Below are 57671 nucleotides of genomic sequence, written 5' to 3'. Positions count from 1 at the left end.
TTTGCCCCGGGGGTTCAGATGGCCAAGGCCAAGCGCATGTACGGCTGCACTGAGTGCGGCGCAACTTTTCCCAAGTGGGCCGGCCAGTGCGGTGAATGTGGTGCCTGGAACACCCTGACTGAAACCATGATCGAAAGCGGCGGGGCCACGGCGCCCACCGGTCGCACCGGTTGGGCCGGGCAGCAGGCGCAGATCAAGACGCTGGCCGAAGTCAGCATTGAAGAGATTCCGCGGTTTTCCACCGCGTCGGGCGAACTCGATCGCGTGCTCGGCGGCGGTCTGGTGGATGGTTCGGTGGTGCTGATTGGCGGCGATCCGGGGATCGGCAAATCGACGATTCTGTTGCAGACCCTGTGTAACATTGCCAAGAGCATGCCGGCGCTGTACGTCACCGGCGAAGAGTCCCAGCAACAAGTGGCCATGCGCGCCCGCCGTCTCGGCTTGCCCCAGGATCAACTGCGGGTGATGACTGAAACCTGTATCGAAACCATCATCGCCACCGCTCGTCAGGAAAAACCCAAGGTGATGGTGATCGACTCCATCCAGACGATCTTCACCGAACAACTGCAGTCGGCGCCTGGTGGTGTCTCCCAGGTGCGTGAGAGTGCGGCGCTGCTGGTGCGTTACGCCAAGCAAAGCGGCACGGCGATTTTCCTCGTCGGCCATGTCACCAAGGAAGGCGCGCTTGCCGGGCCTCGCGTGCTGGAGCACATGGTCGATACGGTGCTGTATTTCGAAGGCGAGTCCGACGGACGCTTGCGGTTGTTGCGCGCGGTGAAGAACCGCTTCGGCGCGGTCAATGAGTTGGGCGTGTTCGGCATGACCGACAAGGGCCTGAAAGAAGTCTCTAACCCTTCGGCGATTTTTCTGACGCGTGCTCAGGAAGAAGTCCCGGGTAGCGTGGTGATGGCAACGTGGGAAGGCACCCGGCCGATGCTGGTGGAAGTGCAGGCGTTGGTCGATGACAGCCACTTGGCCAACCCGCGACGTGTGACGTTGGGGCTCGATCAGAACCGATTGGCGATGTTACTGGCGGTTTTGCATCGGCACGGCGGCATTCCGACTCACGATCAGGACGTGTTTCTCAATGTGGTCGGCGGGGTGAAAGTGCTGGAGACGGCGTCTGACCTGGCATTGATGGCAGCGGTGATGTCGAGCTTGCGTAATCGGCCATTGCCCCATGATCTGCTGGTGTTTGGTGAAGTGGGCTTGTCTGGCGAAGTGCGTCCGGTGCCTAGTGGACAGGAGCGTTTGAAGGAAGCGGCCAAGCATGGCTTCAAACGGGCGATCGTGCCCAAGGGCAATGCGCCGAAGGAGTCACCGCCAGGGCTGCAGATCATTGCCGTGACCCGCCTGGAACAGGCCCTCGACGCGCTCTTCGAATAAACACTCGGAACCTTGGTGGGAGCGGGCTTGCCCGCGAAAGCGGTGGGTCAGTCGAAATCAATGTTGACTGACACGGCCTCTTCGCGGGCAAGCCCGCTCCCACAGGGATTGGTAGTGGCTTCTAGATTTCGATCAGAGCGCCCAACTCGCGCTCCAGCTCCTGCGGATCGCCCAGGTTGAACTCAATCAAGCGCCGCAGGCGTTCGATGGACTCCAGGCTGATGTGCTTGCAGGCGAAGCCGAGTTGGCCATGGTCGTCGTGGGTCAATTGCACATCCATCTTGATGCCTACCTCATCGTTGAGATGGATATCGACCAGGAAATGCCGCTCCCGATCACCTAGCCACGGCTCTGGCTTCCCGATCAACAGACCCTTTAGCGACAGGTCGATCAACTTCACTGGCCAGATGTACTCGCCCTGGCTCAACTCGGTTTTGGCATCGAACGCGATGCGTTTGAAACGGCGACGCTCGTCAGGTTGTTCGCTCATGGCGCAATCCTCCGGATGTTCGCTGACTATAGACCCGCATTCTTCAACCGTGCCAGTGCAGACAAGCGTCTAGACCAACGTCGGGGTATGGCCTTTGTCGCCAGTAGCGCTAAACTCGGGGTGGCTGTCTTTCTTGTCCACCCTGGCTGGAATAAAAAAATGAAAAATAATAATAGCCTGCTACGCCACTTACCCTGGCTAGTGCTGGCAATCGTAGGAGCGTGCGCCCTGGGCGTAGTGGCATTGCGCCGAGGCGAGGCGATCAACGCCTTGTGGATTGTGGTCGCAGCCGTGGCCATTTATCTGGTTGCGTATCGTTACTACAGCCTGTTCATCGCTAACAATGTGATGCAACTCGATGCGCGTCGGGCCACCCCCGCCGTGCTCAACAACGACGGTCTGGACTACGTTCCAACCAACAAACACATTCTCTTCGGTCACCACTTCGCGGCCATTGCTGGCGCGGGGCCGTTGGTCGGCCCGGTATTGGCAGCGCAGATGGGGTATTTGCCTGGCACGCTTTGGCTGATTGCCGGTGTGGTGCTGGCGGGCGCGGTGCAGGACTTCATGGTTCTGTTCATGTCGACCCGTCGCAACGGCCGATCCCTGGGCGACATGGTGCGTGAAGAAATGGGCCGCATTCCCGGCACCATCGCACTGTTCGGCTGCTTCCTGATCATGATCATCATCCTCGCGGTGCTGGCACTGATCGTGGTGAAAGCGCTGGCGGAGAGTCCGTGGGGCATCTTCACCGTGATGGCGACCATCCCGATCGCGATGTTCATGGGCATCTACATGCGCTACATCCGTCCGGGTCGCATCGGCGAGATCTCGGTGATTGGCGTGGTGCTGCTGCTCGGTTCGATCTGGCTGGGTGGGCAGATTGCCGCTGATCCGGTGTGGGCCAAGGCCTTCAGCTTCACCGGTATTCAAATCACCTGGATGCTGATCGGTTACGGCTTCGTGGCGGCGGTTCTGCCGGTATGGCTGATCCTTGCGCCGCGTGACTATCTGTCGACCTTCCTCAAGATCGGTACGATCATCGCGTTGGCGATCGGCATCCTGGTGACCATGCCTGAGCTGAAAATGCCGGCATTGACCCAGTTCGTCGACGGCACCGGCCCTGTGTGGAAGGGCGGTCTGTTCCCGTTCCTGTTCATCACTATTGCCTGTGGTGCGGTGTCCGGTTTCCACGCGCTGATCTCCTCCGGGACCACGCCGAAGCTGCTGGATAACGAAACCAACGCCCGTTACATCGGTTACGGCGGCATGTTGATGGAGTCGTTCGTCGCCATCATGGCCATGGTTGCGGCTTCGGTGATCGAACCGGGCGTGTACTTCGCCATGAACAGCCCGGCCGCCGTGGTGGGTGGGGATGTCGCTTCGGTGGCGCAGATGGTCAGCAGTTGGGGCTTTGCGATCACGCCTGAGGCGCTGCAAGCCGTCGCCCATGACATTGGTGAAACCACCATTCTGGCCCGTGCTGGCGGTGCGCCGACCCTGGCGGTGGGTATCGCGCAAATCCTGCACAGTGTTCTGCCGGGTGAAAACACCATGGCGTTCTGGTATCACTTTGCGATCCTGTTCGAAGCGCTGTTTATCCTCACCGCTGTGGACGCTGGTACCCGTGCCGGACGTTTCATGCTCCAGGATCTGCTCGGCTCTTTCGTTCCGGCGCTCAAGCGTACCGAGTCGTGGACGGCCAACCTGATTGCCACCGCCGGTTGTGTGGCGATGTGGGGCTGGTTGCTGTACCAAGGCGTGATCGATCCACTGGGTGGCATCAACACCTTGTGGCCGCTGTTCGGTATCTCCAACCAGATGCTGGCCGGTATCGCGCTGATGCTCGGCACTGTGGTTCTGATCAAAATGAAGCGTCAGCGCTACATTTGGGTCACTCTGCTGCCAGCCACCTGGCTGCTGATCTGCACCACAACGGCGGGTTTCATCAAACTGTTCGACGCCAACCCGGCAATCGGTTTCCTGTCGCTGGCCAAGAAGTACAGCGATGCGTTGGCCAACGGTCAGATTATTGCCCCGGCCAAGAGCATCGATCAGATGCAGCACGTCATCTTCAATGCTTACACCAACGCCACGCTGACCGCGCTGTTCCTGTTCGTGGTATTCAGCATCCTGTTCTATGCGCTCAAAGTCGGCATCGCCGCCTGGGGCAAAAAAGAGCGTACGGATAAAGAATCGCCATTCCAGGCTCTGCCGGACGCGTAACCAGAGGATTGCACCATGTTCAATGACCTGAGTCGCCTCGGTAAATACCTCGGTCAGGCTGCGCGCTTGATGGTCGGCATGCCCGACTACGACACCTACGTCGAGCATATGCAAACCAAGCACCCGGACAAACCGATGATGAGCTACGAGATGTTCTTCCGCGAACGTCAGGAGGCCCGTTACGGTGGCAAGGGTGGGCCGAAGTGCTGTTGAGCTGACAGCCTGAGGTTGCTGCAATCCCCCTGTGGGAGCGGGCTTGCTCGCGAAAGCGCAGTGTCAGTTGATGAATGTTCTGACTGATGCACCGCCTTCGCGAGCAAGCCCGCTCCCACATTTGTTTTGTGTTTCTTTTAAGGAGATCGAGTTTTGTCCTCTCCCATTCCGGTCACGGTACTCAGTGGTTTCCTCGGTGCCGGCAAGACCACCTTGCTGCGCCATCTATTGAAAGCCGAGCACGGCCTGAAAATCGCCGTGATCGAAAACGAATTCAGCGACGCCGGAATCGATACGCAGTTGCTGGGTGATGAGCCGGTGCAAGTCATGACCCTGGCCAATGGCTGCGTCTGCTGCACCATTCACACCGATCTGACCAAAGCGCTTTATCTGTTGCTTGAACGCCTGGACAGCGGCGAAATCGCCTTCGACCGCCTGGTGATCGAATGCACCGGTCTGGCCGATCCGGCGCCAGTCGCGCAAACCTTCTTCATCGATGAAGAATTGCGTGAGCGCTACATTCTCGACGGCATCATCACACTGGTCGACGCGGCCCACGCCGAGCAGCACCTGACCCAGACCATCGCCCAGGCGCAGATTGGTTTCGCCGACCGCTTGCTGGTGAGCAAGACCGATCTGGTCGACGAAGCGGCATTCACGGCGCTGAGCGAACGGCTGACGCGGATCAACCGTCGAGCACCGATTCGTGTGGTCGAACACGGCAATATCGATCTGGCCGAGTTACTCGATGTGCGCGGCTTCAACCTCAATGCCGACCTGGGTGGCGGGCTGAGTCTGCGGCCGGTGAGCCAGGCGCCGTCTATCGATCGCATCTCCAGTCTGGTGCTGCGCACTGAGCAACCGCTGGATATAGATCAGCTCAGTGAATTCATGAATGAATTGCTGGAGGAGCACGGCAAGCAATTGCTGCGCTACAAAGGCGTGCTGAACATTGCCGGGGAAGATCGGCGACTGGTGTTTCAGGGCGTGCTGAAACTCTATGGTTTCGACTGGGATACGGAGTGGGCCGAGGGTGAGGCGCGGGACAGTGTGATCGTGTTTATTGCCGATGATTTGCCGGAGGAGAAAATTCGGGCGGGGTTTGCCAGGGTGGCGGCGCAAGGCTAAATGTTTGCGCAGGCATTAAGGGCCTCTTCGCGAACAAGCCCGCTCCCACAGGTTATGGGGTTGGTCACAAAATCGGTGGTCACCCTCAATCACTGTGGGAGCGGGCCCGCGATGGCGATCATCCGGTGGCGCACTGTTCATTGACGGAATACAACAGGGTGTCTTCCAGATGATCCAGATGTTGGTTCATCAGCATTGCGGCCTTTGCAGCATCCCCATTTTCCACTGCTTCAACAATCGCCAGATGCTCCTGCCACGCGCAACAACGGCGCGTCGATCCATCACCGCGCGCAATCGCCAATGACGTCAGCGGCACCAGACTGCCGAGAAAATGCGCCAGCGGTGCATTCCCCGCCATGTGTGCCAGTTGCAGGTGGAACTCCCCGGACAACCGAATCGCCATCGCCCGCCGATCCTGCTCTACAGCCTGGCGTTCACGTTCGATCAACGCTCGCAGGCGTTTCAATTCTTCGGCCTGTGGCCGCTGACAAGCCAGGCGCACCAGCGTGCTTTCGGTCAGGCGCCGTGCATGCAGGGTTTGCCGCGTTTGTTCGGCATTCAGCGCGGTGACACGCGGGCGATGATTGGCGCGCAACACAATGATGTGTTCATGGGATAGCTGCGTCAGCACCCGCCGCACGTCCGCACGGCTGACACCGAACATCTGCCTGAGGCTGTCTTCGGTGAAACGGCTGGCCGGATCGATGCGTTGCTCCAGAATCGCATCGAACAGTCGTGGATAGAGGTCATCGCTCGGCGCCGGCAGGCGCGAGAAGGGCAGGGCAGCCGGCATCTGACGAGTGTGCGACGGCGTGGCAAGACTGTTCATGGCCGATCTCCAGTGTGAAGAAATTCAGGTGTTCAAGTGGTCTTCCGGAATGTTCAGCTCGATGCCCATCCGCTGGCCTTCGCGCAGGATGTGTCGACGCATCTCGGCGCTGGCCTGGGCGCTGTTCTTGCCGCGTATCGCGCGCACCACGGCTTCGTTTTCTTCGAGGCGTTCGGCCAGATGTTCCGGGGAATTGCGCAGCACGTCGGCGCTTTGTTTGAGGGCGTTGCTGGTTTGTTGCACCACGCTCTGGAAGATCGGGTTCGAGGTCAGGGTGAACAATTCTTCGTGGAAGGCGATGTAGGCGCTGACCCCGGCTTCGCTGTCGCCGGCCTCCAGGGCTTCGCGCATGTCCATCAGGGTCAGGCGCAACTGGCCGACTTCCTTGCTGCTGATCGATTGGGCCACGAGGCCGACAATGAACGGCTCCAGGGTGTAGCGCAGTTGCAGCACGTCTTCGAGGCTGGCGCCGGCCACTGCGCTGTCGTGGCTTTGGCTGTCACTCAGTTGCGCGTCGAGCACCACCACGCCTTTGCCCGGCATCGAGCGCACCAGGCCGAGGGTTTCCAGCACGATCACTGCTTCGCGCAGGCTCGGGCGGCTGATGCCCAGTTGTTCGGCCAGTTCGCGCTGGCCGGGCAGCATGTCGCCGGAGCGCCACTGACCACGGGCCAGCGCGGCCCGAAGTTTTTCTACGACTGAGTTGACGACGGTTGATGTGGTGATCACGTATTCGCTCCATGAGCCGTGTCTGCGGATGAGCAGGCACGGCGGTCATTCAAAATTCTTTGGCGGCTGCTTGAGCGACCGGTTTTCTCGGCTGAAAGGTGTAGCCCTGTTGACCGCTGAGCACCTTGTTCGCTCGCTGCACATCGATGTCCTTTTCCCAACGAGCAATGGCCACGGTGGCGACACAGTTGCCGATCAGGTTAGTCAGCGCTCGGCCGATGCCCATGAACCAGTCCACCGCCAACACCAACACCAGACCGACCACCGGGATGGCGGGGATCGCTGTCAGCGTCGCGGCGAGGATCACCAGCGCCGAACCGGGAATACCGTGGGCACCTTTGGAGGTGATCAGCGATACCAACAGAATGGTCAGCAGATCGGTCATGGCCAGCGGTGTGCCGGTGGCGTTGGCGATGAACACGATGGCCAGGGTCAGGTAGATCGAAAAACCGTCGAGGTTGAACGAGTAACCGGTCGGAATCACCAGCCCGACGGTCGAGCTGCCGATGCCCAGGTGCTCCAGTTTGCGCATGATCTGCGGCAATACGGCGTCGGACGAAGCGGTGCCCATGACGATCAGCATTTCTTCGCGCAGGTACTTGAGCAGCGGCCACAGGCGCAGTCCGGACAAGCGCATTACCAAGCCAAGAATCAAAGCGACAAAGGCAATGCACGTCAGATAGAACAAACCGACCAGACTGCCCAGATGTTGCAGCGAGTCCAGGCCATATTTGCTGGTGGTAAACGCGATGGCGCCGAACACGCCGATCGGCGCCAGACGCACGATCATGCCCATGATCCGAAAGATCACATGGCTCAGCTCGTTGATCAGCCGTGAGATCCCCGAGGCGGCTTCGCCGACCAGATTCAATGCGCTGCCGAACAGCACCGAGAACAACAGCACTTGCAGAATGTTGTTGTCGGCAAAGGCACCGATGACTGAGGTCGGGATCAGATCCATCAGGAACTGCGTAGTGGTGTGTATGTGCTGGCCGCGTTCGGCGATGTCGCCCATGTCGGCGGCGGACAGTTGCTCCAGATGGATATTGGCGCCGCTGCCGATCCCGGTGCTGAACGCAAACACCAGGCCGATCACCAAGGCGATGGTGGTGAGGACTTCAAAATAGATGACTGACTTGAGGCCGATGCGCCCGACCTTCTTCAGGTCGCCCGCGCCACTGATGCCGCTGACCACCACGCAGAACACGATCAGGCCGATGAGCATCTTGATCAGTTTGATGAAACCGTCGCCGAGGGGTTTGAGCTGGGCGGAATATTCGGGAAGGGTCAGCCCGCAGACGATGCCGAGCACCAGTCCGAGAACCACTTGAAGGAAGATTGAACGCGAGCACCATCTGAGCATGGGAGGAATCCTGGTCGGTGTCCTGGCTGCCGTGTGCGGGGCACATCGGATTCAGGACTTAATTATTGTGGTCTTACCGGTATGTCCAGTGCAGGCGCAGTCTAGGCGCTGTTTTTTACGGATCGCAAGTGAAAAATGACGAATTGGCATGACCGGTCTGACCAGTTGCGCGCAATCCCCCGATCTTGAGCGGTTGTCGACTCGAATCTTTTTTGCAGGCGAAAAAAAACCGGCCATCACTGGCCGGTTCTTCATACTGCGGGTTTAACGTCGCAATTAAGCGCCGTAGACCGGCAGTTTCTTGCAGATGGCTTTGACTTTCTCACGAACGGCGTCGATCACCGCTTCGTTGTTCAGGTCAGCCAGGATGTCGCAGATCCAGCCGGCCAGTTCTTTGCACTCTGCTTCCTTGAAGCCGCGAGTGGTCACAGCCGGAGTACCGAAGCGCAGGCCGGAGGTGACGAATGGCGAGCGTGGATCGTTAGGCACGGAGTTCTTGTTCACGGTGATGAACGCTTTGCCCAGCGCGGCGTCGGCGTCTTTACCGGAGATGTCCTGCTTGATCAGCGACAGCAGGAACAGGTGGTTTTCAGTACCGCCGGAGACCACGTCGAAACCGCGCTCGATGAACACGCCGGCCATGGCTTTGGCGTTTTTCACCACTTGCTGCTGGTAAGTCTTGAACTCAGGCTGCAGCGCTTCCTTGAAGCAGATCGCTTTAGCGGCAATCACGTGCTCCAGCGGGCCACCTTGGGCGCCCGGGAATACGGCGGAGTTCAGCTTCTTCTCGATGTCGGCGTTGGCGCGAGCCAGGATCAGGCCGCCACGTGGACCGCGCAGGGTCTTGTGGGTGGTGGTGGTCACCACGTCAGCGAAAGGAACCGGGTTCGGGTAGACGCCCGCGGCGACAAGACCGGCCACGTGAGCCATGTCGACGAACAGGTAAGCGCCAACCTTGTCAGCGATCGCGCGAAAGCGTGGGAAGTCCAGAATCTGCGAGTAGGCAGAGAAACCGGCCACGATCATTTTCGGCTTGTGCTCAACAGCCAGACGCTCGACTTCGTCGTAGTCGATCAGGCCGTTGGCGTCGATGCCGTACTGCACCGCGTTGTACAGCTTGCCGGAGGAGGAAACGCTGGCGCCGTGGGTCAGGTGACCGCCGTGGGCCAGGCTCATGCCCAGAATGGTGTCGCCACCTTGCAGCAGGGCCAGGTAGACAGCGGCGTTGGCTTGGGAACCGGCGTGCGGCTGAACGTTGGCGTAATCGGCGCCGAACAGTTCTTTGGCGCGGTCGATGGCCAGTTGTTCAACCACGTCGACGAACTCGCAGCCGCCGTAGTAGCGCTTGCCCGGATAACCTTCGGCGTACTTGTTGGTCAGTACCGAGCCTTGAGCCTCCATCACCGCAGGGCTGGTGTAGTTTTCCGAAGCGATCAGCTCGATGTGTTCTTCCTGGCGCTGAGCTTCTTGCTCCATGGCGGCAAAAAGATCGGCGTCGTACTTGGCAATAGTCAAATCACGGCTGAACATGGCGGTCCTCAAGGATCGGGGGCAGAAAAGGGGGGCATTCTAACCCAATGGGTTTTGGATGGCATATGAAACGACATCATGTCGCAGACAAGTGGCATTCATGACAGATGTGCGGTGCTTTTACTGGCCCCTTCGCGAGCAGGCTCGCTCCCACACTAACCGAGGCCAGCCTGCGATTTTGTGATCGACATCAATCCTTGTGGGAGCGAGCCTGCTCGCGAAGGCCGCGCCACAGATTTTCAGTCGAACATGAAGAGCGCATCGTTACTGAACTGCGCTTCAAACCGGCTCGCCGGCATTGGCCGTCCGAACAGATACCCCTGCACCTCATCGCAGCCATGCTCACGCAGGAAGTCCAATTGCTCATGGGTTTCCACACCTTCGGCGATCACCGCCAGGTTCAGGCTGTGGGCCATGGCGATGATCGCCCGGGCAATCTGTGCGTCCTGCTCGCCGGACGGCAACCCGTCAACGAAGGTGCGGTCGATCTTCAGCACGTCGATCGGGAACTGCTTGAGGTAGTTGAGCGATGAGTAACCGGTGCCGAAGTCATCGACTGCAATGCTCAGGCCGAGGTTTTTCAGCCCGTCGAGAATCTGCATCGCCTCGCAGACTTCGCGCATCAGGATACTTTCGGTCAGTTCCAGCTCCAGGCACGCCGGCGGCAGGCCGGTTTCCTTGAGGATATTGGCGATTCGCGTGCCAAGTTGGCCGTCGGAGAATTGCCGCGCCGAGATGTTCACCGACACTTTGGGCACACGCACGCGGTTCTGGTGCCAGGTCTTGAGCTGGCGACACGCCTCGCCGATCACCCAATCACCGACGTCCACCACCAGCCCGAGTTCTTCCAGTACCGGAATGAAATCTCCCGGCGGCACCAGTCCGCGACGCGGATGACGCCAGCGCAGCAGCGCTTCGGCGCCGGTCAGGCGTTTGCCGTCGCCACTGAATTGCGGCTGGTAATACAGGACGAATTCGTTCTGCTCCAAGGCATGGCGCAGGTCGCTTTCCAGCTCCAGGCGCTCAAGCGCACTGGCGTTCATGTCGGCCTGATAGAACTGGAAGTTGTTCTTGCCGCGTTCCTTGGCGTGGTACATCGCGGTGTCGGCGTTTTTCATCAACTGGCTGAGCTCGTTGCCATCCTGCGGGCTCAAGGCGATGCCGATACTGGCGGTGACGAAGAACTCGCGACCTTCAAGCACGAACGGTCGCACCAGACTCGCAAGAATTTGCTCGGCCACATGGATCGCGCGGTTCAGCGCCATCTCGCGGCTGGAGCGATGTTGCAGCAGCAAGGTGAATTCGTCGCCGCCCATCCGCGCCACGGTGTCGTCATCGTCGACGCAGGCCAGCAGGCGCGTGGCCATGTCCTTGAGCATGCGGTCGCCGGCGGCGTGGCCGAGGGAGTCGTTGATCGGTTTGAAGCGGTCGAGGTCGAGGAACATCAACACCACCCAGGACTTTTGCCGGTCCGCCGATTGCAGCGCGGTGTGCAGACGATCCTGGAACAGCGTGCGGTTCGGCAGGTGGGTCAGGGCGTCGTAGTAGGCGAGGCGATGAATCCGTTGCTCGCTGGCCTTGCGCTCACTGATGTCGCTAAAGAAGCACACGTAACTGGCCAGGTCGCCCTCGTCATCGAGCACGGCGGTGATGCCGACCCACGCCGGGTAATGCTCGCCATTGCGGCGCTTGAGCCAAACCTCACCTTCCCAGGTGTTGTGCTGATGCAGTTGCTTGAGCACGTAACGCAGGTGCGCATCCTGTTGCTCGTCGACGGTGAGCATGTTCGGCAACTGGTCGAGCACTTCGCTGACCGCATAACCACTGACGCGGCTGAAGGCTTCGTTGGCCTGGACGATGTACCCGGCCGGGTCGGTGATCAGGATCGCCGACGTCGAATGCTCGAATACGGTGGCCGCCATGCGCAGGTCTTTCTCGGCGCGGCGCTGCTGGCTGATGTCGCGGCCGACGCCGAGCACGCCTTCAAACGCGCCGTGCTCGTCCCACACCAGCACCAGTCGCAACTCGATCGGGATCTTGCGGCCATCGGCGCGCAGGCAGTCGAACAAGAACATTTGTGTCTGCACCTGGCTGCGTAACATTGCCAGTTGCTCGGGTTTGTCCAGCGCCTTGCTGACCCGATCCATCAGGGTGTAAATGCCGCTCAGTTGCTGTGGGTTGGCGATGGTCGATTGCCAGCCGTTCTGGAAAATCCACTCGGCGTCGTAACCCAGCACCGCTTGCACTGACGGGCTGACGTAGTTCAGCGAGAGCTTGCTGTCGGTGGAAAAAATCACGTCGCTGATGCTTTCGGCGAGCATGCGGTAGCGCTGCTCGCTGTCGCGCAGCGATTCGCTGGCCTCAATTTGCTCGGTGATGTCTTTGGCCACACCGATGATCCGCGTGACCTGATCATGTTTGTCGCGGGCCAGCGCCTGTTCACGAATATCGAAACGCCGCCATTCGCCGTCACGATGCCGGAAGCGCAACTGGCACTGAAGCAATTGGCTGTAACCGGCGTGTCGCTGCATCTGACGCGAGCGATGGTAATAGTCGGCGTCTTCCGGGTGCAGGAGTATTTCCCAGAAATACTCGCCCATTTGATGCAGCTCGGTGCGGTTGTAGCCCAGCGTTTGGCCGAGGTGGTGGTTGCTGAAAATCATCCGTTGGCTGATCACGTCTTGCACGTAGAGATGATCCGGCACGGTACGCACCACGTCCGACCAGAAGCCTTCGCGCTCCAGTAGCGACAGCTCGATGAGTTTACGGCTGGTGATGTCGTTGATGCTCAGGATCACCGCTTTATAGTCGTGCTGCTCCTGGGGCAGGCGTAAAACCATCCACAGATGTTGATCGCGACCATTGATGTCCGGCAGTTTGATTTCCAGTTCCAGCTGACTTTGCTGTTGAAGTACGGCGTCGAGTACCTGATTGCCGATCGCGCAGTGAGGGTGCGGATGACCGTCAATCAACAGTTGCCAGGCGTCCTCGCAGGAATTGACGTTGAGCAATTGCAGCGCCACCTGATTGACTTCGGTGACGCGCAATTCCTGCAACAACTGCTGACGCTGTTGCGGCTGGTCGAGCCAGGCCTTGAGCTGATCGCTGCTCTGGATCTGCGCCTTGTCGAAAACCTGTTTCAGGCCGGACAGGTCCAGCACGCACAAGGCGACGCCGGTGCCGTCGAAGATGTCCTGATAACGCCGGCGCCCTTCATGGACCTGGCGCTGACGGCGACGCATGTTCAACAGCGCGATCACCGGTAGCAGCGAGAAGGCCAGGCCCAGTAGGCATTTACCGATGAACGCGGGCAGCAATTCTTCGAGCACGCGCTGGCGGTCGAATAATCCGCGCAACTGCCAATCGCTGCTGCTCAGCGGAACGGTGAGCACGGTGTTGGCCAGATCGTCGGGACTCAGCACGCCTGGCTTGGCGGATGACAGTATTTCGTCGTGACTGATGATCTGGTGGTTGAGGCGGTTTTCCACCAGCCACAGCGGACGCAGGCCGGTTTCACTCTGCTTGGTCAACGAGTCGAAGAATGTCGGGGTCAGGCGCAGTGCCCAATAACCACGAACGTTGCCGCTGGCCTGATGCAACAACAGATGTACCACCGAGCCATCGTCGGCATTGCTGAAGTAGTGCGCTTGGGAGCGGCTGCGGCGTACCAGTTCGGTAAGGTAATCGGCGTCGGAGCTTTCGGCACTGCTGTCGCTGAGGATTCTCCCGGAGGGGCTGAGCAACGCCAGGCTGCGCAGGTCCGGCAGCGATTTCTGGAGCTTGCGCAATAGCGCCTGCTGTTCGTCGGTTGATTGCGGTTGTTCGACGATCGGTAGCAGATTGAGGGCGATTTGCGCGTTCAACGCCATGTTCAGGCTGACCTGTGAAGCGAGGTCGGCGGTGTAATCGATGGTGTATTGGCGCTGGTTTTTCTGGGTTTCGTGCAATTGATCAAGCAATTGCCAGAACAGCAACGCCAGCAACAAGAGCACGAGTGTGGCCAGCGCACCCTTTAATGTTCCGCGCAGGGGCGAGCCTGGCGCCGGTTGGGAGCTGCTCACAGAGGCTGGCGGAGTGACTTTGGACAAGCTGTAATCCTGCGGTTTGGCTGGACTGGCGCGACGTGCACTATAAGCCGGACGCCCGAAGGGCGGCTAGCATGCCTTGAGTCGTGGCGAAGTGCCAGCCCCGTGCGGCTGGACTGCCACCGGTCATTGAGGTAGCTTTGCCCGTTACGCGGGAGCGTTCCAGCTCCTAGACTCAGACTTTTTTCAGCGCGCACGCATTGATCAACATCAAGTGAACGACGCGCACGGTCTGGCCGGGCATCGCCTGCGCTCCAATCATTCATCTGTCACTGACCCAAGGTTCTCCATGGCTCAATACGTCTTCACCATGCATCGGCTGGGCAAAGTTGTTCCGCCGAAGCGGGAAATCCTCAAAAACATTTCGCTGTCGTTCTTCCCCGGCGCCAAGATCGGCGTGCTCGGCCTCAACGGTTCGGGTAAGTCCACGCTGCTGAAAATCATGGCCGGCGTCGACACCGAGTTCGAGGGCGAAGCCCGTCCGATGCCGGACCTGAACATCGGTTATCTGCCGCAAGAACCACAACTTGACCCCACCAAGACCGTGCGTGAAGTGGTCGAGGAAGCGGTCAGCGTGATCAAGAACGCCCAGGCGCGCCTGGACGAGGTCTACGCGGCTTACGCTGAAGAAGATGCCGACTTCGACAAACTGGCGGCAGAACAGGCCAAGCTCGAAGCCATCCTGCAAGCCAGCGACGGTCACAACCTGGATCGCCAACTGGAAGTCGCCGCCGATGCGCTGCGTCTGCCGGCGTGGGATGCCAAGGTCGAATTCCTGTCCGGTGGTGAAAAGCGCCGTGTGGCCCTGTGCCGTCTGCTGCTGTCCGCCCCGGACATGCTGCTGCTCGACGAACCGACCAACCACTTGGACGCTGACTCCGTGGCATGGCTGGAGCACTTCCTGCACGACTTCCCGGGTACCGTGGTTGCGATCACGCACGACCGTTACTTCCTCGACAACGTCGCTGGCTGGATTCTGGAACTCGACCGCGGCGCGGGCATTCCTTACGAGGGCAACTATTCGGGTTGGCTCGAAGCCAAGTCCGATCGTCTGGCGGCCGAATCCAAGCAGCAGTCGGCCCACGAAAAAGCCATGAAAGAAGAACTGGAGTGGGTGCGCAAAGGCGCCAAGGCCCGCCAGTCGAAATCCAAGGCTCGTCTGCAACGCTTCGAAGAAATGCAATCGCAGGAATTCCAGAAGCGTTCGGAAACCAACGAGATCTACATCCCGGCCGGTCCGCGCCTGGGCGACAAGGTCATCGAGTTCAAGAACGTCACCAAGGGCTACGGCGACCGCGTGTTGATCGACAACCTGTCGTTCTCCATGCCTAAAGGCGCCATTGTCGGCGTGATTGGCGGTAACGGTGCCGGTAAGTCGACCCTGTTCCGCATGCTGATGGGCAAGGAAACGCCGGATTCGGGCTCCATCGAAGTCGGCGAAACCGTGCAACTGGCGTGCGTCGATCAGAGCCGCGAAGACCTCGACGGCAGCAAGACGGTGTTCCAGCAGATCTCCGACGGTTCGGACCAGATCCGCATCGGCAACTACGAGATTCCGTCGCGTACCTACGTCGGTCGTTTCAACTTCAAGGGCGGCGATCAGCAGAAGTTCGTCAAGGACCTGTCCGGTGGTGAGCGCGGTCGTCTGCACCTGGCGCTGACCCTGAAGGAGGGCGGCAACGTCCTGCTGCTCGACGAACCGTCCAACGACCTCGACGTTGAAACCCTGCGTTCGCTGGAAGAAGCCCTGCTGGACTTCCCGGGCGCCGCCATTGTGATCTCTCACGATCGGTGGTTCCTTGACCGCGTCGCGACGCACATCCTGGCGTACGAAGACGACTCCCAAGCGGTGTTCTTCGAAGGCAACTACACCGAGTACGAAGCCGATCGCAAAAAGCGCCTCGGCGAAGCGGCTGCCCAGCCACACCGGGTACGCCACAAAAAACTGGCCTGATATTGGGCGAGTTGCATAAAAAGCGGAGCCTTCGGGCTCCGCTTTTTTGTGCTTGGTTTTTTAGTAGGGCTTTGGTAGGCGGCCGGTGAGGTGGCCGACATTGGTCGCCGATGCGATGTGGGCCCAAGGCGTGGTTTACGCCGGTTCGACACGGATCACTTCAATCAGTTGGTCACCGGCGGGGCGCTGCCACAGCACCTCGTCGTTAAGCTGGGCGCCGAGCAGTGCTCGGCCCAGTGGTGAGCCCCAGTTGATCAAGCCTTTGGCGGCGTCGGCCTGGTCTTCACCCACCAGTTGCACGCGGCGTTCGGTGTTGTGTTCGTCGGCATAGGTCACCCAACTGCCGATCTGCACCTTGTCGGTAGAGGTCGCGGCGACGGCGACTTGTGCACTGCCCAGACGTTGATTGAAGTAACGCAGATCCCGTTCAAGATCGGCCAGACGCTGTTTGTCAGCCTGTTCACCCTTGGCCGATTGCTCGGCGTGCAGGGCTTGCAGCTCGGCGACTTTCGCCTGCAACTGGGCTAGCCCCTGCGGCGTGACGTAATTGGGTTGCGTGCTGACCTGCCGTTCGACGGGCTGATCGGCTTGCGCGGCGGCGTTGTCTTCGTTGACGAAAGCGCGGCTCATGGTGTCCTCCTCTTCATAGAGTTTGGGCCATGGTTACCGGCATTTGGTTTCACTGGATGTCTGGATGCGACCTACTGCGAGCGATAAGCCCGCCCGGCGTCCTGATCTTTCTGGCGCTGCCAGGCGCGTTCGCGTTCGTCCCAGTGTTCGTTGCGATACTCTTCGCGCCCCTTGTTTTCCAGCATCGCCTGACACTGGCGAAAGCCGTCGGTCCAGCCTTCGGCGTATTGGTTGTCCTTGAGGTAACGCGGCACGTTCTTGCGGAATTCGCCGCTGATCGAGCCGGCGGCTTGCCGGCCGCTGACACAACCGTCATCAAAACCGTCGGCGAAGGCCGGTGGGTAACCTTTGGCGATCAAATCTTCGTGAGTGGTCTGGCAACCGCCCAGCAACAGCAAAACACCTAGCAAACCCGCACACCGCCACATCGCACTCTCCCGCGCCGGTTCTCGGCTGATAGGGAAAGTCTAGAAGGGGATTCGTTGAGTATTGGTGAAAGGTGTGTGAGTAATTCGTTGAACACCGCAGATCCCTGTGGAAGCGGGCTTGCTCCCACAGGGGTTATTTGCTGGGCTTCAGATCAGTAGTGATACCACTTCACCTCGAGCATGACTTCGGTTTCAGGCGTGGCCAGATGACTGAACTCGCGTTGCGCACTCAGGCGCAAACCAAGGTTGCGCGACAATTCCCACTGCTGATTCAGACTCAGGCTGCGGCGCACTTCACCGTTGGTGAAGTAATCACCCTTGGCCTCCAGACTCAGGTTGCCTAGCGGGTTTTTCCACAGCACGCCGCTGTTGAAACCTGCGGCCGGCGCAATGAAACCGGCGAAGTCATTGTTGTGTTCGATACGTACCGTGCCCAGGGCAAAACCAAGCACATCTTCGCCCAACTGCCACGTACCACCGCCGCCACCGTTGACGTGGCTGACCAGGGTTTCGTCATCATGCTTGCCCGGCACACGCTCAAGCCCCCCCGTGACTTGCCACGACAGCGGCTGCAAAAGCTCATTGCGCGGCGTCAGCGAGCGAATGGTCGCCAGATCCAGTTGCTGGAATTGCCAGTGATTGCCTTCGTACTGGCGCAGCTTCATTTGCAGGATTTCGATCTGCGCGCCGAGCGGGAAACTTTCGGCGTTGTCGTTGAGGTCGTGATAGGCCATGCGCAAGCCGTACTCGCCGAACGCACGATCACCACGGGTGCCGAGACCGGCCTGCCAGGTGCGCGATTCGTGGCCGTCTTCAGGCAGGCCCGGTTGCGCAATGTCCAGCTCGGGTGCGGGGTTCTTGTTGATTGCCCGCAGCAGTTCGAAACTGCGTTGCGCTCGTTGCGGATCGCGCTCCTGGCCGTTGGCGCGGTAGCGTTCCAGACGATACGCCGCGTCGATGATCAGGGCTTGGCGCTCGCGAGGCAGAGCCTTGAATGTCGGGTCTTGCAGTTGCTGTTGATCGGCGCTGACTTTCAGCACCCACGCCTGTTCGTCATCGGTCAAAGGCTCGGCGCGACTGAGCAGTTCGCGTTCACGAGAGGGGCGGTATTGAATGCTTTCCACCAACCCGGCTTCTTTCACCGCTTTGACCGTGTCGGTGGGAATTGCCGTCAGCGGGAATTGTTCGGTCAGGCGCAAACTCGGTCGCGCGACCTGCAGCAATTCGAGCAAGCGGTAGGAGCAGTTTTCGTCGAAGAAGAAATAGTCGAACTGGATCTGCTTGAGTTCCCACACATGCTCGACCATGCGCGCGGTTTCTTCTTGCGTCAGATTGAGCCGGTACTCCCATAAGTCGCGGTTTTCCAGGCTGCGGTATTCGGAGAGTTTTTCCTGATACGGCACCAGCGCAAACAGCCCCGGGTAGCCCCCCATCAAGCCTTTCCAGGCATACAGAATGCTGTTGTCCGAACCTTCGATGTAGGCGCCGAAGTTGATGGCGTAACTGAGCAGCGAGGTCTTGTCGGTCTGCACGTCAGCCTGATCGATGCGCAGCAACGTGTGGCCGAACATCGATGACGGGCTGTTGAGATAAGCCGCCGGGAAGATCATCACCGCGCTGTGCGGCGAGACGTCCTTGAACCACTTTTTGTACTCGGCACACGCAGGCGTCGGCAGATCGCTCAGGTTGAGTTGCGTTTTGAGCCAGCGCGTGCGGGCCGGGTAAACGCATTGCGCGTGCTGCTCGCCGAGGCTGGCCGGGGCGTACAGCGCTTGTACCGTGGCGGCCAGTTCATGGTCGGGATGTTCATTGCCATCGGGCGCGAGAAAGAACTTCTTGTCGCTGACATAGCTGCGCCAGCCGCCGAGCTTGGCGGTTTCGTAGTGGCCGAGGGAAATCCAGAAGCGGTCATTGGCCAGTTGCTGCAAACGTTGAGGGTCGATGTTTGGCGCGGCGTACAGCGGGGCGCAGACACAGAGCGCCAGCCAGGCAAGGCGTTTGAGCATAGTCGGCAACTTAAACAGGAAAGAAAAAAGACCCAAAGAGGGACGGGCCGAAAAAACAAAACCCGCTTCCCGAAAGAAGCGGGTGGGGTCGAGCTTAAGCCTGAGTGGCGTACTTGGCCAGACGTGGGTCTGACTTCAGAACGGCCAGGGTGTTGGTATGCACGTCTTCAGCGGTCACGTCAGCCTTGCTGAAGATCTGCTGGAAGTGCTCGTGAGTGACGGCAGCGAAGTGCGCGCGGTCTTGCGGCGCCACGCCCAGGACCACGGCATAGGTCGTCAGCGCTTCGCCGTTGCCTTTTGCCATGTCTTCGGACAGCTCGTTCATCATGCCATTCATGGCAATCCAGGATTTGCCGCCGTAGGTCAGCGACGCGTTGGTCGAGCAACCGTTGGTGCCGGACGTCATACCGAACGTGGCATTACCGGAAGTGCCGTTGGTGGTGGAGGCCAGGAAGTGAGCCGGGGTGCCACGCTGACCTTCGAACAGCATGTTGCCCCAACCGCAATCCGGGCCGCCCGGGGCTTGCGCCATTGCGTTGATGGATACAGCGGTGAAGAGAGTACCGAGAAGAATCCGTTTCATAGCTTTGTTCTCTTTGTGTGCATACCAATGGACAGGGTTCTGGCCCCCAAGCTCTGTACAGAACAGATCCTGAAAGCGCCAGTGGGCCGGTATTAGTTCCAGCCGCGCAGTTTGGAGTTTAGGCACGTTCCTGGGGTTCCGTGAGTTTTTACAAAAGATTTGGCGATAACCCCGATTTCACGGGGGCGGGGGTGGGGCCGACCGTTTGTCTATGCTTTGTCATAGGGCGCGCCTTGCCAGTGGGGCACGGGCGGCGCCAGAATGCCGCTATCTGCCCCGCCTGATTGTTAAGGAAGCCCGATGCCTGATCCTGTTGCTGCCAGCCTGCGTATAGCGCCCGAAGCGCTGACCCGTCCGTTTTCCGCTGAACAGTTCAGCTTCACTACCACCAATGATCTGGAGCCCTTTCGCGGTGTGCTCGGCCAGGAACGTGCGGTCGAAGCCTTGCAGTTCGGTGTGGCCATGCCGCGCCCCGGTTACAACGTATTCGTCATGGGCGAGCCCGGCACCGGTCGCTTCTCGTTCGTCAAACGCTACCTGAAAGCCGAAGGCAAACGCCTGCAGACCCCGGCGGACTGGGTCTATGTCAATAACTTCGACGAACCTCGCGAGCCTCGCGTTCTTGAGTTGCCTTCGGGTACGGCCGGCTCGTTTATCGGTGACATCAACGGCTTGATCGACAATCTGCTGGCGACCTTCCCGGCCGTGTTCGAACATCCGTCCTACCAGCAAAAGAAAAGCGCCATCGACCGCGCTTTCAACCGGCGCTACGACAAGGCCCTCGATATCATCGAGCGTCTGGCCCTGGAAAAAGACGTCGCCCTGTACCGCGACAGCAGCAACATCGCCTTCACGCCGATGCTCGACGGCAAGGCGCTGGATGAGGCTGAATTTTCGCAATTGCCGGAAACGGATCGCGAACGTTTTCACGATGACATCTCCGGTCTCGAAGAACGTCTGAACGAAGAACTCGCCAGCCTGCCGCAGTGGAAGCGTGAGTCGAATAACCAACTGCGTCAGCTCAACGAAGAAACCATCACCCTGGCCTTGCAGCCGCTGCTGTCGCCCCTGTCGGAGAAGTACGCGGAGAACGCCGCCGTCTGCGGTTACCTGCAAGCGATGCAGGTGTACCTGCTCAAAACCGTGGTCGAGCAACTGGTCGATGACAGCAAGACTGACGCCGTTGCGCGCAAACTGCTGGAAGAGCAATACGCACCAAGTCTGATGGTCGGGCATCCGGCCAGCGGCGGCGCGCCGGTGGTATTCGAGCCGCACCCGACTTACGAAAACCTGTTCGGTCGCATCGAGTACACCACCGATCAGGGCGCGCTCTACACCACCTATCGCCAGTTGCGTCCAGGCGCGCTGCACCGCGCCAATGGCGGCTTCCTGATTCTTGAAGCGGAAAAAATGCTCAGCGAGCCATTCGTGTGGGATGCGCTCAAGCGCGCCCTGCAATCGCGCAAGCTGAAAATGGAATCGCCGCTGGGCGAGATGGGCCGCTTCGCCACCGTGACCCTCAACCCGCAGCACATCCCGTTGCAGGTCAAAGTCATCATCATCGGCGCACGTTCGCTGTATTACACGCTGCAAGACCTCGATCCGGACTTCCAGGAGATGTTCCGCGTTCTGGTCGACTTCGACGAAGACATTCCGATGGTCGACGAGAGCCTGGAGCAATTCGCCCAGTTGCTCAAAACCCGCACTTCTGAAGAAGGCATGGCGCCTTTGACCGCCGATGCGGTCGCGCGTCTGGCGACGTACAGCGCCCGTCTGGCCGAGCATCAGGGGCGCTTGTCGGCGCGTATCGGTGATCTGTTCCAGTTGGTCAGCGAGGCGGATTTCATCCGTCATCTGGCCGGCGATGAAATGACCGATGCCGGGCATATCGAGCGTGCGCTGAAAGCCAAGGCCACTCGCACCGGGCGTGTGTCGGCGCGGATTCTCGACGACATGCTCGCCGGGATCATCCTGATCGATACCGACGGTGCGGCGGTCGGCAAGTGCAACGGTCTGACCGTGCTCGAAGTCGGTGATTCGGCGTTCGGTGTGCCGGCGCGGATTTCCGCCACGGTGTATCCGGGCGGCAGCGGGATCGTTGACATCGAGCGTGAGGTCAACCTCGGTCAGCCAATTCACTCCAAAGGCGTGATGATCCTCACCGGCTATCTGGGCAGTCGTTATGCGCAGGAATTCCCGTTGGCGATTTCCGCGAGCATCGCGCTGGAGCAGTCCTACGGTTACGTCGATGGCGACAGTGCTTCGTTGGGCGAGGCCTGCACGTTGATTTCGGCGCTGTCGAAAACACCGCTCAAGCAATGCTTTGCGATCACCGGCTCCATCAACCAGTTCGGTGAAGTGCAGGCAGTTGGCGGGGTCAACGAGAAGATCGAAGGCTTCTTCCGCCTCTGCGAGGCACGTGGGCTGACCGGCGAGCAGGGGGCGATCATTCCGCAGGCCAACGTCGCCACCCTGATGCTCGACGAAAAAGTATTGGCGGCGGTGCGCGCCGGGCAGTTCCACGTTTACGCGGTGCGGCAGGCCGACGAGGCGCTGAGCCTGCTGGTTGGCGAGCCGGCCGGTGAACCGGATGCTGACGGTCAGTTCCCTGAAGGCAGCGTCAATGCGCGGGTGGTTGAGCGTCTGCGGGTGATTGCCGAGATGATCAGCGAAGAGGATTTGAAGGAGGCTGAGAAGGAGCTGGCGCAAGAGGCGTTGGTAGAAGCCAAGCCGGCGTAAACCTTAACCAGGTCAAAAACTGCATCAAAACAGTGGGAGGGGGCTTGCTCCCGAAGGTGGAGTATCAGCCAACGAATCTGTTGCCTGACACACTGCCTTCGGGAGTAAGCCCCCTCCCACATTTTCAGGGTGAATCCAATAGAAAGTGCCACTACTCTGGCGCCAATATTCACACTATGACCATTCGGCGCATTCTGGTTTCGTGCGGCTTGCGCGGCGAACTTTTCTTCTATTCTCAGCTCAAGGATATCGACAGTATCACTGGATCGAGCCAGTCCTCCCGTGAGGGCTGAATACCGGCTTCACCGAGGGTCGCCGCCATGTCGCGCAACCTCTGCCTCACCCGTCAATGCCTGGGTCTCGTGACCCGTATCGAATGCGCCATCAAACCGTTGGCCGGCGATACCGGCATGTGGACGCTGCTCTTCGCTGCCGGCATGGCCGGTGAACAACCTTCCGCTATCAAAGCCCAAGGCCCTTTCCACGGGCCAGTCGCCGCCGAGTCGATCCTCGACACCATCGTCGAAAGTCTGACGCTGCACGGCTATGAGCTGGCCGATGATCCGCAGATCTGGAGCCTGCACCTGCAAGCCCAGCTTCGGCAGATCAACGGGGGGCGCGGACGGAGTCTCAACAGTTAGAGCGCAGGGTCGGTCAACTGCGCTGGGTCGAGTTTGACCTCGAAGCCGTATTGCAGGGTGGTGAGGTCAGTTCGCTGATAGGTTTCCACGTGGGTTGGGCGGCCATAGAAGTAATGCACGCCGAACAACGCCGGGCCCTCTGCGCTCGCATCGTGGCTGACCGAGAGAATCTGCTTGAGATAGTTGCCGCTGTCGTCCTTGACGAAGAAGCGCCATTCGTTGGCCGGAAACTGTTTCAGGTCTACCACAAGCGCGTTGTTCTTGATCTCCAGACCCTTGGGCAAGGACTTGGCGTCGTACGCTTGCTTGGCCACCGTTGCCAGAAACAACGGCATCGAGCCTACGGCTATCGCTGGGGTTTGCGGGAACAGATTCAGATCGTAAGTGATCGTCGCTCGCAGCGGATCGACCTGATAGGCCTCGGGCGGCAGTTCGATCGGCTCATCGAGTTTGCCGTTGTGTTTCTCGGTGAAGAACGTCACCGGGCTTTCGCCGGGGTTGAAGTCGTCGCCGAGCAACTCGTCGTTGAAGGTGCGGCGATGGGAAAACTCGATGCGTGCGGCGCTGGGGTCTTCCACGGATTGATGGACACGGATGCCGGCTTTCAACTGTTCTTCAGTCAGGCTCGCGCCCTTGAGCCAGTTCGCGGCCAGATCGTCATACACCACCACCGGCAGAACCAGCGGCTGGATGGCTTTGTCCGTGGTGTGCTGATGAAAGGCGCGAATGGGGAGATCGAGCGACTGGCGGGTGACGGTGGCGGATGAGAAGTCCAGCACGCGGACTTCCAGCGTCTCGATCGGGCCGTTGAAATAGACCTTGCTATAGCGCTGCGGGTGTTGTTGCTCGAAGGCTTGCTGATCGGCGCTGAGCTGCTTTTCCAGCGTGTCGCTCCAGGTTTTCTGTTGTTGCAGGTGCGTCAGTTGTTTTTCGTAGAAGGCTACTTGTTCCGGGCTTTCATTGATTGAACCGGCGCGGACCAGGTATTGCCCGGTGGCGTCGCGGGCCTGAACGATCAGCGGATTGAGTTGCGAATCGGCGACTTCCGCTGGTAAGGGAAGGTTGTTGCTGAATTCAACTTCGGCGTAGTTCTTTTCAAGCTTCAGCAGTTTGACGCTCAGGTTGTCGTTGGTGCGGGTCTGGCCGACGTCCTTTTGCGTCAGGTCGAAACTGTACAGTCGTCGCGGCGCGATGACTTCAACCTTGCCCTGCAGGCTCACCGGTTGCGGCTGACTTTTCTTGTCCACATCCAGACCTTCGATGAACGGGTAGGTTACGGTCAGGTCATCGGGGTTGGTGACGTTGGAACTGGACGGGCTGAGCTGTATGCCGGGATCGGTTTCCGACCACTCGGGCTGGTAGGGGATGACGCGCTTGTTACTCAACGTCACCGATTGCCATTCCACACGATGGGGAAACAGGAAGCCGCCGGGGATGTTGAGGTTGAACGGGAATACCGGTTGCAGGTCGGTGAGGTAATCGGAACTGGCGTCCTTGTGCAAGACGAACAGGCCATTGATGAAGGTATCGACCAGCGCCTGCGGGGTAGGGTAGTGCTTGAGCACGCCGAGGGCGTCCTCGCCATATTCGGTGCGCAGTGGATTGCCTTCGAGTTTGAGCTGTGCGCGCTCAAGCAACAGCAGCGAGCCGCCGAGCTCGGTGACGGCGTCCTTGAGTTTCGGATCAGTGATGGCGTCGAGAGACTGTTCGAACGTTGCAGTTTTTTCCTCAAGGCTGACCGCGTGTTTCTCATCGCCGGGCGAGCAACCACTGATCAGTAGCACAAGGCACATTCCGGCAATCGTTATCGGCAATCGCACATCCATTTCAACGCGTCCTGTCCACTGTCACGGGGCTGTCATTGGTTTGGACACTAGCAGAAAAACTTTGGCACACACACGCAGGTGCCGGACTTGCGGGCAGTTTCTGGCTGTCTTCGGTGGCTGGTATACTCGCCGCCATTTTCCAGCCCCTTGTGTGAGATTCAATGGAACGCTTTATCGAAAACGCAATGTACGCCTCGCGCTGGCTGCTGGCGCCGATCTATATAGGGTTGTCCCTCGGGCTGCTGGCTTTGGCGTTGAAATTTTTTCAGGAAGTCATCCATATCCTGCCCAACGTGTTCTCGATGGCCGAATCGGAGTTGATTCTGGTACTGCTGTCGCTGATCGACATGGCGCTGGTGGGCGGCCTGTTGGTGATGGTGATGATTTCCGGCTACGAGAATTTCGTCTCTGAACTGGACATCGACGAAGGCAAGGAAAAACTCAGCTGGCTCGGAACCATGGACTCTTCCTCGCTGAAGATGAAAGTGGCGGCCTCGATCGTGGCGATCTCCTCGATCCACTTGCTACGGATCTTCATGGACGCCAGGAACGTCGATCCCGAACATCTGATGTGGTACGTGATCATCCACATGACGTTTGTCGTCTCGGCGTTCGCCATGGGCTATCTCGACAAGGTCACCAAGCACTGATCAAGGTTTGAGCGCTGCAAGAAACCACCCGTCTGTTGCGAAACAGACGGGCGGTGCCGTTTGTGGCTTGTGCTTTGGTGCGTGCGGGACTAACCCTGTAGAGGTCTTGGCTCGCCGCTGCGTGAGGTGTGTTCATGAACCTGCAAGAGTTGAATGTGTATGCCATCGCCAACAAAGTCGATGAGCTGAACCTGATCTCCATGGAGGGCGGGATCTATCTGCTCGAAGCGCGGATGCATGGGGCGGCGTACCCGTTGAGTGATCTCAAGGGCAACCTGCTGACACTGCGATCGGTGGAGCATGCGCGGGATGTGTTGCATAACTTCCCGGTGTTGCCGTTCAACCTCGTACACACCTCGGTACACGATGAAATGTGTGGCCTTGGCGCCAGTGGCGAGGAAAGCCTGAAGCTGCCGATCGCCTGGCGCTCGGTCCTGTAGGCGCTGCGTCCCATCGTCTGAGCATCTGTGCTAGTCTGCTCGCCCTTTTGGTTCCGGGCGCGCCGGGACGCGCTGTGCACGCACGGCAAGTCTTGTGGCCGTCCGCACAGCGGAGCAGTGTCATGTCCGAAGTAAATCTGTCCACCGACGAAACTCGCGTCAGCTACGGCATCGGCCGTCAGTTGGGTGACCAGCTGCGTGACAACCCGCCACCGGGTGTTAGCCTGGATGCCATCCTGGCCGGTCTGACCGACGCTTTCGCCGGTAAGCCAAGCCGTGTGGGTCAGGAAGAAATGTCCGCCAGCTTCAAGGTCATCCGCGAAATCATGCAAGCCGAAGCGGCTGCAAAAGCTGAAGCGGCTGCTGGCGAAGGCCTGGCGTTCCTGGCTGAAAACGCCAAGCGCGACGGCATCACCACTCTGGCTTCCGGCCTGCAATTCGAAGTACTGACTCAGGGTGAAGGCGCCAAGCCATCCCGTGAAGATCAAGTGCGTACTCACTACCACGGCACGCTGATCGACGGCACTGTGTTCGACAGCTCTTACGAGCGTGGCCAGCCAGCCGAATTCCCGGTCGGCGGCGTGATCGCCGGTTGGACCGAAGCCCTGCAACTGATGAATGCCGGCAGCAAATGGCGTCTGTACGTGCCGAGCGAACTGGCTTACGGCGCTCAAGGCGTTGGCAGCATCCCGCCGCACAGCGTTCTGGTATTCGACGTCGAGTTGCTGGACGTTCTGTAAGACCTGGCCTGTCCTTATGACAAGCTAATGTGGGAGCGGGCTTGCTCGCGAAGGCGTTCTTTGAGTCACACCTGGTGTTGCCTGAGACTCCATTTTCGCGGGCAAGCTCGCTCCCACGGTTTTATCGCGTTTCATACTTCAATCTTGTTGTGCATCTCACCGGTCGGGCGCAAGGCCCGGGCGTAGCAGAACAGGAACAGATTACGCACCAGCTCCTTTAATACCAACGGCTCGCTGGAGTTCAGGCTGCTGACATCCAGATCACCCTGATCCTGCAACTCATGCAGGGCTTCCTCCTCAAGCACTGCACAGACTTCACCGGTTTCCCGATGCAGAATTCTGAGGTACGGATGTGGGCGATCCAGCCAAGCGTCGATCAAATAAGTCATGGTTCTCATCTCCTTGAAGGGTTTCAATGAGAATAATTCTTATTCGTCAAATAGCAAGGGTCTATTGGCCGTTTCTGGTTTTTTCCGGGTAAAGGTTGCGTAAGGTCAAAACGGCTGGCGTATGGCTACTGCTTGGATTTATTGAGGCAGGGCGGGGAGGGAGAGACTCCATCCCACGGCTGGCGCGGGATGGATGACAGCGGATTCAGACTTTTCTGACGAACTCGGATTTGAGCTTCATCGGGCCAATGCCGTCGATCTTGCAGTCGATGTCATGGTCGCCATCGCACAGGCGGATGTTCTTGACCTTGGTGCCGACCTTGACCACCAGCGAGGTGCCCTTGACCTTCAAGTCCTTGATCACGGTGATGGTGTCGCCGTCCTGCAGGACGTTGCCGACCGAATCTTTCTTCACAGCATCATCAGAGGCCACTTCGGCGTCGCCGCTGGCCGACCATTCATGGGCGCACTCGGGGCAAACCAGTTGAGTGCCGTCTTCGTAGGTGTATTCGGAATTGCATTTCGGGCAGGGTGGCAACGTGCTCACTAAGGCTCCTTGAGGGATGTGGTTCGCTAAAAGTCGCACATTGTATAAGGTTTTAACCGAGATAGGGCAGGCAACAAAAAGCCGCAGGCTTCGAAGGAAGGCTGCGGCTCTTTGATTACGTGGCGATCAGTGTGTGCGGGCGACCGCAAACTCGCTCAGTTCAACCAGTGCGTCGCGGTATTCGCTGGCTGGCAGTGCGTCGAGGCACTTGATCGCGCGGGCCACATAATCGCGGGCCAGTTGCGCGGTGTACTCCAGCGAGCCGGAGGCTTCCACGGCAGCGCGGATGCTTTCCAGATCTTCGATTCCGCCTTTCTGGATCGCCTGGCGCACCAGTGCAGCCTGCTCAGGCGTGCCTTCGCGCATGGTGTAGATCAGCGGCAGGGTCGGCTTGCCTTCGGCCAGATCGTCACCGACGTTCTTGCCCAGGGTTTCAGCGTTGCCCTTGTAATCGAGCAAGTCGTCGACCAGTTGGAATGCCACGCCCAGATGATCACCGAAAGTACGCAGGGCTTCGCTCTGCTCGGCGCTGGCGCCGGCCAGCGCGGCGGCGCTGTGGGTCGAGGCTTCGAAGAGCATTGCGGTTTTGCCGCGAATGACTTCCATGTAGGTTTCTTCGGTGGTACTGGCGTCGCGCACCTTGGACAGTTGCAGCACTTCGCCTTCGGCGATGATGCGCGTGGCCTGAGACAGGATCTTCATCACCTGCATCGAGCCCAGTTCGACCATCATTTCGAATGAGCGCGAGTACAGGAAGTCGCCGACCAGCACGCTCGGGGCATTGCCCCACATGGCGTTGGCGGTCGAGCGGCCACGGCGCATGCCGGACATGTCGACCACGTCGTCATGCAGCAGGGTAGCGGTGTGCAGGAATTCGATGGTGGCGGCCAGCAGACGCATATCGTCGCCTTCGCGACCCAATGCCTTGCCACACAGCAACACCAATAAAGGACGCAGACGCTTGCCGCCGGCCGACGTGATGTAGTCGCCGATTTTCGATACCAGCGGTACGCGGGAAGTCAGCTGCTTCTTGATGATGCCGTCGACGGCGCTAAAATCGTCCGCCACCGCGCGGTAGAAAGCTTGGGGTTGCATCAGCGAGAGTCGCTCCAGAAGGGTTGCGCGGCATGCTAGGACCCCCATCCAGACCTGTCAAGGCGCGATGGACGGCTACTTGCAAGCCTGCTGCGCCTTGCGTACAATCGCGCACCCTGAACTTCCTGGGCAGCACCTGCCTTACGCAATTGCAAGCGGGCCTTCCAGCCCCATGCAGCCATGCCAGCCAATACCTCTTCTTATAAAGAGCTGGGTGAGCAGGATTATCGGAGAAATACCATGTCTTATGCAGTAATCGTTACTGGCGGCAAGCAGTACAAAGTCGCCCCAGGTGAATACCTGAAGATCGAAAAACTGGAAGTCGCTACCGGCGAATCCGTTACCTTTGATCGCGTTCTGTTGGTTGCCAATGGCGACGACGTAAACATCGGCGCTCCAGTTGTTGCTGGCGCTACTGTTGTGGCTGAAGTGATCTCCCAAGGTCGTCACGATAAAGTCCGCATCATCAAGTTCCGTCGTCGTAAGCACCACATGAAGCGTATGGGCCACCGCCAGTGGTACACCGAGATCAAAATCACCGGTATTCAGGCTTAATTTCAGCCTAATTCCTCACTAGGAGAATTGAACTCATGGCACACAAAAAAGCTGGTGGTAGTACCCGTAACGGTCGCGACTCGGAAGCCAAACGCCTTGGCGTCAAGATGTATGGCGGCCAGAAAATCATTCCGGGCAACATCATCGTGCGTCAGCGCGGCACCCAATTCCACGCCGGTTACGGTGTTGGCATGGGTAAGGATCACACCCTCTTCGCTAAAATCGAAGGCGTGATCAAGTTTGAAGTAAAAGGCGCGTTCAACCGCCGTTACGTGAGCGTTGTCGCAGCTTAATTGCGCAATCGCTGGAAGAGCCCTGTCTTGCGACGGGGCTTTTTCGTTTGTGGGGTGAGTCTCTTGCAAAGCTGTTTGTATGGGCTGTCGGCGTGCGAAGCAGGTCGTGTTTTGGGGTCGCTGCGCTCATTTTTGCAAGAGTCTTATGTCTTGATTGTTTTTCGGCTCGTCCGTATGGCGAGAGGCGTTGGTTATGAAGTTTGTTGATGAAGTATCGATTCGCGTAAAGGCTGGTGATGGCGGTAATGGCGCCATGAGTTTCCGTCGGGAAAAATTCATCGAAAACGGTGGCCCGAACGGTGGTGATGGTGGTGATGGCGGTTCCATCTACATGATGGCCGACGAAAACCTCAACACCCTAGTGGACTACCGTTACACCCGGCACTTCGATGCTGAGCGTGGCTCCAACGGCGGCAGTACAGACTGTACCGGCAAGAAGGGTGAAGACCTGATCCTGCGTGTTCCGGTCGGTACGACCGTTATTGACTCCGGGACTCAGGAGGTCATTGGTGACTTGACCAAGGCTGGCCAGAAGTTGATGGTCGTGCAGGGCGGTTGGCACGGTCTGGGTAATACCCGTTTCAAATCCAGTACCAACCGTGCGCCGCGCCAGACCACTCCGGGCAAGCCGGGCGAGCAGCGCGACCTGAAGCTGGAAATGAAAGTGCTGGCTGATGTGGGCCTTCTGGGTTTGCCGAACGCCGGCAAAAGTACCTTTATCCGTTCGGTTTCGGCCGCCAAGCCGAAGGTCGCCGATTATCCGTTCACCACGTTGGTCCCGAACCTGGGTGTGGTCAGCGTTGATCGCTGGAAGAGCTTCGTCGTTGCCGACATTCCGGGCTTGATCGAAGGTGCTTCCGACGGTGCTGGTCTGGGGATTCGCTTCCTCAAGCACTTGGCGCGCACGCGTCTGCTGCTGCACCTCGTGGACATGGCGCCGCTGGATGACACCAGTGCGCCGGATGCGGCTGAGGTCATCGTCAATGAGCTGATCAAGTTCAGTCCGTCCCTGGCTGAGCGTGATCGCTGGTTGGTGCTGAACAAGTGCGACCAGATCCTTGAGGAGGAGCATGATGCTCGCGTCAAGGAGATCGTCGATCGTCTGGAGTGGACGGGTCCGGTTTACGTGATCTCGGCAATTGCCAAGATCGGTACCGAGCGTCTGTGCCACGACATCATGCGTTACATGGAAGATCGTGCCGATCGCCTTGCTGCCGACCCGGCTTACAAGGAAGAGCTGGCTGATCTCGATCAGCGCATCGAAGACGAAGCCCGTGCGCAGTTGCAGGCGCTGGATGACAAGCGTGCCCTGCGTCGCAGTGGCGTGAAGTCGGTCCACGACATCGGCGACGATGATTGGGATGAAGAAGACGTGGATGACGAAGACGGTCCGGAAATCATTTACGTGCGTGACTGATTCGTTGCAGTAAACTTAAGCGCCGCTCAATCGAGCGGCGTTTTATTATCTGGAAATCGATCGTTGGTCACCAATAGCCACGATTAACGTCACGGGCAGTGCCAGGTCGCGCTGTCCTCAAGCTAAGGTTGAAGATGATGCGGAGCAAGGTGACAGGTGCGCAGCGTTGGGTCGTGAAGATCGGCAGCGCTTTGCTGACAGCTGATGGCAAAGGGCTGGATCGCGCGGCAATGAGTGTCTGGGTCGAGCAGATGGTGGCTCTGCATGAGGCGGGTGTCGAGTTGGTGCTGGTGTCTTCCGGGGCGGTGGCGGCCGGCATGAGCCGTCTGGGCTGGACCGCGCGACCCAGTGCGATGCACGAGCTTCAGGCTGCGGCGGCAATCGGTCAGATGGGCTTGGTGCAGGCTTGGGAATCAAGCTTTGCCGAGCATGGTCGGCACACCGCGCAGATTCTCCTGACTCATGACGACCTCTCTGATCGCAAGCGCTATCTGAATGCCCGCAGCACCTTGCGCGCGCTGGTCGAGCTGAAAGTCATTCCGGTGATCAACGAGAACGACACCGTGGTCACTGATGAAATCCGTTTTGGCGACAACGACACCCTGGCGGCGTTGGTGGCCAACCTGGTCGAGGCTGATCTGCTGGTGATCCTTACGGATCGCGATGGCATGTTCGATGCTGATCCGCGCAACAATCCCGATGCTCAGTTGATTTATGAGGCGCGTGCCGATGATCCAAGTCTGGATGCGGTGGCGGGTGGTACAGGTGGCGCGCTGGGGCGTGGTGGTATGCAAACCAAGCTGCGTGCGGCGCGTCTGGCGGCACGTTCCGGCGCACACACCATCATCGTGGGTGGGCGTCTTGAGCGTGTGCTCGATCGCTTGAAGGCGGGTGAGCGTATCGGCACGTTGCTGTCACCTGAGCGCGGCATGCTGGCGGCGCGTAAGCAGTGGCTGGCAGGGCACCTGCAAACCCGTGGCACGTTGGTGTTGGATGAGGGGGCGGTGTCGGCGCTCTCTCGAGGTAACAAGAGTCTGTTGCCGGTGGGTGTGAAGCTGGTGCAGGGGAGTTTCCGGCGCGGTGAAATGGTGGTTTGCGTGGCGCCGGATGGTCGTGAAATCGCCCGTGGCCTGGCCAACTACAGTGCGCTGGAGGCACAAAAAATCATCGGTCAATCGTCGGATGCGATTGTCGGTTTGCTCGGTTACATGGCTGAACCTGAACTGGTTCACCGTGACAATCTGATTTTGGTGTAAGGAAAAACTCATGCGCGTAGCAAAAGGATTGTTGGGTCTGTTGATGGTGCTGCCATTGCTCGCTTCGGCCGAAGAAATTGGTCAGGTGTCGACAGTGTTCAAGTTTGTCGGTCCGAACGACCGAATCGTGGTCGAGGCTTTCGATGATCCGAAAGTCGAGGGTGTGACCTGCTACCTCTCGCGCGCCAAGACGGGTGGTGTGAAGGGTGGTTTGGGGTTGGCTGAAGATCGCGCCGAGGCATCGATTGCTTGTCGTCAGGTCGGTTCGATCAAGTTCAAGGGCGAGCTTAAGGATGGCGAAGAGGTGTTCAAGGAGCGCACATCGCTGGTATTCAAAACCATGCAAGTGGTGCGCTTCCTCGATAAGAAGCGCAATACGCTGGTGTATCTGGTCTATAGCGATCGCTTGATCGAGGGTAGTCCGCAGAATGCGGTGACGGCGATCCCGATTTTGCCGTGGATGCCGGCCGGGCAGTAAAAGCGTAAATCTAAATGTGGGGGCGGGCTTGCTCGCGAAGATGTCGTGTCAGTCGCTAGAGATATCGGCTGACAGATTACATTCGCGAACAGGGCCGCTCCCGCATTTTTTCTGCCTTTATCAAATCACAGGCAATAAAAAACCGACCCTAAGGTCGGTTTTTTAATGACTACGTCGATTAAGCAGCAGTTTTCAGTGCTTTGACGTGGCCATTCAGACGGCTCTTATGACGAGCAGCCTTGTTCTTGTGGATGATGCCTTTATCGGCCATACGGTCGATAACTGGCACAGCCAGAACGTATGCAGCTTGAGCTTTTTCAGCGTCTTTTGCGTCGATGGCTTTAACTACATTCTTGATGTAGGTACGAACCATGGAACGCAGGCTGGCGTTGTGGCTGCGACGCTTCTCAGCCTGTTTTGCACGTTTTTTGGCGGAAGGTGAGTTGGCCACCGTCGAGCTCCTCGAAAGACTTTTTAGGAAATAGCAAACAAAATAGGCCGCGAATCATGCCGATGAAGAGATGTCTTGTCAAGGGCGCTTGAAACGTTCCGCTAAGTGGTAGGTATAAAGAGGCGGGATATTTATTTCCGGCGCTTGACCTGTAAACTCGCGAGCTTTGGCTCTGTGCTGTTGCGGCGCAGAGTATCGCACAAGTAGGCGCATTGTTCGCCTGCTGTTTATCGACAGGCACAAATTCCCTCAATGAATCTGCTCAAATCGTTGGCCGCCGTCAGCTCTATCACGATGCTTTCGCGGGTTCTCGGGTTCGTCCGTGACACGCTCATCGCCCGAATATTCGGGGCCGGGATGGCGACGGACGCCTTCTTTATTGCCTTCAAACTGCCTAATCTGCTTCGGCGAATCTTCGCGGAGGGTGCGTTCTCTCAGGCTTTTGTGCCGATTCTGGCGGAATACAAAAGCCAGAAAGGCGAGGAGGCGACGCGTACCTTTATTGCTTACGTGTCGGGGTTGCTGACCTTGGTGCTGGCGCTGGTAACGGCGCTGGGCATGATCGCCGCGCCGTGGGTGATCTGGGCTACGGCTCCCGGTTTTACCGATACGCCGGAAAAATTCCAGCTGACCTCCGACCTTTTGCGGGTGACCTTTCCCTACATATTGCTGATCTCCCTGTCCTCGCTGGCCGGTGCGATCCTCAATACCTGGAACCGTTTCTCGGTGCCGGCGTTCGTACCGACCCTGCTCAACGTCAGCATGATCGTGTTTGCACTGTTCCTGACGCCATACTTCGATCCGCCGGTCATGGCCTTGGGCTGGGCGGTGCTGGCGGGCGGTCTGGCGCAGTTGCTTTATCAACTGCCGCACCTGAAGAAGATCGGCATGTTGGTCCTGCCGCGCCTGAATCTGCGCGATACCGGCGTCTGGCGAGTGATGAAACAGATGCTGCCGGCGATCCTGGGGGTGTCGGTCAGTCAGATTTCGCTGATTATCAACACCATCTTCGCCTCGTTCCTGGTCGCAGGTTCGGTGTCGTGGATGTATTACGCTGACCGTTTGATGGAGTTGCCGTCCGGCGTGCTGGGTGTGGCGTTGGGTACCATTCTGCTGCCGACCTTGGCCAAAACCTACGCCAGCAAGGATCGCCACGAATATTCGCGGATTCTCGACTGGGGGCTTCGTCTGTGCTTTGTGCTGGTGCTGCCGTGCTCGCTGGCACTGGGGATTCTCGCCGAGCCGTTGACCGTTTCGTTGTTCCAGTACGGCCAGTTCAGTGGCTTTGATGCTGAAATGACCCAGCGCGCGTTGATTGCCTATTCGGTGGGTCTGCTCGGGATTATCGTGATCAAAGTGCTGGCGCCGGGCTTTTATGCGCAACAGAACATTCGTACGCCGGTAAAAATCGCAATTTTCACGCTGATCGTCACGCAACTGTTCAACCTTGTGTTGATTGGTCCGTTGGCTCACGCTGGCCTGGCGTTGGCGATCAGTGCTGGCGCCTGTCTGAACGCTGGGTTGTTGTTCTATCAACTGCGTAAACAGCAGATGTACCAGCCGCAGCCAGGTTGGGCCAAGTTCGGCTTCAAACTGGTGGTGGCGGTGGCGGTGATGTCGGCGGTGTTGTTGGTCGGCATGCATTTCATGCCAGCCTGGGATCAGGGGCACATGCTTGAACGCTTCCTGCGTCTGGGCGCTTTGGTGGCGGCGGGCGTGGTCGCGTATTTCGGTATGTTGCTGCTGCTCGGTTTCCGTCTGCGTGACTTCAATCGCAAGGCCTTGAGCTGAGGTTTTACTCTTTATGAACAGGCGTGTGCCGACAGTTTTGTCGGCTCGATCACTTTGCGTTACGGTGTTGCCTGTCGTCTGCCGCCGGGTGTGGTTATAATCGACCACTTTATGAGCAAGAAGCGCGTTATGCAGCTGGTTCGAGGCCTCCACAACTTGCGCCCCCAGCATCGGGGCTGCGTCGCCACTATTGGCAACTTTGACGGTGTTCACCGTGGTCACCAGGCTATCCTGGCCCGACTGCGTGAGCGTGCGCTCGAGTTGGGCGTACCCAGCTGCGTGGTGATTTTCGAGCCGCAGCCACGGGAATTCTTTGCACCCGAGACCGCACCGGCGCGTCTTGCCCGGTTGCGCGACAAGCTGCAACTGCTGGCGGCCGAAGGCGTTGACCGGGTCTTGTGTCTGGCCTTCAACCAGCGTCTGAGCAAGCTCAGCGCCAGTGAGTTCGTCGACACCATTCTGGTAGACGGCCTCGGCGTGCAGCATCTGGAGGTCGGTGACGACTTCCGCTTCGGCTGCGACCGCCTCGGTGATTTCGATTTCCTGTTGCAGGCCGGGCAGGTCCACGGTTTTAGCGTCGAAGCTGCACAAACCGTCGAGCTGGACGGCATTCGCGTCAGCAGCACTCAGGTGCGCAACGCCTTGGCCGCCGCCGATTTTGCCCTGGCCGAACGCTTGCTCGGCCGCCCGTACCGCATAGTCGGTCGCGTGCTGCATGGCCAGAAGCTGGCCCGGCAACTGGGGACGCCCACTGCCAATATTCAACTCAAGCGTCGTCGCGTGCCGTTCACTGGGGTGTATCTGGTGAATGTGGATATCGACGGCAAGACCTGGCCCGGCGTCGCCAATATCGGCGTGCGGCCCACAGTGCAAGGCGACGGCAAGGCCCACCTTGAAGTCCATCTTTTAGATTTTGCCGGCGATCTGTATGACCGGCGTTTGACGGTGGTTTTCCACCAAAAGCTGCGTGAAGAGCAGCGATTTGCCTCTCTGGAGGCGCTGAAAACGGCGATCAATGCGGATGTCGCCACCGCCCGTGCACTAGCCGCACCTAGCGCCCATCGCTAATGAAGAGCCTTAAATGACCGACTATAAAGCCACGCTAAACCTTCCGGACACCGCCTTCCCAATGAAGGCCGGCCTGCCACAGCGCGAACCGCAGATCCTGCAGCGCTGGGACAGTATTGGCCTGTACGGAAAGTTGCGCGAGATTGGCAAGGATCGTCCGAAGTTCGTTCTGCATGACGGCCCTCCGTATGCCAACGGCACGATCCACATCGGTCACGCACTGAACAAAATTCTCAAGGACATGATCATCCGCTCGAAAACCCTGTCGGGTTTCGACGCGCCGTATGTTCCGGGTTGGGACTGCCACGGCCTGCCGATCGAGCACAAGGTTGAAGTGACCCACGGCAAGAACCTGGGCGCGGACAAGACCCGCGAACTTTGCCGTGCCTACGCCACCGAGCAGATTGAAGGGCAGAAGACCGAGTTCATCCGCCTCGGTGTGTTGGGTGACTTCGCCAACCCATACAAAACGATGGACTTCAAGAACGAGGCCGGTGAAATTCGTGCCCTCGCCGAAATCGTCAAGGGCGGTTTCGTGTTCAAGGGCCTCAAGCCTGTGAACTGGTGCTTCGATTGCGGCTCGGCGCTGGCTGAAGCCGAAGTCGAGTACGAAAACAAGAAGTCCTCGACCATCGACGTTGCCTTCCCGATCGCTGACGAAGCCAAACTGGCTGCCGCGTTTGGTTTGCCGTCGCTGAGCAAACCAGCCTCGATCGTGATCTGGACCACCACCCCGTGGACCATCCCGGCCAACCAGGCGCTGAACGTTCACCCGGAATTCAACTACGCCCTGGTCGATGTCGGCGACAAGCTGCTGGTGCTGGCTGAAGAGCTGGTTGAAGCCTGCCTGGCTCGCTACGGCGTTGAAGGTTCGGTCATCGCCACCACTACCGGCAAAGAGCTGGAGCTGATCAACTTCCGTCACCCGTTCTACGACCGTCTGTCGCCGGTATATCTGGCCGACTACGTCGAACTGGGCGCTGGCACCGGCGTGGTTCACTCCGCTCCGGCCTACGGCGTGGACGACTTCGTGACCTGCAAGAAGTACGGCATGGTCAACGACGACATCCTCAATCCCGTGCAGAGCAACGGTGTGTACGTGCCGTCGCTGGAATTCTTCGGCGGCCAGTTCATCTGGAAGGCCAACCCGGCCATCGTCGAGAAGCTGACCGAAGTCGGTGCGCTGATGCACACCACCGTCATCGAGCACAGCTACATGCACTGCTGGCGCCACAAGACTCCATTGATCTACCGCGCCACCGCGCAGTGGTTCATCGGCATGGACAAAGAGCCGGTCAGCGGCGATACCCTGCGTGTGCGCTCGCTCAAAGCCATCGAAGACACCCAGTTCGTTCCGGCCTGGGGCCAGGCGCGTCTGCACTCGATGATCGCCAACCGTCCGGACTGGTGCATCTCCCGTCAGCGCAACTGGGGCGTGCCGATCCCGTTCTTCCTGAACAAGGAAAGCGGCGAGCTGCACCCACGCACCGTTGAACTGATGGAAGAAGTCGCCAAGCGTGTTGAAGTCGAAGGCATCGAAGCCTGGTTCAAGATGGACGCTGCCGAACTGCTCGGTGACGAAGCGCCGCTGTACGACAAAATCAGCGACACCCTCGACGTCTGGTTCGATTCGGGTACCACTCACTGGCACGTACTGCGCGGTTCGCACCCAATGGGGCACGAAACCGGCCCGCGTGCCGACCTGTACCTGGAAGGTTCGGACCAGCACCGCGGCTGGTTCCACTCGTCGTTGCTGACCGGTTGCGCCATTGACAACCACGCGCCGTACCGCGAGCTGCTGACCCACGGCTTCACCGTCGACGAGTCCGGCCGCAAAATGTCCAAGTCGTTGGGCAACGTGATTGCGCCGCAGAAAGTCAACGACACCTTGGGCGCCGACATCATGCGTCTGTGGGTGGCTTCGACCGACTACTCCGGCGAGATGGCCGTGTCCGAGCAGATCCTGCAGCGCAGCGCGGACGCCTACCGGCGTATCCGTAACACCGCACGCTTCCTGCTCTCGAACCTGACCGGTTTCAACCCGGCCACCGACCTGCTGCCGGCTGAAGAGATGCTGGCACTGGATCGCTGGGCGGTGGATCGCACTCTGCTGCTGCAACGCGAGTTGCAAGAGCACTACGGTGAGTACCGTTTCTGGAACGTCTACTCCAAGATCCACAACTTCTGCGTGCAGGAGCTGGGGGGGTTCTACCTCGACATCATCAAGGATCGTCAGTACACCACTGGCGCCAACAGCAAGGCCCGCCGTTCGGCGCAAACCGCGCTGTTCCACATCTCCGAAGCGCTGGTGCGCTGGATCGCGCCGATCCTGGCGTTCACCGCCGACGAGCTGTGGCAATACCTGCCGGGCGAGCGTAACGAATCGGTCATGCTCAACACCTGGTACGAAGGTCTGACCGAGCTGCCGGAAGGCTTCGAGCTGGGTCGCGAGTACTGGGATCGCATCATGGAAGTGAAGGTTGCGGTCAACAAAGAAATGGAAATCCAGCGCGCGGCAAAAGCCGTCGGTGGCAACCTGCAAGCCGAAGTGACGCTGTTCGCCGAAGACGCCTTGAGCGCCGATCTGGCCAAGCTGAGCAACGAACTGCGCTTTGTCCTGATCACTTCGACCGCCGGCGTTGCACCGTTTGTACAGGCTCCGGCCGACGCGGTAGCGACCGAAGTCAGTGGTTTGAAATTGAAGATCGTCAAATCGGCCTTCGCCAAGTGCGCCCGTTGCTGGCACTGCCGCGAAGACGTCGGCGTGAACCCGGAGCATCCGGAAATCTGCGGTCGTTGTGTTGATAACATCAGCGGCGCTGGCGAGGTTCGTCACTATGCCTAATGCCGTTGGCCGTTTCGGACGGTTGAGCTGGCTCTGGTTGAGTTTGCTGGTTCTGGTCATTGACCAGGCCAGCAAGTTCTACTTCGAAAACAAGCTCGAAATGTTCCAGCAGATCGTGATCATTCCCGATTATTTCAGCTGGACCCTGGCTTACAACACTGGTGCAGCCTTCAGCTTTCTCGCTGACGGCTCCGGCTGGCAGCGCTGGCTGTTCGCCCTGATCGCGATCGTGGTCAGCGCGGTGCTGGTGGTCTGGCTCAAGCGTCTGGGCCGCAACGAAACCTGGCTGGCCATCGCTTTGGCGCTGGTGCTGGGTGGTGCCCTGGGCAACCTGTACGACCGCATTGCGCTGGGCCATGTGATCGACTTCATTCTGGTGCACTGGCAGAACCGCTGGTACTTCCCGGCGTTCAACTTCGCCGACAGCGCCATCTCCGTTGGTGCGGTGATGCTGGCACTGGATATGTTCAAAACCAAGAAAACCGGAGAAACCGTTCATGACTGAACAGGTATTGGCTGAGCAACGCATCGGCCAGAACACGGAAGTCACCTTGCATTTTGCATTGCGCCTGGAGAACGGCGACACGGTCGACAGCACCTTCGATAAGGCCCCAGCGACTTTCAAGGTCGGCGACGGCAACCTGCTGCCGGGTTTCGAAGCGGCATTGTTCGGTTTCAAGGCTGGCGACAAGCGTACGCTGAGCGTCGAGCCGGAGAACGCTTTTGGTCAACCGAACCCGCAGAACGTGCAGGTTATCCCGCGTTCGCAGTTTGCTGATATGGAGTTGTCGCCGGGTTTGCTGGTGATCTTCAACGATGCAGCCAATACTGAGCTGCCGGGTGTGGTGAAAGAGTTCGACGATGCGCAAGTGACCATCGACTTCAATCACCCGCTGGCGGGCAAGACGCTGGCCTTTGACGTGGAAATCATCAGCGTCAAAGCGCTGTAAAAATGTGGGAGCGGGCTTGCTCGCGAAAGCGGTGTGTCAGACAACTTATAGGTTGAATGTCAGTCAGCATTTGCGAGCAAGCCCGCTCCCTCAGTAGTTATTCACTGTTTTTTCGCGCGCAAGACACGAGGCACAGCATGCAAATCAAACTCGCCAACCCCCGTGGCTTCTGCGCCGGCGTGGACCGGGCGATAGAAATCGTCAACCGCGCCCTGGAAGTCTTCGGGCCGCCGATCTACGTGCGTCATGAAGTTGTGCACAACAAGTTCGTCGTCGAGGATTTGCGCAGCCGGGGCGCCATTTTCGTCGAAGAACTGGATCAGGTACCGGACGACGTCATCGTGATCTTCAGTGCCCACGGGGTTTCGCAAGCCGTGCGTACCGAAGCCGCTGGCCGTGGCTTGAAAGTATTCGACGCCACCTGTCCATTGGTCACCAAGGTGCATATCGAAGTCGCCAAATACAGCCGCGACGGTCGCGAATGCATCCTCATCGGCCACGCCGGTCACCCGGAAGTTGAAGGCACCATGGGCCAGTACGATGCCAGCAATGGCGGTGCAATCTACCTCGTCGAAGACGAGAAAGACGTGGCCGAATTGCAGGTACATGACCCGGAAAAACTGGCATTCGTCACCCAGACCACGCTGTCGATGGACGACACCAGCCGCGTTATCGATGCTTTGCGCACGCGTTTCCCGGCCATAGGTGGCCCGCGCAAGGACGACATCTGCTATGCCACGCAAAACCGACAAGACGCGGTCAAGCAACTGGCCGACGAATGCGACGTGGTCTTGGTGGTCGGCAGCCCGAACAGCTCCAACTCCAACCGCCTGCGTGAACTGGCCGAACGCATGTCCACTCCGGCCTACCTGATCGACGGTGCCGAAGACTTGCAAAAGAGCTGGTTCGATGGCGTCGAACGCATTGGCATCACCGCCGGTGCTTCCGCGCCGGAAGTGCTGGTGCGTGGCGTGATCCAACAGTTGCAGGCCTGGGGCGCTACCGGTGCCGATGAGCTGGCCGGCCGCGAAGAGAACATCACGTTCTCGATGCCTAAAGAGCTGCGCGTGCGTTCGATTTAAGCGTTTTTGCTTTTTGACACAACGCCTGTTCAGCGTTTTTGCTGCTCAGGCGCACTCGACCGGTCGCCGCCAGCACCACTTGGCGCTGGCTGACCGGCTCGCGAGTCGAGCAAATGTGTAATGTCCCAGCCTGAAAGGCCCGCCCTGGCATCAGCGGTTGCCCCAGGCTGCTGAAGCGCACATAACGGCTCACCAACCAGTTGCCGACAATCGGCACCTTCGCGTCACTCTCACGCTCCACCAGCAGCGGATTGCTGCTGTCCTCCGGCCCCTTGCCGCTGATATCCAGAATGATCCGCCAGCCCTGACTCCAGTCGCCATTGATGCCATGGATTACCACGCTTTGATTGCGCGTGATCGCTATTGTGCGGGCATTGCGGATGCCGTCGAGCAGCGACTGTGCGGCCTGATCTCGATGGTTTGACTCCCTGAGCGTGGCAAACGCCGGGGTGAGCAGCAGCAGAACAATTGCGCCAATCGCCAGTCCCATAATCAGTTCAATCAGGCTGAAGCCTCGTTGCGGCATGAAAATTCCCTCCATGGCGTGTGATGTGCGGGGCGATCCGTGCGCCGCACAGGGCAAATCAACCGACACAGGTCGGTTGAATGTTCTAGCGTGTAGAAGCAGGTATAGCTGACGGCAACGGAGGGCAACGATGGATCTTCGTACAAAAGGTTTCACGCTGATCGAGTTGCTGGTTGCGGTCGCGATATTCGTAACCCTGATCACTTTGGCGGTGCCTGCGTTCACCCGTTCGATACAGGGCAGCAGGGCCGATACCGAAATGGGCGACCTGCAACGAGCGATCAATTTCGCACGACTGGAAGCGATTGATCGGGGCGTGACGACGCGGCTGCGGCCGACGGCCGGGGGCAATGCCTGGACCGGCGAACTGTCGGTCTACGACAGTACTGGCACTTCGGCCAATGTGTTGCGGGTTGTTCCAGCCATGAGCAGCGGCGCAACTCTGGCGCTAACCTCTGGGGTGACCGCACTGGACTTCAACAATCTCGGCGGTCTGGCCGCGCCATCGACGGCGGTGGTCTTCAGTTACACCTTGGGAACGCAAAGCAGGACGCTGAATGTGTGTTTGAACGGACGAATTCAATTGGGTGGAAGTTGCGGATGAGGGCAGGGAGTAAAAACGCACAGGAGGGCATGACGCTGATCGAAGTGCTGGTCGCGTTGTTGATTCTTACGGTCGGGCTGTTGGGGGCGGCGGCCGTGCAACTCAATGCCCTGAAGTACACCGACAGCTCGCGCATGACCAGTCAGGCCAGTTTCATTGCCTACGACATGATGGACCGTATCCGCGCCAATTCCGGCGCCGACTACACCGTCACGCCACCGACGTCGGGCAACCTTGGCGTCGCCCGCGATCAGGATCTCTACGATTTCACCTCCAACATCGTCGGTTTCGGCGGGCCGACGGCGACCGGCAGCATCACGCTCAACCAGCGGGTTTACACCATCACCATCACCTGGAGTGACGCGCGGGCAGCCAACACGGCCAGCGCTCAGCGCAGTTTCGTGCTGACCAGTCGCGCTGCGGTCGATCCGGTGGCCACGCCATGAAGCGTCACAACCGCGGTTTTGGCCTGATCGAGATGCTGGTCGCTCTGGCACTGGGGCTGATTGTGGTGTTGGGCGTGGTTCAGACTTTCATCGCCGCGAAGAATACCTACGTCAGCCAGAACAGTGCCGCCGCCATGCAGGAGGATGCGCGTTTCGTGTTGAGCAAAATGATTCAGGAAATCCGTATGGTCGGGATGTTTGGCTGCCTTGGCACGATCACTGATGCCAGCACGTCAGGGGATTTCAGTGCGGCGCAGATCACGCCGATCAGTTGGGACAACGCGAACCTGAAACTGACGCTGGTCACGGCCGACATCGGCGGCAGCGGCGGCACGCCGACCTGGACAGTGCTCTCCGATTGCCGCAACAGCGCAACGGCTTACACCGGTTTGCGAAGCCCGGCGACCGGGCAGATCGCTTTCCCGATTCGCCGTCTGCTCTACAGTTTCAGCAACAATCAGATTCTGATGGGCACCGGCAGCGGGACACCTGCTCAGCAAGTGTTGGTGAATAACGTCAGCGCTTTCAACGTGACTTTCGGTCTGGCCAGTTCAGCCACCGATGTGGCGGCTTCGACTTACAGTACCAACCCCGGTGATCCAGCACGGATCCGCAGTGTGCGCTTGAGCCTGACCCTCAACGACCCGAGCAAACGGGTGGCTGATCAAACCTTCAACGTGGTTGCGGCTGTCCGCAACCGCTTGCAGTGAGGGCTGCTCCTATGAGGATTTCTTTCCATCAACGTCAGGCGCAACGCGGCATGGTGCTGCTGGTCAGCCTGGTGTTTCTGTTGTTGCTGACGATGATCGGCCTTTCGTCGATGCAAAGCGCCACCCTTCAGGAAAAAATGGCGGGCAGTGTGAGCCTGCGCAATCAATCGTTCCAGACCGCTGAAGCAGCGTTGCGGGTGGGTGAGAGTGCGGTGCAACTCGATACCTATACGCTGGCAGTGTGCAGCGGCACGACACAATGTGCGCCGCCGGCAGAGTCATCGGTGGTCAGTGCGGCGGGGTTCAATTCGACATCGGGCGTGACCTGGATCACCGCCGGTAACGGCTTCTATGGCGTGCAGAACATCGGCACGACGCTGACCGCCGTCAACGTGCCGAGCAACACCTCGGCAACGCTTTATCGGGTGACCGCGGTCGGCGTTGCTGGCACTTCGCGCAGTGTGGTGGAGAGTGTCTATGCGAAGTATTAAGCGCTGCGCATCGCTGCTGTTCGGCATGCTGCTGGGTTTCTATTTGGCAACACCGGTCTATGCGTTCACACCATCCGACTCGCCGCTGTTGAGCGCTGCAGCAGTAGCGCCGAATGTGATGCTGCTTATCGACGACTCGGGGAGCATGAACAGCATCATTTATGCGCCGGGATTCGATCCTGCCGTTGACCGCACACCGGCACGACAGTGCAACGGTTTTTTCGGGTTGTGCTTCAGTTCGACGGAGATCAGCGGTAACACGATATTTTTGTCGAGCCTTTCGACATCCGGTTGCTCCGGTGGAGCGTATGCGTTTTACAACAACAGTCTGACGCCGCTTTGCCTGAAATTGCCGGATCCGGTGGGTGGTGGCAACACCCGATACTCAGCGGACTACATTTCCTACGTGGTCGGCCTGGCCAACGGCAGTAACCGTGACTTCACCACCGGAGCGATTCCCAACGACTACCGGATCAATGTCGCGCGCAACGTATCGACAGCTCTGGTGACCAGCAATCGCACATTGCGCATTGGCCTGTCGACGTTCAATCCGGTCACCAGCAACAATTCAGGTAATGGCGGTTACATCGCCCGTACCATCAGTGATCTGTCACCGGTGACCGGCAGCGTTACCCAGGCCCAGGCCGACAGCAACTACAACGCTCTGATCTCCTCGATCAACGGACTGAGCGCTGTGGCGAACACGCCACTGGCGGAAACCTATTACGAAGTCACCCGCTACATGCGCGGTATGACGCCTTACTACAACAATGCGCCGAGCACCTACACCAGCCCGATCCACTATCGCTGCCAAAAAAATTACGGAGTGGTGATCACCGACGGTTTGCCGACATTCGACCGTACCTTCCCGACCAACGATCCGTTAGGCGGCAGCCGTTTACCGAACTGGGATGGCGTCAACAATGACGGCAATAACCTCAATGGCGACGACGAGGGGGACACACTCTATCTGGATGACATCGCCAAATTCGCTTTTGACATCGACATGCGTTCAACCGGTACGGACGCGGCGGGCAAGAGCTGGAACGCAGTGGATTTTCCCAAACAGAACATGAACACCTACACCGTGGGGTTCACCGCTGACAACGAGATGCTCTCGGACGCGGCGAGTTACGGACAGGGGAGGTACTATCAAGCGACTGACAGCACTGGGCTGAACGCGGCATTGTCGTCGGCGCTCAGCGATATCACGTCCAAGGCCGGCTCCGGCGGCAGCGGTGTCACCAGCGGCACCACACTCGCCAGCGGCACCAGCTATTTCCAGACCAGCTACGACCCCAAGGATTGGCGCGGGACGATCAAGTCCTTTGGCTTCACAGCGGCCGGGGCGGTGAACACGTCGGCGACACTCTGGACCACTGACACGACCATCGTGCCGGGGACTACGGCGCCGACTTACCAATCCTGGAACACATCCAGCAACGCCGCTGTAACGCTGTCCTACGGTAACTTTTCCGCCACACAGCAGACGACACTCAGTCAGGGCCTGCCCACCGGCATGACGGGTAACGATCTGGTGGAGTGGAGCAAAGGGACCAACAAAGCCGGGTTCAAGGTTCGCAGTGTGTTGCTGGGTGACATCATCAACTCGCCACTGGTGCTGGCGTCGCCAACGGATAAAACTGCCTCCGATCTGTCTGGCGACACCACCTATACCTCCTACTTGAACACCAAAGCGTCGAATATGAACACCAGCCTTGTGGTGAATGCCAACGACGGCTTCGTCAATGTCATCAACTCGGCCAACGGCACTCGGCGATACGCCTATATGCCATCCAGTGTCTTGCCCTCGCTTCGCCTGATTGCCGATCCGACCTACATCAACGGTGTCAGCCACAAGTTTCTGGTCGACGGTCAGGTCGGCGTGTATGACGCCCAACTCAACAGCGCCTGGAAAACCCTGGCCATCGGCGGCACTGGTGCCGGTGGCAAAACGTTCTATGCGCTGCAACTGTTCGACGCGTCTGCGGGCAACGTTTTGCGCGCTCTGTGGGAAGTCAGCGCACCGGCCACCGCCAGCACCGCCAACGCTTTTAATGATCTGGGTTACGCCTATGCCCGCCCGGAAGTGGCACGCTTGGCCGATGGGCGCTGGGCGGCGTTCATTGCCAACGGTTATGGCAGCAACTCCGGGGTGGCCGCCTTGTATGTACTGGATGTGCGTGATGGATCGTTGATCAGGAAAATCGTGATCGACAGTACTGAAACCACTAACGGTCTATCCTCGGTGAAACTCAAGGTCAACTCGTCCAATGTGGTGCAGGCTGCCTATGGCGGTGATTTGAAAGGGCGCTTGTGGAAGTTCGATTTGAGCGCGACGTCGACCAGCAGTTGGGGCGTAGCATTTTCCGGCAAACCGTTGTTCACCACGGCAGGTGGATTGACTCAGCCGATTACCGCGCAACCGTTGCTGGCAGACAACGCGCTGGGCGGCAAACAGATATTCGTCGGCACCGGCAAGTTCAACGAAACCGCTGACAAGACCAACAAGGATTTACAGGCGTTCTACTCGGTGTGGGATGCCGATGGCGGCTCGGGGCAACTCACCGTCAGCAGTTTGCGGGCGCAGGCCGTCACGGGCGTATTCTCCGGCAGTTCCGGGCAATTCATTACCACCACCCAGAACGACACGACTTATCCGGGGGAGAAAGGCTGGTATCTGCCATTGGTGTATAACAACGCGCTGACCGGTGAGCGGGTGATCAATCAGGCCAGCCTGGTGCTCGGTCGGATCATCTTCACCACGGCGAGCGTCGATACCACCGATCCCTGTGCCAGTTTCGGCACTGGCAAACTGGTCGAACTCGATGCGTTCAGCGGTAAGATGCTCAACTACGCGGTGCTCGATACCAACGCCGATGGCGTGGTCGACAGCAATGACACGATTTCCAGTGGCGTTGTGTTTACCGGCGGCATCCCGACCCTGAATGCCATCGTCAACGGTGCAACGCGCAAGATCGTGAGTGACTCCAGTGGTGGCGTGACTACCCTGGTGGAAAAATCCGGCGGCGGCAGCCGTCGTATCATGTGGCGACAAATACAGTAAGTGAGAGTTTGAGGCATGCGCAGATTCAACCGAGGTTTTACCCTGATCGAAATCATGATCGTGATTGCGATCATCGGGATCGTCATCACCATCGGCTATCCAAGCCTCACCGAATACGTGAAAAAGGGCCGCCGCGCCGAGGTGGTATCGCTGCTGTCGGAGCAGGCGCAGACCCTCGAACGTTTCTACACCAAGAACAATGTCTACACCGGCATTACCGGGCTCAGCACAGGCAACGATTTCTACACCGTCACGCCGACCATTGCTGACCAGACCTTCCTGCTGACCGCCACCCGTAAAACGGGCACGGCCATGGCCACCGACAAGTGCGGGGACTTCACCCTCACCAACACCGGTGTCAGAAGCATGAACAACGCGACTACCGGGCTGACCACCAAGGATTGCTGGGGCCGCTGAAGCGCTTTTCTTAGGGTGCCTTTTGCGCCCACTGTCTTTTTTACGGTTGGATCAAACATGACCAGGCAACAGCAAGTGGTGATTGTCGGTGGCGGGGTAATTGGCCTGCTCACCGCCTACAATCTCGCCTCCGAAGTGCGCAGCGTGGTGCTGCTGGATCGCTCGAACGTCGGCCAGGAATCGTCCTGGGCTGGCGGCGGCATTGTTTCTCCGCTGTATCCGTGGCGCTACAGCCCGGCCGTTACCGCGCTGGCGCATTGGTCGCAGGATTTTTATCCACAGCTCGGCGAGCGCTTGTTCGCCGATACCGGGGTTGATCCCCAGGTGCATACCACGGGCTTGTACTGGCTGGATCTCGATGACGAGGCCGAAGCGCTGGCGTGGGCCAAACGGGAAAACCGTCCGCTGCAGGCTGTGGATATCTCGGCTGCCCACGAAGCGGTGCCGGTGCTCGGTGAAGGTTTCTCACGAGCGATCTACATGGCTGATGTGGCCAACGTCAGAAATCCGCGGCTGGTCAAGTCGCTGAAAGCGGCGCTGCTGGCGCTGCCAAACGTGACCATTCACGAACAATGTGAAGTCAGCGGATTTGTTCGCGAGGGTGAGCGAGTCATTGGTGTCGAGACATCCAATGGGCTGATCGCGGGCGATCAAGTGGTTCTGACGGCGGGCGCATGGAGCGGTGATTTGCTCAAGACGCTGGACCTGACGCTGCCGGTCGAGCCGGTCAAAGGCCAGATGATTCTGTACAAGTGCGCAGCGGATTTTCTGCCAAGCATGGTGCTGGCCAAAGGGCGCTATGCGATTCCGCGCCGCGACGGGCATATCCTGATCGGCAGTACGCTGGAGCATGAGGGCTACGACAAGACACCGACCGACGTGGCGCTCGAAAGCCTCAAGGCGTCTGCGATTGAGTTGTTGCCGGCGCTGGCAGATGCCGAAGTGGTCGGGCATTGGGCGGGATTGCGTCCGGGGTCGCCGGAAGGTATTCCCTATATTGGCCGGGTGCCGGGGTTCGATGGGTTGTGGCTCAACTGCGGTCATTACCGCAATGGACTGGTGCTGGCACCGGCGTCGTGCCAGTTGTTTGCCGATGTGATGCTGGGACGGACGCCGATTATTGATCCGGCGCCTTATGCACCTGAAGGCCGCATTTAGTCAGGTATTCGTTGGCGTTTGCGATACCGCTTTCGCGAGCAAGCCCGCTCCCACACGGGGGCTTGCTGTACACACTATTCATGTACACGCTCTAAACCTGTGGGAGCGAGCTTGCGAAGGGGACCTCAATCCAGACCGAGCTTCTTCAGGCGATAGCGCATCGACCGAAACGACAGACTCAAGCGCTGTGCCGCCGCCGTGCGGTTCCAGCGGGTTTCCTCCAGCGCCTGCAAAATCAGTTTGCGCTCGACGTTCTCCAGATAATCCTCAAGATTGTCGATCTGCGTGAGGTCGGCAATGCCGCTCTCGGCCGTGCAATTGCCTTCGCTCAGTCGCAAGTCCCCAACCTCGATCACCTGGTTTTCGCACAATGTGTGCGCTCGTTCGAGGACGTTTTCCAGTTCCCTGACATTCCCCGGAAACCGGTAACTTTTTAGTGCTTCCAAGGCCTGCGGGTGCAAACGTGCCGCCGGTTGGCCGCTGGCGCTGGCCAGGCGCTTGAGCATATGGCTGGCCAACACTTCAATGTCATCGCGCCGTTCGCGCAGAGGCGGTACGCGCAGTTCAATCACGTTTAGCCGGTAATAGAGATCCTGACGAAAGCGCTCGGCTGTAACCTGCGCCTCCAAATCTTTGTGTGTGGCGCAAAGAACCCGCACGTCGACCACGCTTTCCTGCTGGCCGCCGACACTGCGCACGGCTTTCTCCTGAATCGCCCGCAGCAGTTTTACCTGCATCGGCAGAGGCAAGTCCGCCACTTCATCAAGGAATAACGTGCCGCCATGCGCAGCTTGAAACAACCCGGGTTTGTCCTCGACGGCGCCGGTAAAGCTGCCTCTGCGATGACCGAAGAATTCGCTTTCCATCAGCTCCGAAGGAATCGCCCCACAGTTCACTGGCACGAAGGGCTGACTGGCGCGTGGTCCTTGTTCGTGAATCAGTCTTGCGACCAATTCTTTGCCACTACCGGACTCGCCACTGATGTACACCGGCGCCTGGCTGCGGGCGAGTTTGTCGATCTGTTTACGCAAATTGCGCATCGGTGGCGATTCGCCCAGCAAGCGCCGATCAATCGATGTGCCGAGTCCGCCAGATGCGGGCATGCGCAGGGCAGTGCTGACCAGTTCGCGCAGGCGAGTGAGATCGACAGGTTTGGTGAGAAAGTCGAACGCCCCGGCTTTGAGGGCGTTGATCGCCGTTTCCAGGCTGCCGTAGGCGGTAATCATCGCCACCGGCAGTTGCGGGTAACGTTGCTGGATGTGTTGCACCAGTTCCAGCCCCGTACCGTCGGGCAGGCGCATGTCGGTCAGGCACAGGTCGAAGGACTCGCTGTGTAACAGCGTCCGGGCTTCGCTGAAGTTGCGTGCGCTGAGGGTGTCGAGTTTCATCCGTCCCAAGGTGATTTCCAGGAGTTCGCGGATATCCGGTTCGTCGTCGACGATAAGGATTTTTTGCCGTGGGCTCGTGTTCAACTTTGTTTCCGTCCGTGAGCAAAGGTGATGCGAAAGCAGCCGCCGCCTTGGCGTGGTTTGAAGTCTAGGCGCGCTTGGTTGCTTTCGCACCGCTCACGGGACAGATAAAGCCCAAGGCCGGTGCCTTGGCTGCTGGTGGTGAAGAAGGGTTCGAACAGGTGCGCCTGCTCGTCGGGCGGCACGCCGGGTCCGTTGTCCTGCACTTCGAGCGTCGCCAACTGGCTATCGGCGTCGATGAACAGCGCCAGCCAGACCTCGGCCTGATCATGCAGCAAGGCGCTATGACGCCAACCGTTGCGTAACAGATTGTCGAGAATTTGTGTGAGTTGGTTGGGGTCCATCAGGGTGGTGAAGTCCCCCGAGTTGACTCGCAGATGAATCTGCTGGCGCTCGGTGGCCTGTTCGCGGCTTTCGGCGACGAAGCTTTCCAGCCACGGCTTGAGTTCCAGCCGTTGGGGGGCGCTTTGCTGGCGGCGGGACAGTTGCAGGACGTTTTCGATGACTCGGTTCATGCGCTGGGAGTGATCTTGAATAATCTGCGTCAGACGCCTATCCGCGCTGTCGAGTTCCTCGGATTCACCCAATAGCTGCGCGGCATGACTGATGGCACCCAGCGGATTACGAATCTCGTGGGAGATGCCGGCAGTCAAGCGTCCGAGGGCGGCGAGCTTGAGTTGCTGGGCCTGTTGGGCGATCTGCGCCAGATCCTCGAGGAACACCAGTGTTTGCTGGTTCGGACTTTGCTCAAGTGCAATGAAGTTCGGTTGCAACTCCAGACCGTTGCCGGGAATTTTCAGGCTCTGCGGGCGCAGGGTCGGGTTATTCATCCACAGTTGCAGACGATCAACCAGCGCCGGCGAGTAGTCGTCGATCAAATGGCCTTGAAGAGGGGCTTGTGCGAGCAACGTCTGGGCGCTGTGGTTGGCCAGTTGTACCCGCCGTTGTTCGTCGAGCACCAGAATCCCGGTGCGCATGCGCTGCAGGATCAACGCGTTGAGGGCTTCCAGGCCCACCACTTCGCTGGCGCGCTGTTCGGCCAGTGTTTCGCTGACTTCCAAGCGCCGGGCGAGTCCTTGCACCAGCAGAGACGCGGCAAAACACAGTGCGCCGAGAGTGCCGGCCTGCAGGTATTCGTTGGCGCTCAGGGGATGGCTGAAATTCAGTAGAAAACTCAGACCGACAATGCCGAGAGCCCCAATGGCGGCGATCAGCAGACCGATGCGTCGTCGTAGCAAGGTATTGCTGATGGCCACCGAGACAATCAGCAAATTTCCCAGGGCGCTGGCAACGCCACCTGCCGCATAGAACAGGCCGCACAGCAGCAATACGTCGACCAGCGCCAGACTGAACAGTTGTGCGGGGCGGCGGGTGTTTTCCAGAAACACCACGAGCAGAATGTTGAGGATCAGATACAGCCAACTGCCACCGCGCAGCAGATCGTCGTTGGCCGACGTCAACAGACGGTTGTCCATGTTGCTGGAAATCAGCAGCACCAGCGTGATGCCGACACTTAAACGATAAAGATGATAAAGGCGCAGCAGACGCTGAGCCTGTTTGCTGTTGGCGTTGGCGGCCTCAGCGATCACTGGTGCCTGGGCCTTGCTCAAGGTGAGCCTGGCTGCAATACCACTGTTGTTGAACGCTCAGCGCGCGGTCGCGGGGCAGGTGCACGCCACAATGGGCGCAACGCACCATTGGTGAGGCGTCTTGTTCGCGAGGCGAGCGTGGAGATTGTGTGGACGAGGCGGATGCCTTGAATTTGCGCCACAGCCATACCGCAGCAACTATCAGGACGATCCAGAACAATAAACGAAACATAATGAGCGGCTTTCCGACTGATGATCCGGCAGTTTAGCCAAGGACCTGACAAGCGCACAGCCTATTAAAGCGTGGTAATGAAAAAGGGAGATCCGAAGATCTCCCTTTTTGTACATCCGGTGTGATCAGTCGAACACGCCGAAAGTCATGTAGCTGAACCACGAACGGTCGGTGTTGCTCGACTCAGGCTCCGGCTCTTCAATCACGTCGCCGTTTTCGTCTTTAGGCTTGAGCTCGTTCGGGATCGCGTCTTTGGCGTCCTGGAACTGCTTCTGTACGTCCTGGTTGGCGCGGGTCTCGCCTGGCGGCAGCGGTGGACGCGACTCGATCAGACCGAGGGTCGCCTTGCTCAGGAACGAACGGTTGTCGGCTTCGGCGACCGATGGCACGAACTGACCGTCCTGCAGGCTCGGGTGGTTCGGGTAGTTGAGCTTCAGGGTTTCCAGGCTGGTGGCCGCCAGTTCGTCCAGGTGCAGACGCTGATAGGCTTCGGTCATCACCGCCAGGCCGTCACCGACCGATGGGGTTTCCTGGAAGTTCTCCACGACATAACGGCCACGGTTGGCAGCGGCGACGTAGGCCTGACGGGTCAGGTAGTAGTCGGCGACGTGGATTTCGTAGGCCGCCAGCAGGTTGCGCAGGTAAATCATGCGCTGCTTGGCGTCCGGCGCGTAGCGGCTGTTCGGGTAGCGGCTGGTGAGCTGGGCGAACTCGTTGTAAGAGTCGCGGGCAGCGCCCGGGTCACGCTTGGTCATGTCCAGCGGCAGGAAGCGCGCCAGCAGGCCGACGTCCTGGTCGAAAGAAGTCAGACCTTTAAGGTAGTACGCGTAATCCACGTTCGGGTGCTGCGGATGCAAACGAATAAAACGCTCGGCAGCGGACTTTGCAGCTTCCGGCTCGGCGTTTTTATAGTTGGCGTAGATCAGCTCCAGCTGTGCCTGATCGGCGTAACGACCGAACGGATACCGCGACTCCAGAGCCTTCAGCTTGGCTGTGGCGCTGGTGTAGCTGTTGTTGTCCAGGTCAGTCTGAGCCTGCTGATACAGCTCGGCTTCGCTGAGGTTTTCGTCTACGACTTCCTTCGATGAGCAAGCAGCGGTCAATGCGAGGATGGCGATCAGCAGCAGGTGTTTCACTTGCATGGCGGCTTGCGTCCCTATGACGGCCGCTGTCTTGGGCGGGGCCGTCCTGTTATGATGAGCGCCCCGTTGAAAAGCCTCGGGGCAAAAGACGCCGTATTTAACCACAAGCGCGCAGCCGAAACCAAAGGCTGTGCCGACGCCCAGTCAGAGCATGTCCGATAAAATTGAACTTCGCGCAGAGGTGCCGTCCGATTTGGGCGGCCAACGCCTCGATCAAGTCGCCGCCCAACTCTTCGCTGAGCACTCACGCTCGCGCCTATCCGCCTGGATCAAAGAAGGTCACCTGACTGTGGACGGGGCGGTCATCCGCCCTCGCGACATCGTGCATGGCGGTGCCATCCTTGAGCTGACTGCCGAGCAGGAAGCCCAGGGCGAGTGGATCGCCCAGGACATCGAACTCGACATCGTCTATGAAGACGACGACATTCTGGTGATCAACAAGCCTGCGGGCCTGGTGGTGCACCCGGCTGCCGGTCACGCCGATGGCACTTTGCTCAACGCCTTGCTGCACCACGTTCCGGACATTATCAATGTCCCACGCGCTGGTATCGTGCATCGTCTGGACAAGGACACCACCGGTTTGATGGTGGTGGCCAAGACCATTCAGGCGCAGACAAAGCTTGTTGCACAATTGCAGAGCCGCAGCGTTAGCCGGATCTACGAGTGCATCGTGATTGGCGTGGTGACCGCCGGTGGCAAGATCAACGCCCCGATCGGCCGTCACGGCCAGCAGCGCCAGCGCATGGCGGTGATGGAAGGCGGCAAGCCTGCCGTCAGCCACTACCGCGTGCTGGAGCGTTTCCGTTCGCACACCCACGTTCGGGTGAAACTGGAAACCGGCCGTACCCACCAGATCCGCGTCCACATGTCGCACATCAACTTCCCGTTGGTCGGCGACCCGGCGTACGGCGGTCGTTTCCGCATTCCGCCAGCCGCAAACCCGACCATGGTCGAGTCGCTCAAGCACTTCCCGCGTCAGGCCCTGCATGCGCGCTTCCTTGAACTGGATCACCCGACGAGCGGTGAGCGCATGAGCTGGGAATCGCCGCTGCCGGAAGACTTCGTCTGGTTGCTGACCCTGCTCAAGCAGGATCGCGAGGCTTTCGTCGGATGAACTGGCTGACGCCGGACTGGCCTGCGCCGGCCAGCGTCAGGGCCTGTGTCACCACCCGCGAGGGTGGTGTCAGCGAGGCGCCGTTCGACAGCCTCAATCTGGGCGATCATGTTGATGACCGTCCTGAGGCTGTTGCCGAAAATCGTCGGCGTCTGACTGATCACTTCTCTATAAAGCCTGCCTGGTTGCAGCAAGTTCACGGGATTGCCGTGGCGCATGCTGATCCGGGCGTGGTTGCAATGGCTGATGCCAGTTGGACTGCAACCCCCGGTATTGCCTGCACGGCAATGACGGCCGATTGTTTGCCGGCGCTTTTCTGTGATCGCGCCGGCACCCGCGTTGCAGCGGCCCATGCCGGTTGGCGTGGTCTGGCGGCCGGTGTGCTCGAAGCCACGTTGGATACGCTCGATGTCCCGGCACAAGACGTGCTGGTCTGGCTCGGCCCGGCCATCGGCCCGCAAGCGTTTGAAGTTGGCCCGGAAGTGCGGGAGGTCTTTATCGATCAACTGCCCGAAGCGGCGACAGCCTTTGTCCCGAGCCACAATGCGGGCAAGTTCATGGCTGACATCTATAAGCTGGCCCGCCTGCGTCTTGCAGTTCGTGGTGTCACTGCGGTTTACGGTGGCGATTTCTGCACCGTGACCGATCCGCGTTTCTTTTCTTACCGCCGTGCGTCGCGCACTGGTCGCTTTGCCTCCCTGGTTTGGCTCACCCGCTAGACTTGCCTGACCTGCATCAACTCTCCGCTGCTTGAATCTCGCAGAATCGACCGCATCTACAGTGGTATCTGGCAGGTTTCTTTATTCAGGATGGTTTTCAGGTCCGGCCTGCTCAAAAGGAAGGTGACCCATGCGTATAGACCGTTTAACCAGCAAATTACAGTTGGCCTTGTCCGACGCCCAATCGTTGGCTGTCGGCCATGATCATCCGGCTATTGAGCCGGCGCACTTGATGCAGGCCATGCTTGAGCAGCAGGGCGGTTCGATCAAACCCCTGCTGATGCAGGTGGGCTTTGACATCAATAGCTTGCGCAAAGAGCTGACCAAAGAGCTCGATCAATTACCGAAAATCCAGAACCCCACCGGCGACGTCAACATGTCGCAGGACTTGGCGCGTCTGCTCAACCAGGCTGACCGCCTGGCCCAGCAGAAGGGCGACCAGTTCATCTCCAGCGAACTGGTACTACTCGCCTCGATGGATGAGAACAGCAAGCTCGGCAAGTTGCTGCTTGGCCAAGGCGTGAGCAAGAAAGCGCTGGAGAACGCGATCAACAACCTGCGCGGTGGCGACGCGGTCAACGACGCCAACCACGAGGAGTCGCGTCAGGCGCTGGATAAATACACCGTCGACCTGACCAAGCGTGCCGAAGACGGCAAGCTCGATCCGGTGATCGGTCGTGACGATGAAATTCGTCGCACCATTCAGGTTCTGCAACGCCGTACCAAGAACAACCCGGTGCTGATCGGTGAACCCGGTGTGGGTAAAACCGCGATTGCCGAGGGCCTGGCCCAGCGCATCATCAACGGCGAAGTGCCGGACGGCCTCAAGGGCAAGCGTCTGCTCTCGCTGGATATGGGCGCATTGATTGCCGGTGCCAAGTACCGCGGTGAGTTCGAAGAGCGCCTGAAATCGCTGCTTAACGAGCTGTCGAAGCAGGAAGGGCAGATCATTCTGTTCATCGACGAACTGCACACCATGGTCGGCGCCGGCAAAGGCGAGGGCTCGATGGATGCTGGCAACATGCTCAAACCAGCGCTGGCTCGCGGCGAGTTGCACTGCGTCGGCGCGACCACGCTCAACGAGTACCGCCAATATATAGAGAAGGACGCAGCCCTCGAACGGCGCTTCCAGAAAGTGCTGGTGGATGAGCCAAGTGAAGAAGACACCATCGCGATTCTGCGTGGCCTCAAGGAGCGTTACGAGGTTCACCACAAGGTCGCGATTACTGATGGTGCAATCATTGCAGCGGCCAAGCTTAGCCATCGTTACATCACTGATCGGCAACTGCCGGACAAGGCCATCGACCTGATCGACGAGGCCGCCAGCCGCATCCGTATGGAGATCGACTCCAAGCCGGAAGTGCTGGATCGTCTGGAGCGCCGCCTGATTCAGTTGAAGGTGGAATCGCAAGCACTGAAGAAAGAAAGCGACGAAGCCGCGATGAAACGCCTGGAAAAACTTCAGGAGGAAATTGTCCGGCTTGAGCGTGAGTATTCGGATCTGGAAGAAATCTGGAACTCGGAAAAAGCCGAGGTACAGGGTTCTGCACAGATTCAGCAGAAGATCGAACAGTCCCGTCAGGAGCTGGAAGCGGCGCGCCGTAAAGGCGACCTGAACCGCATGGCCGAGTTGCAGTACGGGGTGATCCCGGATCTGGAGCGCAGCCTGCAAATGGTCGATCAGCACGGCAAGAGCGAAAACCAGTTGCTGCGCAGCAAGGTGACTGAGGAAGAAATCGCTGAAGTCGTGTCGAAGTGGACCGGTATTCCAGTGTCGAAAATGCTCGAAGGCGAGCGCGACAAGCTGATGAAGATGGAAAGCCTGTTGCACCAGCGTGTGATCGGCCAGGACGAAGCGGTCGTGGCGGTGGCCAATGCCGTTCGGCGTTCCCGCGCCGGGTTGTCGGACCCGAATCGCCCGAGCGGCTCGTTCATGTTCCTCGGCCCGACCGGTGTCGGTAAAACCGAGCTGTGCAAAGCGCTGGCTGAATTCCTCTTTGATACCGAAGAGGCGATGGTGCGGATCGACATGTCCGAGTTCATGGAGAAACATTCTGTGGCTCGCCTGATCGGTGCACCACCGGGATACGTCGGTTACGAAGAGGGCGGTTATCTGACCGAAGCGGTGCGGCGCAAGCCTTACTCGGTGATCCTGTTGGACGAAGTCGAGAAAGCGCACCCGGATGTGTTCAACATCCTGCTGCAAGTGCTTGAGGATGGTCGCCTGACCGACAGCCACGGCCGTACGGTGGACTTCCGCAATACTGTGATCGTCATGACGTCGAACCTGGGGTCAGTGCAGATTCAGGAGCTGGTGGGTGATCGTGAGGCGCAACGTGCGGCGGTGATGGATGCGCTGACCAGTCACTTCCGTCCGGAGTTCATCAACCGGGTTGACGAAGTGGTGATCTTCGAGCCTTTGGCGCGGGATCAGATCGCGGGCATTACCGAGATTCAGTTGGGCCGTCTGCGCAGTCGTCTGGCCGAGCGCGAATTGAAGCTGGAATTGAGTCCGCAAGCGATGGACAAATTGATTGCCGTCGGTTACGACCCGGTCTATGGCGCGCGACCTTTGAAACGGGCGATCCAGCGCTGGATCGAAAACCCGCTGGCACAATTGATCCTCTCGGGGCATTTCATGCCGGGGGACACGGCAACCGGAACCGTTGCGGACGACGAAATCGTTTTCAACTGAGCCGCAGCGTCAATGAAATAAGGAAGGCCTCGCTTTGCGAGGCCTTTTTTTCGCCAGGCTGTTGAACTCAAAGGAAAAGGCTTGTAAAGTGCGCCCCGCAGTCAGTCACCCACAAGGTTTCAGCTCACTGAGCAGAAATCTGAAATAAGTTGCAAATCATTAACTTGAAAGCGATTTAGGGGGTTGACAGAGGTGATCTAGGTTGTAGAATAGCGCGCCTCAGACACACGAACGCAGCGATGCGAACGAGGGTCTAAGAGCTGTAAGTTTCACCGTTGTAAATTGAAATATGTAGTTCCGTGATAGCTCAGTCGGTAGAGCAAATGACTGTTAATCATTGGGTCCCAGGTTCGAGTCCTGGTCACGGAGCCAATTTCAAACCGGGGTATAGCGCAGTCCGGTAGCGCGCCTGCTTTGGGAGCAGGATGTCAGGAGTTCGAATCCCCTTACCCCGACCAT

At 59.0% G+C, this 57671-nt stretch carries 51 protein-coding genes and 2 tRNA genes; 33 read left to right on the top strand and 20 right to left on the bottom strand.

From position 1 onward, the window contains the following. Nucleotides 1-18 precede the first annotated feature (18 nt). Complete coding sequence (gene radA / locus K5E40_RS06215) at nt 19-1386, top strand: DNA repair protein RadA (RefSeq protein WP_221730124.1); 1368 nt, start codon at nt 19-21, stop codon at nt 1384-1386. Between the two features lie 121 nt (nt 1387-1507). Here radA and K5E40_RS06210 read toward each other — a convergent pair whose 3' ends face one another. Beyond that, nucleotides 1508-1876: a PilZ domain-containing protein gene (locus K5E40_RS06210; RefSeq protein WP_221730123.1), complete on the bottom strand. Its 369-nt coding sequence runs from the start codon at nt 1874-1876 to the stop codon at nt 1508-1510. 159 nt (nt 1877-2035) lie between these two features. On the opposite strand from K5E40_RS06210, the gene K5E40_RS06205 reads away from it, so the two are divergent. From K5E40_RS06205 to yjiA, 3 genes are all read left to right on the top strand, one after another. Further along, complete coding sequence (locus K5E40_RS06205; RefSeq protein WP_221730122.1) at nt 2036-4102, top strand: carbon starvation CstA family protein; 2067 nt, start codon at nt 2036-2038, stop codon at nt 4100-4102. 15 nt (nt 4103-4117) lie between these two features. Next, nucleotides 4118-4315, top strand: coding sequence for a YbdD/YjiX family protein (locus K5E40_RS06200; RefSeq protein WP_201228575.1), 198 nt, complete (start codon nt 4118-4120; stop codon nt 4313-4315). A 153-nt stretch (nt 4316-4468) separates the two neighbouring features. After that, a complete protein-coding gene (gene yjiA, locus K5E40_RS06195; protein WP_221730121.1) occupies nt 4469-5443 on the top strand; it encodes a GTPase in 975 nt (324 codons plus the stop codon). 118 nt (nt 5444-5561) lie between these two features. On the opposite strand, the gene K5E40_RS06190 is transcribed toward yjiA, so the two are convergent. The 5 genes from K5E40_RS06190 to K5E40_RS06170 form a co-directional block, all read right to left on the bottom strand. After that, nucleotides 5562-6272, bottom strand: coding sequence for a GntR family transcriptional regulator (locus K5E40_RS06190; RefSeq protein WP_221730120.1), 711 nt, complete (start codon nt 6270-6272; stop codon nt 5562-5564). A gap of 24 nt (nt 6273-6296) precedes the next feature. Beyond that, on the bottom strand, nt 6297-7001 hold the full coding sequence (locus K5E40_RS06185) for a FadR/GntR family transcriptional regulator (protein WP_221730119.1): 705 nt from the start codon (nt 6999-7001) through the stop codon (nt 6297-6299). Between the two features lie 49 nt (nt 7002-7050). Next, nucleotides 7051-8364, bottom strand: coding sequence for a C4-dicarboxylate transporter DctA (locus tag K5E40_RS06180; RefSeq protein ID WP_221730118.1), 1314 nt, complete (start codon nt 8362-8364; stop codon nt 7051-7053). A 276-nt stretch (nt 8365-8640) separates the two neighbouring features. Then, nucleotides 8641-9894 carry a serine hydroxymethyltransferase gene (glyA, locus tag K5E40_RS06175; protein ID WP_221730117.1) on the bottom strand — a complete coding sequence of 418 codons (1254 nt, stop codon included), beginning with the start codon at nt 9892-9894 and terminating at the stop codon, nt 8641-8643. Nucleotides 9895-10133: 239 nt separating this feature from the next. Next, on the bottom strand, nt 10134-13982 hold the full coding sequence (locus K5E40_RS06170; RefSeq protein WP_221730116.1) for a bifunctional diguanylate cyclase/phosphodiesterase: 3849 nt from the start codon (nt 13980-13982) through the stop codon (nt 10134-10136). A 286-nt stretch (nt 13983-14268) separates the two neighbouring features. Here K5E40_RS06170 and ettA point away from each other — a divergent pair, with 286 nt between their 5' ends. Beyond that, the gene (ettA, locus tag K5E40_RS06165) at nt 14269-15933 is read left to right on the top strand and encodes an energy-dependent translational throttle protein EttA (protein ID WP_102354473.1); all 1665 of its coding nucleotides are present in this window, start codon (nt 14269-14271) and stop codon (nt 15931-15933) included. Nucleotides 15934-16068: 135 nt separating this feature from the next. Here ettA and K5E40_RS06160 read toward each other — a convergent pair whose 3' ends face one another. The 4 genes from K5E40_RS06160 to K5E40_RS06145 all read right to left on the bottom strand — a co-directional run bounded on the left by K5E40_RS06160 (nt 16069) and on the right by K5E40_RS06145 (nt 19580). After that, on the bottom strand, nt 16069-16563 hold the full coding sequence (locus K5E40_RS06160; RefSeq protein WP_221730115.1) for a GreA/GreB family elongation factor: 495 nt from the start codon (nt 16561-16563) through the stop codon (nt 16069-16071). A gap of 71 nt (nt 16564-16634) precedes the next feature. Beyond that, nucleotides 16635-16991, bottom strand: coding sequence for a hypothetical protein (locus K5E40_RS06155; RefSeq protein WP_221730114.1), 357 nt, complete (start codon nt 16989-16991; stop codon nt 16635-16637). Between the two features lie 152 nt (nt 16992-17143). Further along, entirely contained in the window at nt 17144-18997 is a 1854-nt protein-coding gene (locus tag K5E40_RS06150; RefSeq protein WP_221730113.1) for a DUF4105 domain-containing protein, read from the bottom strand. Between the two features lie 94 nt (nt 18998-19091). Then, nucleotides 19092-19580: a DUF3015 domain-containing protein gene (locus tag K5E40_RS06145; protein WP_221730112.1), complete on the bottom strand. Its 489-nt coding sequence runs from the start codon at nt 19578-19580 to the stop codon at nt 19092-19094. Nucleotides 19581-19880: 300 nt separating this feature from the next. Between K5E40_RS06145 and K5E40_RS06140 the strand changes: the two genes are divergently transcribed. Both K5E40_RS06140 and K5E40_RS06135 read left to right on the top strand, forming a co-directional pair. Continuing rightward, on the top strand, nt 19881-22319 hold the full coding sequence (locus K5E40_RS06140) for a Lon protease family protein (protein ID WP_221730111.1): 2439 nt from the start codon (nt 19881-19883) through the stop codon (nt 22317-22319). Between the two features lie 320 nt (nt 22320-22639). Beyond that, on the top strand, nt 22640-22960 hold the full coding sequence (locus tag K5E40_RS06135) for a hypothetical protein (protein ID WP_095189336.1): 321 nt from the start codon (nt 22640-22642) through the stop codon (nt 22958-22960). On the opposite strand, the gene K5E40_RS06130 is transcribed toward K5E40_RS06135, so the two are convergent. Beyond that, entirely contained in the window at nt 22957-24786 is a 1830-nt protein-coding gene (locus K5E40_RS06130) for a hypothetical protein (RefSeq protein WP_221730110.1), read from the bottom strand. The genes K5E40_RS06135 and K5E40_RS06130 overlap by 4 nt on opposite strands. A 161-nt stretch (nt 24787-24947) precedes the next feature. Between K5E40_RS06130 and K5E40_RS06125 the strand changes: the two genes are divergently transcribed. From K5E40_RS06125 to K5E40_RS06115, 3 genes are all read left to right on the top strand, one after another. After that, a complete protein-coding gene (locus tag K5E40_RS06125; RefSeq protein WP_221730109.1) occupies nt 24948-25436 on the top strand; it encodes a TIGR00645 family protein in 489 nt (162 codons plus the stop codon). Between the two features lie 134 nt (nt 25437-25570). Beyond that, nucleotides 25571-25876, top strand: coding sequence for a DUF6482 family protein (locus K5E40_RS06120; RefSeq protein WP_221730108.1), 306 nt, complete (start codon nt 25571-25573; stop codon nt 25874-25876). Between the two features lie 122 nt (nt 25877-25998). Beyond that, complete coding sequence (locus K5E40_RS06115) at nt 25999-26616, top strand: FKBP-type peptidyl-prolyl cis-trans isomerase (protein WP_221730107.1); 618 nt, start codon at nt 25999-26001, stop codon at nt 26614-26616. A gap of 131 nt (nt 26617-26747) precedes the next feature. Here the strand turns inward: K5E40_RS06115 and K5E40_RS06110 are convergent, their stop codons facing one another. From K5E40_RS06110 to K5E40_RS06100, 3 genes are all read right to left on the bottom strand, one after another. Further along, on the bottom strand, nt 26748-27005 hold the full coding sequence (locus tag K5E40_RS06110) for a hypothetical protein (protein WP_221730106.1): 258 nt from the start codon (nt 27003-27005) through the stop codon (nt 26748-26750). A gap of 205 nt (nt 27006-27210) precedes the next feature. Continuing rightward, nucleotides 27211-27552, bottom strand: a complete 342-nt coding sequence (locus tag K5E40_RS06105; protein WP_221730105.1) for a zinc ribbon domain-containing protein YjdM — start codon at nt 27550-27552, stop codon at nt 27211-27213. A 126-nt stretch (nt 27553-27678) separates the two neighbouring features. Then, on the bottom strand, nt 27679-28647 hold the full coding sequence (locus K5E40_RS06100; protein ID WP_221730104.1) for a polyprenyl synthetase family protein: 969 nt from the start codon (nt 28645-28647) through the stop codon (nt 27679-27681). A 240-nt stretch (nt 28648-28887) separates the two neighbouring features. On the opposite strand from K5E40_RS06100, the gene rplU reads away from it, so the two are divergent. The 5 genes from rplU to K5E40_RS06075 all read left to right on the top strand — a co-directional run bounded on the left by rplU (nt 28888) and on the right by K5E40_RS06075 (nt 32646). Next, nucleotides 28888-29202, top strand: a complete 315-nt coding sequence (rplU, locus tag K5E40_RS06095) for a 50S ribosomal protein L21 (protein WP_007950961.1) — start codon at nt 28888-28890, stop codon at nt 29200-29202. A gap of 35 nt (nt 29203-29237) precedes the next feature. Beyond that, nucleotides 29238-29495, top strand: a complete 258-nt coding sequence (gene rpmA / locus K5E40_RS06090; RefSeq protein WP_003176049.1) for a 50S ribosomal protein L27 — start codon at nt 29238-29240, stop codon at nt 29493-29495. A gap of 193 nt (nt 29496-29688) precedes the next feature. Further along, nucleotides 29689-30912 carry an Obg family GTPase CgtA gene (gene cgtA, locus K5E40_RS06085; RefSeq protein WP_221730103.1) on the top strand — a complete coding sequence of 408 codons (1224 nt, stop codon included), beginning with the start codon at nt 29689-29691 and terminating at the stop codon, nt 30910-30912. 137 nt (nt 30913-31049) lie between these two features. Beyond that, complete coding sequence (gene proB, locus K5E40_RS06080; protein ID WP_095114071.1) at nt 31050-32168, top strand: glutamate 5-kinase; 1119 nt, start codon at nt 31050-31052, stop codon at nt 32166-32168. Between the two features lie 10 nt (nt 32169-32178). After that, on the top strand, nt 32179-32646 hold the full coding sequence (locus K5E40_RS06075) for a CreA family protein (RefSeq protein WP_221730102.1): 468 nt from the start codon (nt 32179-32181) through the stop codon (nt 32644-32646). 178 nt (nt 32647-32824) lie between these two features. Here the strand turns inward: K5E40_RS06075 and rpsT are convergent, their stop codons facing one another. Then, nucleotides 32825-33097: a 30S ribosomal protein S20 gene (gene rpsT / locus K5E40_RS06070; RefSeq protein ID WP_166216506.1), complete on the bottom strand. Its 273-nt coding sequence runs from the start codon at nt 33095-33097 to the stop codon at nt 32825-32827. A gap of 252 nt (nt 33098-33349) precedes the next feature. Here rpsT and murJ point away from each other — a divergent pair, with 252 nt between their 5' ends. The 6 genes from murJ (at nt 33350) to ispH (ending at nt 40833) form a co-directional block, all read left to right on the top strand. Then, complete coding sequence (gene murJ, locus K5E40_RS06065; RefSeq protein WP_221730101.1) at nt 33350-34888, top strand: murein biosynthesis integral membrane protein MurJ; 1539 nt, start codon at nt 33350-33352, stop codon at nt 34886-34888. A gap of 129 nt (nt 34889-35017) precedes the next feature. After that, nucleotides 35018-35956: a bifunctional riboflavin kinase/FAD synthetase gene (ribF, locus tag K5E40_RS06060; RefSeq protein WP_221730100.1), complete on the top strand. Its 939-nt coding sequence runs from the start codon at nt 35018-35020 to the stop codon at nt 35954-35956. A 13-nt stretch (nt 35957-35969) separates the two neighbouring features. Next, entirely contained in the window at nt 35970-38801 is a 2832-nt protein-coding gene (gene ileS, locus K5E40_RS06055; protein WP_221730099.1) for an isoleucine--tRNA ligase, read from the top strand. Continuing rightward, the gene (gene lspA / locus K5E40_RS06050; protein WP_221730098.1) at nt 38794-39306 is read left to right on the top strand and encodes a signal peptidase II; all 513 of its coding nucleotides are present in this window, start codon (nt 38794-38796) and stop codon (nt 39304-39306) included. Before ileS ends, lspA begins: the two co-directional genes overlap by 8 nt. Before the next feature lie 7 nt (nt 39307-39313). Further along, nucleotides 39314-39751, top strand: a complete 438-nt coding sequence (gene fkpB / locus K5E40_RS06045; protein ID WP_221730276.1) for an FKBP-type peptidyl-prolyl cis-trans isomerase — start codon at nt 39314-39316, stop codon at nt 39749-39751. A gap of 137 nt (nt 39752-39888) precedes the next feature. After that, entirely contained in the window at nt 39889-40833 is a 945-nt protein-coding gene (gene ispH, locus K5E40_RS06040; RefSeq protein WP_221730097.1) for a 4-hydroxy-3-methylbut-2-enyl diphosphate reductase, read from the top strand. On the opposite strand, the gene K5E40_RS06035 is transcribed toward ispH, so the two are convergent. Next, nucleotides 40805-41359 carry a GspH/FimT family protein gene (locus tag K5E40_RS06035; protein WP_221730096.1) on the bottom strand — a complete coding sequence of 185 codons (555 nt, stop codon included), beginning with the start codon at nt 41357-41359 and terminating at the stop codon, nt 40805-40807. The genes ispH and K5E40_RS06035 overlap by 29 nt on opposite strands. A 130-nt stretch (nt 41360-41489) precedes the next feature. Here K5E40_RS06035 and K5E40_RS06030 point away from each other — a divergent pair, with 130 nt between their 5' ends. From K5E40_RS06030 to thiO, 7 genes are read left to right on the top strand one after another with little or no spacing between them, the layout of a single operon-like run. Then, complete coding sequence (locus K5E40_RS06030; RefSeq protein ID WP_221730095.1) at nt 41490-41963, top strand: GspH/FimT family pseudopilin; 474 nt, start codon at nt 41490-41492, stop codon at nt 41961-41963. Further along, nucleotides 41960-42409 (top strand): type IV pilus modification protein PilV, encoded by a 450-nt coding sequence (pilV, locus tag K5E40_RS06025; RefSeq protein WP_221730094.1) that lies wholly within the window; start codon nt 41960-41962, stop codon nt 42407-42409. The genes K5E40_RS06030 and pilV overlap by 4 nt, the downstream gene beginning before the upstream one ends. Beyond that, on the top strand, nt 42406-43119 hold the full coding sequence (locus tag K5E40_RS06020; protein ID WP_221730093.1) for a PilW family protein: 714 nt from the start codon (nt 42406-42408) through the stop codon (nt 43117-43119). Before pilV ends, K5E40_RS06020 begins: the two co-directional genes overlap by 4 nt. 11 nt (nt 43120-43130) lie before the next feature. Continuing rightward, nucleotides 43131-43610, top strand: coding sequence for a PilX N-terminal domain-containing pilus assembly protein (locus K5E40_RS06015; RefSeq protein ID WP_221730092.1), 480 nt, complete (start codon nt 43131-43133; stop codon nt 43608-43610). Next, entirely contained in the window at nt 43597-46677 is a 3081-nt protein-coding gene (locus K5E40_RS06010) for a pilus assembly protein (RefSeq protein ID WP_221730091.1), read from the top strand. The genes K5E40_RS06015 and K5E40_RS06010 overlap by 14 nt, the downstream gene beginning before the upstream one ends. A 15-nt stretch (nt 46678-46692) precedes the next feature. After that, the gene (locus tag K5E40_RS06005; protein ID WP_221730090.1) at nt 46693-47094 is read left to right on the top strand and encodes a type IV pilin protein; all 402 of its coding nucleotides are present in this window, start codon (nt 46693-46695) and stop codon (nt 47092-47094) included. Nucleotides 47095-47151: 57 nt separating this feature from the next. Continuing rightward, nucleotides 47152-48252 carry a glycine oxidase ThiO gene (thiO, locus tag K5E40_RS06000; protein WP_221730089.1) on the top strand — a complete coding sequence of 367 codons (1101 nt, stop codon included), beginning with the start codon at nt 47152-47154 and terminating at the stop codon, nt 48250-48252. Between the two features lie 125 nt (nt 48253-48377). On the opposite strand, the gene K5E40_RS05995 is transcribed toward thiO, so the two are convergent. The 4 genes from K5E40_RS05995 to K5E40_RS05985 form a co-directional block, all read right to left on the bottom strand. Beyond that, nucleotides 48378-49724, bottom strand: a complete 1347-nt coding sequence (locus K5E40_RS05995; protein WP_221730088.1) for a sigma-54 dependent transcriptional regulator — start codon at nt 49722-49724, stop codon at nt 48378-48380. Continuing rightward, nucleotides 49721-51310 (bottom strand): PAS domain-containing sensor histidine kinase, encoded by a 1590-nt coding sequence (locus K5E40_RS05990; protein WP_221730275.1) that lies wholly within the window; start codon nt 51308-51310, stop codon nt 49721-49723. Before K5E40_RS05990 ends, K5E40_RS05995 begins: the two co-directional genes overlap by 4 nt. Next, a complete protein-coding gene (locus K5E40_RS34920) occupies nt 51300-51542 on the bottom strand; it encodes a PP0621 family protein (RefSeq protein ID WP_260455540.1) in 243 nt (80 codons plus the stop codon). Before K5E40_RS34920 ends, K5E40_RS05990 begins: the two co-directional genes overlap by 11 nt. 125 nt (nt 51543-51667) lie before the next feature. Continuing rightward, entirely contained in the window at nt 51668-52684 is a 1017-nt protein-coding gene (locus K5E40_RS05985; protein ID WP_221730087.1) for an outer membrane protein assembly factor BamD, read from the bottom strand. A 151-nt stretch (nt 52685-52835) separates the two neighbouring features. On the opposite strand from K5E40_RS05985, the gene rluD reads away from it, so the two are divergent. The 5 genes from rluD to K5E40_RS05960 all read left to right on the top strand — a co-directional run bounded on the left by rluD (nt 52836) and on the right by K5E40_RS05960 (nt 57670). Beyond that, a complete protein-coding gene (gene rluD, locus K5E40_RS05980; RefSeq protein WP_221730086.1) occupies nt 52836-53798 on the top strand; it encodes a 23S rRNA pseudouridine(1911/1915/1917) synthase RluD in 963 nt (320 codons plus the stop codon). After that, the gene (gene pgeF / locus K5E40_RS05975; protein ID WP_221730085.1) at nt 53795-54517 is read left to right on the top strand and encodes a peptidoglycan editing factor PgeF; all 723 of its coding nucleotides are present in this window, start codon (nt 53795-53797) and stop codon (nt 54515-54517) included. Before rluD ends, pgeF begins: the two co-directional genes overlap by 4 nt. A gap of 130 nt (nt 54518-54647) precedes the next feature. After that, entirely contained in the window at nt 54648-57212 is a 2565-nt protein-coding gene (clpB, locus tag K5E40_RS05970; RefSeq protein ID WP_221730084.1) for an ATP-dependent chaperone ClpB, read from the top strand. 296 nt (nt 57213-57508) lie between these two features. Then, a tRNA-Asn gene (locus K5E40_RS05965) sits at nt 57509-57584 on the top strand. 9 nt (nt 57585-57593) lie between these two features. Then, a tRNA-Pro gene (locus K5E40_RS05960) sits at nt 57594-57670 on the top strand. Nucleotide 57671: the final 1 nt, after the last annotated feature.

Origin of the sequence: Pseudomonas baetica (assembly GCF_019733355.1) — a bacterium.
GTDB classification, from domain to species: Bacteria; Pseudomonadota; Gammaproteobacteria; order Pseudomonadales; family Pseudomonadaceae; genus Aquipseudomonas; species Aquipseudomonas baetica_A.
Note: the sequence above shows the minus strand (reverse complement) of the source record. Positions and strands in the feature narration are given on the sequence as shown.

Excerpts from the sequence above, each read along its gene's own strand:
- radA (WP_221730124.1), top strand. The coding sequence starts at position 19 with ATGGCCAAGGCCAAGCGCATGTACGGCTGCACTGAGTGCGGCGCAACT.
- K5E40_RS06210 (WP_221730123.1), bottom strand. The coding sequence starts at position 1,876 with ATGAGCGAACAACCTGACGAGCGTCGCCGTTTCAAACGCATCGCGTTC.
- K5E40_RS06205 (WP_221730122.1), top strand. The coding sequence starts at position 2,036 with ATGAAAAATAATAATAGCCTGCTACGCCACTTACCCTGGCTAGTGCTG.
- K5E40_RS06200 (WP_201228575.1), top strand. The coding sequence starts at position 4,118 with ATGTTCAATGACCTGAGTCGCCTCGGTAAATACCTCGGTCAGGCTGCG.
- K5E40_RS06190 (WP_221730120.1), bottom strand. The coding sequence starts at position 6,272 with ATGAACAGTCTTGCCACGCCGTCGCACACTCGTCAGATGCCGGCTGCC.
- K5E40_RS06180 (WP_221730118.1), bottom strand. The coding sequence starts at position 8,364 with ATGCTCAGATGGTGCTCGCGTTCAATCTTCCTTCAAGTGGTTCTCGGA.
- glyA (WP_221730117.1), bottom strand. The coding sequence starts at position 9,894 with ATGTTCAGCCGTGATTTGACTATTGCCAAGTACGACGCCGATCTTTTT.
- ettA (WP_102354473.1), top strand. The coding sequence starts at position 14,269 with ATGGCTCAATACGTCTTCACCATGCATCGGCTGGGCAAAGTTGTTCCG.
- K5E40_RS06160 (WP_221730115.1), bottom strand. The coding sequence starts at position 16,563 with ATGAGCCGCGCTTTCGTCAACGAAGACAACGCCGCCGCGCAAGCCGAT.
- K5E40_RS06155 (WP_221730114.1), bottom strand. The coding sequence starts at position 16,991 with ATGTGGCGGTGTGCGGGTTTGCTAGGTGTTTTGCTGTTGCTGGGCGGT.
- K5E40_RS06150 (WP_221730113.1), bottom strand. The coding sequence starts at position 18,997 with ATGCTCAAACGCCTTGCCTGGCTGGCGCTCTGTGTCTGCGCCCCGCTG.
- K5E40_RS06145 (WP_221730112.1), bottom strand. The coding sequence starts at position 19,580 with ATGAAACGGATTCTTCTCGGTACTCTCTTCACCGCTGTATCCATCAAC.
- K5E40_RS06140 (WP_221730111.1), top strand. The coding sequence starts at position 19,881 with ATGCCTGATCCTGTTGCTGCCAGCCTGCGTATAGCGCCCGAAGCGCTG.
- K5E40_RS06135 (WP_095189336.1), top strand. The coding sequence starts at position 22,640 with ATGTCGCGCAACCTCTGCCTCACCCGTCAATGCCTGGGTCTCGTGACC.
- K5E40_RS06130 (WP_221730110.1), bottom strand. The coding sequence starts at position 24,786 with ATGGATGTGCGATTGCCGATAACGATTGCCGGAATGTGCCTTGTGCTA.
- K5E40_RS06125 (WP_221730109.1), top strand. The coding sequence starts at position 24,948 with ATGGAACGCTTTATCGAAAACGCAATGTACGCCTCGCGCTGGCTGCTG.
- K5E40_RS06120 (WP_221730108.1), top strand. The coding sequence starts at position 25,571 with ATGAACCTGCAAGAGTTGAATGTGTATGCCATCGCCAACAAAGTCGAT.
- K5E40_RS06115 (WP_221730107.1), top strand. The coding sequence starts at position 25,999 with ATGTCCGAAGTAAATCTGTCCACCGACGAAACTCGCGTCAGCTACGGC.
- K5E40_RS06110 (WP_221730106.1), bottom strand. The coding sequence starts at position 27,005 with ATGACTTATTTGATCGACGCTTGGCTGGATCGCCCACATCCGTACCTC.
- K5E40_RS06100 (WP_221730104.1), bottom strand. The coding sequence starts at position 28,647 with ATGCAACCCCAAGCTTTCTACCGCGCGGTGGCGGACGATTTTAGCGCC.
- rplU (WP_007950961.1), top strand. The coding sequence starts at position 28,888 with ATGTCTTATGCAGTAATCGTTACTGGCGGCAAGCAGTACAAAGTCGCC.
- rpmA (WP_003176049.1), top strand. The coding sequence starts at position 29,238 with ATGGCACACAAAAAAGCTGGTGGTAGTACCCGTAACGGTCGCGACTCG.
- cgtA (WP_221730103.1), top strand. The coding sequence starts at position 29,689 with ATGAAGTTTGTTGATGAAGTATCGATTCGCGTAAAGGCTGGTGATGGC.
- proB (WP_095114071.1), top strand. The coding sequence starts at position 31,050 with ATGCGGAGCAAGGTGACAGGTGCGCAGCGTTGGGTCGTGAAGATCGGC.
- K5E40_RS06075 (WP_221730102.1), top strand. The coding sequence starts at position 32,179 with ATGCGCGTAGCAAAAGGATTGTTGGGTCTGTTGATGGTGCTGCCATTG.
- murJ (WP_221730101.1), top strand. The coding sequence starts at position 33,350 with ATGAATCTGCTCAAATCGTTGGCCGCCGTCAGCTCTATCACGATGCTT.
- ribF (WP_221730100.1), top strand. The coding sequence starts at position 35,018 with ATGCAGCTGGTTCGAGGCCTCCACAACTTGCGCCCCCAGCATCGGGGC.
- ileS (WP_221730099.1), top strand. The coding sequence starts at position 35,970 with ATGACCGACTATAAAGCCACGCTAAACCTTCCGGACACCGCCTTCCCA.
- lspA (WP_221730098.1), top strand. The coding sequence starts at position 38,794 with ATGCCTAATGCCGTTGGCCGTTTCGGACGGTTGAGCTGGCTCTGGTTG.
- ispH (WP_221730097.1), top strand. The coding sequence starts at position 39,889 with ATGCAAATCAAACTCGCCAACCCCCGTGGCTTCTGCGCCGGCGTGGAC.
- K5E40_RS06035 (WP_221730096.1), bottom strand. The coding sequence starts at position 41,359 with ATGCCGCAACGAGGCTTCAGCCTGATTGAACTGATTATGGGACTGGCG.
- K5E40_RS06030 (WP_221730095.1), top strand. The coding sequence starts at position 41,490 with ATGGATCTTCGTACAAAAGGTTTCACGCTGATCGAGTTGCTGGTTGCG.
- pilV (WP_221730094.1), top strand. The coding sequence starts at position 41,960 with ATGAGGGCAGGGAGTAAAAACGCACAGGAGGGCATGACGCTGATCGAA.
- K5E40_RS06020 (WP_221730093.1), top strand. The coding sequence starts at position 42,406 with ATGAAGCGTCACAACCGCGGTTTTGGCCTGATCGAGATGCTGGTCGCT.
- K5E40_RS06015 (WP_221730092.1), top strand. The coding sequence starts at position 43,131 with ATGAGGATTTCTTTCCATCAACGTCAGGCGCAACGCGGCATGGTGCTG.
- K5E40_RS06010 (WP_221730091.1), top strand. The coding sequence starts at position 43,597 with ATGCGAAGTATTAAGCGCTGCGCATCGCTGCTGTTCGGCATGCTGCTG.
- K5E40_RS06005 (WP_221730090.1), top strand. The coding sequence starts at position 46,693 with ATGCGCAGATTCAACCGAGGTTTTACCCTGATCGAAATCATGATCGTG.
- thiO (WP_221730089.1), top strand. The coding sequence starts at position 47,152 with ATGACCAGGCAACAGCAAGTGGTGATTGTCGGTGGCGGGGTAATTGGC.
- K5E40_RS34920 (WP_260455540.1), bottom strand. The coding sequence starts at position 51,542 with ATGTTTCGTTTATTGTTCTGGATCGTCCTGATAGTTGCTGCGGTATGG.
- K5E40_RS05985 (WP_221730087.1), bottom strand. The coding sequence starts at position 52,684 with ATGCAAGTGAAACACCTGCTGCTGATCGCCATCCTCGCATTGACCGCT.
- rluD (WP_221730086.1), top strand. The coding sequence starts at position 52,836 with ATGTCCGATAAAATTGAACTTCGCGCAGAGGTGCCGTCCGATTTGGGC.
- pgeF (WP_221730085.1), top strand. The coding sequence starts at position 53,795 with ATGAACTGGCTGACGCCGGACTGGCCTGCGCCGGCCAGCGTCAGGGCC.
- clpB (WP_221730084.1), top strand. The coding sequence starts at position 54,648 with ATGCGTATAGACCGTTTAACCAGCAAATTACAGTTGGCCTTGTCCGAC.